Raw genomic sequence first — 56,621 nt, 5'->3', positions numbered from 1 at the left:
CCCCGCCCCTCCAGGTGCTCGCGGGCGAAGGCGAGTGCGCTGGCCAGACCGTCGCGCCGTTGGCCCGTGCTCATGGTGCGGGTGTTCACTTCCACCACGACCTGCCCACCCGCCGCCCCGAAACCCGTGTGCACCAGGTGGCGCAACACCCCGGCGCAGTCCTGGTTCCCCTGCCCGGGCAGGAGGTGGTCGTCACGAAAACCGGGCACGCCGTCGGTCAGGTGCACATGCCGCAGTGTGGGTCCGAGCGCCCGCGCCATGGCCAGCGCGTCGGAGCCGGAGGTGGCCGCATGGGAGATGTCCAGCGTCACCGATCGGTAGCCCTGGCCGACCGGATCCCAGGTGGGGAAGTAGGCCTGGAAGTCGCGTGTGGAATGAGCGTCGCGGGGCCGCCAGGTGAACATGTTCTCCACGCACAACCGCACCCCGGTGGTCGCCTCCCGCTGTGCCACGCCGGTCACGAATGAGCGGGCGTAGCGGGTCTGCCAGAAGAAGGGCGGGTGGAGTACTACATTCGCAGCTCCGACGGCGTGAGCCAGCTCGATCGAGCGGTCGATCTTGCCCCAGGGGTCGGCACCGAATACGGCGCGGGTCAGCAGCAGGGTGGGGGCGTGAATGGCCATGACATCCACGCCGTAACGCCCGGCCAGTGCCGTGAGCACGGAGGCGTCCTGGGTGGCCCTTTCGCCCCACACCATGACCTCGACGCCGTCGTAGCCCAGCTGCGCCGCCAGGGCGAAGGTGTCCTCCACATCACCGGGGTAGACCGATGAGGTGGACAAGCCGATCGGGATGTTTCCGTCCGCGGCGGGCGGGTTGGTGCCGGCCGGGGTGGAAGTGGAATACGTGTCAGGTTTCGTCGGGGTGCCGACGGTAGGGGTCGTCATCGTCTTCATTGTGCCCCGCAGCCGAAGCGTCCGTCTTGGCTTCGGAGGCTTCGTTGTTGGCGGATTCGGGTCCTGCCTCGATTCCGGCACGTCCGGCAGCGATCGGCGCCCCGCCCGTGGCCGCCGGCTCCGGCATACCCCCGGCGGTGCTTACGGGCGCGCCCTGCGTGTAGTTGCGCGGGTCGACGCCCTCGGGCAGGCGCACCCCGAATCGGGGCTGCTCATCCGGCCGGGAGCCGAAGGTGCTGCTGCCCTGCCCACGGGCCTGCTGGCGGGCCGCGCGGCGCTCCTCGGCACGCCGGGCGGCCTCCCCGCCGCGCGTGAGATTACCGGGGATGTCCGCGAGTGCGCGCGCGGCCTCATTGGACATCTGCGAGGCGATCACGGAGTAGCGGGAGGCCACGACCTGGCTGATGGAGGTGAAGTCGCGCTTGCCGCGGGTGACCGCGTATGCCGCGACCTGGAAGACCATCCCCCAGATGACACCCATGATGACCGCCGCGATCAGCACCGTGCCCGTGCCCTCCCTGGGACCGAGCACCAGCATCATGGCGGCGAAGAACAGGCCGATCCACAGCCCCGACATGGCGCCACTGGCCACGGCCCGCCCCCAGCTCATGCGCCCCGTGATGCGCTCTACCTGGCGCAGGTCGGTGCCGATGATGGCCAGGTGCTGTACAGGAAAGCCGGCGTCGGATAGGGAGTCGACCGCGTGCTGCGCCTCGGCGTAGGTTGCGAAGGAGGCGACCTCGTCGCCGCGCGGAATACTCCCCCGCGCCATGCTCGGCGGCGCGGCCTGTGTGGAGAACTGGCTCTGGCTCATGGGCACATCGTCCCACGATGCCCGGGCGCGGAGGTGACTTCATCGAGCGGCGAAAAAACGGGGCGGCATCGGCGTCGGCGCCCATTAGGCTGACCGCTGTGGAGAACACCAAGACGCGCACCACCCTCAGAGTCTTCGTGGCCCGACTCGTGGGCACGACCGTCTTCGATCCCATCGGGGACGCCGTCGGCAAGGTACATGATGTAGTCGTGCTCATCCGCTTGCGCGGTCAGCCGCGGGCCGTCGGCCTGGTCATTGAGGTGGCCGGACGGCGCCGCGTGTTCCTGCCGTTGTCACGCGTGACCGCGATGGAGCCGGGTGCCGTCATCACCACGGGCCTGGTCAATATCCGACGCTTCGAGCAGCGCCGGGTCGAGACATTGGTGGTCGGTGAGCTGCTCGACCGGGTGGTCACCATGCGTGACGGCTCGGGCCGGGTGACCATCCGTGACGTCGCCATAGAGCGCGACCGCGGCATGGATTGGAAGGTGACCCGTCTGTTCGTGCAGCGGGGCTCCTCCGGCCCTCTGGGATTGCGTCGTGGAGAGACCTTCACCGTCCGGCCCGATGAGGTCAGCGGCCTGGCCGGCTCCGCCGATCAGCAGGGCGCCACCGCGCTGCTGGCCACCATGGAGGGCCTCAAACCCGCCGACCTGGCCGACGTGCTCTCGGATCTGCCGCTGTCCCGCCAGCTGGAGGTTGCCGCCGAGCTGACCGACGAGCGTTTGGCCGACGCCACCGAAGAGCTGTCCGACGACGAGGCCGTCGCCCTGTTGTCCGGCCTGGACGCCGCCCGCGCCGCCGACGTCCTGGACGCCATGCAGCCCGACGACGCCGCTGACCTGGTCTCCGCCCTGCCCACCTCCATGGCCGCCCGGCTGTTGGACCTGATGGAGCCGGAGGAGGCGGAGGATGTGCGCCGTCTGATGACTTACGACGAGTACACCGCCGGCGGTCTGATGACCACGGAGCCGATCATCCTGCCGCCGGAGTCGACGGTGGCCTCCTTCCTGGCGCAGGCCCGCAAGGCGGAGGTGCCGCCGGCGCTGGCCGCGATCGCCTTCGTGTGTCGCCCGCCGCTGGAGTCGCCGACAGGCCGCTTCCTGGGCATGGTGCACCTCCAACGGGCACTGCGGGAGCGCCCTCAGCAGCTGCTCGGCTCCGTGCTGGACAAGGACCTGGACGGCGTTCATGCCGACGACTCCATCGGTACCGTCACTCGCCTGCTGGCGACCTACAATCTCACGGCCCTGCCCGTGCTGGACGACGCCGGCCGACTGCTGGGGGCTGTGTCCGTGGACGATGTGCTGGATCACCTCATGCCCGACGACTGGCGTGAGGCGGACGACGCCGTCACCGATGAGATGATTGAGAGGAGCGCCAATGGCTGACCAGCTCGACCAGCCGATCACCCGCCGCCGTTCGCGGCTGCTGCGGTGGTTGGGGCCCCGCCGTTCGACGCGTTCAGACGGTTTCGGCCGCTTCGCCGAGGCCACCGCCCGTTTCATGGGCTCGCCGAAGTTCGTGGCGTATATGACGATCTTCGTGGTGGCCTGGATCGCGGCGAATATCTTGTTGGCGAAGATCAACGCGGACGCCCCTTGGGACCCCTACCCCTTCATCCTGCTCAATCTTGCCTTCTCCACCCAGGCATCCTACTCGGCACCGCTGATCCTGCTGGCGCAGAACCGGCAGGACGACCGGGACCGGGTCATCGCCGAGCAGGATCGTCAACGCGCCGAACGCAACCTGGAGGACACCGAGTACCTGACCCGGGAGATCGCCTCCCTGCGCCTGGCCATGAATGACGTCGCCACTCGCGACTTCGTGCGCTCTGAGCTGCGGGTCGTATTGGAGGAGCTGTTGCAGGAGGAGCGCCGTACCCGCGAGGAGCTGCACGACGACATCGTGGAGGAGGGCCAGGACGCCGGGGAACGCCGTGACACCGGGAGCGGACCGGGCGCACCGGATGAGGAGTCCGGAGCCGGCTGACCGTAGACCGCATAGGATTGGCGCATGAGCCTGCCCACCGAAGACGCAGTCCGCGAGGCGCTCTCGCGGGTGATAGACCCCGAGTTGCGCCGTCCGATCACCGACCTCGGCATGGTCGACTCCGTTGAGATCGCCGCCGACGGCATCGTCACCGTCGGGGTGCTGCTCACCGTGGCCGGGTGCCCGCTGCGGGACACGATCCAAGCCGACACCCGCAAGGAGGTCGGCTCCCTGGAGGGCGTCACCGACGTGCGCGTCAACATGGGGGTCATGAACGACGAGCAGCGGGCCGAACTGCGCACCCGCCTGCGCGGCGGTGCCGCCGAGCCGGTCATTCCCTTCACCCAACCCGGCAACCTCACCCGCATCTACGCGGTGACCTCCGGCAAGGGCGGGGTGGGCAAGTCCTCCGTCACCGCCAACCTCGCCGCCGCCATGGCCGCCCAGGGGCTCGGCGTCGGCGTCGTCGACGCCGATATCTACGGCTTCTCCATCCCTCGTATGCTGGGCGTGGAACAGGTGCCCACACAGCTGGACGGCATGATCGTCCCACCCATCGCACACGATGTGAAGGTCATCTCCATCGGCATGTTCGTGGAGGAGAAGCAGCCGGTCGTCTGGCGCGGCCCCATGCTGCACCGGGCCGTGCAGCAGTTCCTCACCGATGTCTTCTGGGGTGACCTGGACGTGCTACTGCTGGATCTGCCGCCGGGGACGGGGGACGTGACCATCTCGGTCGCGCAGCTGCTCCCGGGCGCCGAGATCCTGGTGGTCACCACCCCGCAGACGGCGGCGGCTGAAGTGGCTGAGCGGACTGGCCTGATCGCCTCGCAGACCCATCAGAAGGTGGCCGGAGTCATCGAGAACATGTCCTACCTGCCGCAGCCTGACGGCTCCCGCCTGGAGATCTTCGGCTCCGGCGGTGGGCGGGCGGTCGCGGCGTCACTGACGACGGCGCTCGGCTACGAGGTGCCGCTGTTGGCCCAGCTACCGTTGGACATCAAGCTGCGTGAGGGCTCCGACGCCGGTGTGCCCGCCGCCGTCGCCTCCGCCGGCGCACCCGCCGTTGACTCTCCCGCCGCGCTCGAACTCGCCGGGGTGGCCCGCAGGCTCGGACACCGCGCGCGCGGCCTGTCCGGCATGTCCCTTGGAATCAGCCCGGTCAGTGCCGCCGCCGGCTGATCAAAGACGCGAGTTCCGCGCTCATCGGCCCTCCGCCCCGGGGAGGAGGGCGCCGCAGGGAATTCTCAGGTGACCGCAGCCGTGGCCGCCTCTACGCGGGTACGGGCCGCCTCGTTGGCGGCGCGCACGATGTCGCGCGGTGAGACGGGGCGGGGCGCCCGGGAGGGGTCCTCGCCGTCGGGCCGTTCGTCCACGAGGCTGGAGGGAATGTCCGCCGCCGCTGCGGCACCCCCGTCGGAGTCCTTGTCGGCGGGCTCATCGGATTGCTTCGGCTCCTCGGACTCGTCCGCCTGACCCGCCCGCTCGGGCGCCTCGATGTCCGTGGTGGCTGTGACCTCCTCGGCCTCATCGCCCTCCTCAACGGTCTTAGCCGCAGCGACCGCCAACGTCGGCTCGACGCCACCAGTCTGCTGCGCATCCTCAGTCCGGGCGTCGGCAAGCGGTTGTACCTCGGGGATCTCTGCCGTGATCGTCTCACCCGATTCCAGGGCGACCTGGGCCGAGTCTGTGCCGGGAGCGTCGGCACGGCCGTCGGCGTCGAGAGCGGCGGCCGTGGCCGCACTATGGGTCTCCTCCGCGGATTCGAGCGCATCGACCTGCGGCAGTTCGGCGGTGACCGCGGCGGCCTCAGCCACCGCCTGCTGTGGGTCCTTGTCCTGACCGTCCCGAGCCGCAGCCGAGGCGGCTCGGGCGGCCCGGGTCTGCTCGGCCTTGTCCTCGATCATCTTCGACAGGGACTTGGACTTCTGCCCAACCTGGCCGCTGACCGCGGCCGCGGCCTCGTCGCTGGCCTCCTTGGCAGTGTTCACCACCGCCTGGAAGGGGTTGGTCAAGTCCTTGCGAATGGCGTCGAGGTCCTCACCCAGGGCGTCACGCACGATCTTCCGCGGATCATAGTTGCGCGGGTCCAGGTCTGACAGATCCAGCTCGCCCAGTTCGGGACCGACCTCTTCGGCGATCTGCGTCTTGGTGTCGTCCAGGAACACGCGCAGCCTGCGCACGCCCTGTGTCAGTTTGCGCGTGTATTCGGGCAGGCGCTGGGGCCCGACCACTATGACCACTACCAGCAGGAGGACAAAGAACTCCGCACCCGAGATGCCCGGCAACATGTGGCCAGTATAGGTAGGAGTATGGGGAATCAGGCAGGCGGCCGGGCTCTCTAACCGGGTCGGACCTGAAACAATGGGGGTGGTTCCCGCGCCGGACGCACCGGCGCCGTCGGGATCATAAGTAACGGCTACGCGGCCCGACGCCGCAGAAGGGGCATATGGTGGCTGGCGACAAGACACTGAGCTGGTCTTACACGGAGGAGTTCCCGATCGAGGGCGAGCCGGCCGTGCGGGCGCGGATGCGCGGCATCGAACTCGGCACCGATCCGGTCTCGCCGGCCGCGGGTGCTGCCCTGCGCCTGCTGACGGCGGCCGGGGGCGCCAAATCCGTAGCCGAGATCGGCACCGGCACGGGCGTGTCCGGCCTGTGGATCCTGGCCGGTATGGGGGCCGACGGAGTCCTGACCACCATCGACGTCGAGCCGGAGTTCCAGCGGGAGGCCCGCCGGGCCTTCGACGAGGCCGGCTATCCGGGCTCGCGCACCCGCATCATCCAGGGGCGGGCATCCGATGTCATGCCGCGCATGGCCGCCCAGTCCTACGACATGGTGGTGCTCGATGTTTCCCCGGAGGAGGCTGCACAACTGGTGGCTCAGGGGGTTCGCATGTTACGTGCGGGGGGCGTTCTGGTAGTGACGCATGCGTTGTGGAAAGATCACGTCGCCGACCCGGCGCGCCGCGACGCCACCACAGTGGCGGCGCGCGAACTGGGCAAGACGCTGCGTGACGAGGATCGCCTGCACACGTCGTTGCTGCCGGTCGGCGACGGTCTGCTGGTTGCCGTCCGCCAGGCCCGATAGGACCGGGCGTACGAATACTGGTCGACTCGCGCAGAAACCTGGACGGGCGCGCCCGGAATTCCCGGTGCTCGTCAGTACTTGACGGAGGCGAGGGCCTCCTGCAACTCCTTGATCTCGTCGGGTGTGATTTCGACGACCAGACGTCCCCCGCCCTCGAGCGGCATCCGCATGATGATGGAGCGGCCCTCCTTGACGACCTCGAGCGGCCCGTCACCGGTCCTGGGCTTCATGGCAGCCATATGCTCCCCTTTCACTGATGATTCGCGGACTCTTACCGCTTCTCCCAGGGGCATTCTACGGCATAATGACGCCAGTTCGGGCGGAAACGTGGTTGACTCCACGCCCCCCGTTCCGGCTCGCGACCCGCCCCGTACCGCGATCCCGGAGCCTTATTGGGCTCTCCCGGTTTATAGCGTGTGGTGTTTCCGGATCGGGTTGCGGGGTGTGTGGGGGTTGTGGTCGGGGCGGGCGAGGTCGGTGTCGGGCGGGCGATGACGTCCTCGGCCCGGTGGGTGTGTTCTCGCCGCTGGCCGGGCGGTCGTCGACTACGCGGGTTGGCCCTTGAGGACGCGGCGAGGCCGTCGAGGACGCTGTCTGGTAGGGCCGTGTTGTCTCGTGGCTTGTGGGAATGGTGGTGTTGTGAGGTTCGGGTCTGGCTCGTGTCATGGTGCGTGGGCCGCGGCGGTGCGGTCGGTCGGATGCGAGCAAGGACCTTGTGAGCCAGGGGGTAGCCGGGCCACCGCCCCTACTTGGACCGCCCCTTCCTGAGTTTGCGGGACCAGCCTGTCAGAGGCTGTAGCGGCCGGCGTGTCGCGAGGCGAAGGGCCCGATGAGCCTGCCGGTTAAACCATGTCGGACCTGGCTGCCGGACTCGGCTGCCGCCATCCCCAGCGCCCAGAAGCGGGGCCATCTGCTACGCCACTTCGGGGTTAACAACGCCTGTCAACCATCTACTGAAGGGCACTGAGGTATACAGTAGAGCGTTAAGTACGCGTTGTTAACGCCCAACCGGCGCACCAGACACCCCACCCCACCACAACCGCCACACCCCCCAAAACCGGAAAACCCTTATTGCGCCGCCCACTCGGATCGGTCGGGGGTGCGAGTGAGTCCGTTCGCGCGCATTATGCGGGCGGCATCCACCACGAACTCGACCGCCTCCGCGGCCGTGTCGACCACCCGCAGCAGACCGATGTCTTCGGCGTCGATGGTGGCCGCGGGCACCAGGACCTCGCGAAGCCAATCGACCAGCCCGCCCCAGAATTCCGAGCCGACCAGGGCTATTGGGAAGGAAGGCACCTTCTGGGTCTGCACCAGGGTTACGGCCTCGAAGAGCTCGTCGAGGGTGCCCATGCCTCCGGGCATGATGACGAATCCGTCGGAGTACTTCAGGAACATGGTCTTGCGGGCGAAGAAGTACCGGAAGTTGACGCCCAGGTCCACATAGTCGTTCATTCCCTGCTCGTAGGGCAGCTCGATCCCCAGGCCGACCGAGATGCCGCCCGCCTCACGGGCGCCCTTGTTCGCCGCCTCCATGATGCCGGGGCCGCCACCGGTGATAACGGCGTAACCGGAGCGGGCCAGCCCGGCTCCGATCTGCTCCGCCAGGACATAGGCAGGATCACCGGCGGGGGTTCGCGCCGACCCGAACAGGCTGATCGCCGGGCCTACTTCGGCGAGCGCACCGAAGCCCTCGACGAACTCTGACTGGATGCGCAGCACCCGCCACGGGTCGGTGTGCAGCCAGTCCGTGTCATCGCGGCGGTCCAGCAGACGGGCGTCGGTAGTGCGGGCGGGAATCTGGGCGCCACGGAACATCACCGGTCCCGTACGATAGGTCTCGCGCGAGTCGCGCTCGGGTCGCAATGTTCCGGCTGCCACCGCCTCACTCGTCAGATCCGTCGCGCCGTCTGCCGTGTTGCCTGTCGTCTTGTCTGTCATGGGAGGAAATAATCCCCCACCTGCTCCAGCCCGTGGGGACGACACCCGATCCGGCCCGGCTCCTGTGGGCCCATTGTGCTCACCACCACCCATGACAGCGGTCACGGGCGCCGCGTCCACCCACCTCGGCAAGGTACCGTCGCCCCATGACATTTCCGCCCGAGCGTGCGGCCGCCAGCGAACTTGATGCCGTCGTTACCGCCTGGATCGCAGAGGATCCGGATCCCGACACCCGCAGGGAGCTGACCGATCTGCTCTCCGCACACCGTGCTGGTGACGCCGCGGCCACGGCCGCCCTCGTCGATGCCTTCTCCGGCCCCCTACAGTTCGGCACCGCCGGACTGCGCGGACGCCTGGGCGCAGGGCCCAACCGCATGAACCGCGTGGTCGTCATCCGCGCCGCCGCCGGACTGTCCGCCTACCTGCACCAGCAGGTGGGTGAGGATTTCAGCGTGGTGATCGGCTACGACGCCCGCCACGGCTCCGCCCGTTTCGCCCGTGATACCGCCGCAGTCGTCACCGGCGCCGGTGGACGCGCCATCCTGTTCGACACGCACTGCCCCACACCTGTCCTCGCCTTCGCCCTGCGGCGTCTGGGAGCCGACGCCGGCGTCATGGTCACCGCCTCGCACAACCCTCCGCAGGACAACGGCTACAAGGTCTACCTGGGTGGCCGCGCGGTAACCGATTCCGGCCAGGGAGCCCAGATCGTTCCGCCACACGATGCGGGCATTGCCGCCAGGATCGCCGCCGTCGGCCCACTCGCCTCCGTGCCCATGCCAGAAGGCGGCTGGGAGACCCTCGGGGCGGATATGGTCGAGGAGTACGTGCAACGCACTGTCAAGGCGGCCCGGACTCACGCCGTTGCTCCGCTGAAGATCGTACTGACCGCCATGCACGGCGTGGGTGGGCCGATTTGCCGGGAGGCGCTGAGCCGGGCGGGCTTCGACGACGTCGTCGTGGTACCCGAGCAGTTCGATCCGGACCCGGACTTCACCACAGTCGCCTTCCCCAACCCGGAAGAGCCCGGCGCCCTGGACCTGGCCTTCGCCCGGGCTCGGGAGGCGGGAGCGGACCTGATCATCGCCAATGACCCGGACGCGGACCGCTGTTCCGCAGCCGTGCCGGATGAGCACGCCCGCGGCGGTTGGAGGCAGCTGACCGGCGACGAGGTCGGTTCGCTGCTGGGCGAGCAGGCCGCGGAACTGGCGGCATTCAACGGAACTGGCGTTCTGGCCAATTCCATTGTCTCCTCCCGAATGCTGCGCAGGATCGCGCAGGCACACGGGCTCGGGCACCGTAATACGCTGACCGGCTTCAAGTGGATAAGCCGCGTACCGAACCTCGTATTCGGCTATGAGGAGGCGCTCGGCTACTGCGTGGACCCGGCCGCGGTGCGGGACAAGGACGGTATTTCCGCCTCCGTACGTCTGGCCGTGCTGGCCTCTACCCTGAAGCAGCAGGGCCGCACCCTCGACGACCTCCTTGACCGGCTCGCCCGTGAGCACGGCCTGTACGCCACCAGTCCCCTGAGTGTGCGCGTGGAGGACAAGGGATTCATCACCGAAGCCATGGAGCGGCTGCGCGGCGGGGGCGCCCCCGCCGCACTGGCCGGTTCCCCGGTGGTCGACGTCTTCGACCTGATGAACGGCGCCAACAACGGCAACGGTGAACGCCTGCCCGCCACCGACGGTCTGATCTTCAAGACCGCCGCCGATGACCGGGTGGTGGTGCGCCCGTCCGGAACCGAGCCGAAGCTCAAGTGCTACTGCGAAGTCGTCATGCCGGTCGCGGTGGACGAACCAGTTGAGGTGGCGCGCCGTGCCGCCGCCAAGCGCCTGGAGGCCATCAAGACCGACCTGCGCGGCGTCCTGGGAATCTGACATGCCGGATCCGTGAAGCTGCGTATACGAGACCGCAGATCACGGCGATCGTTCCCCCGGCCGACCATTCAAGGAGCACCGCCAGCCACAGTCCCGCCAGACAGCAGCCTGCGCCCAGAGCCGCCGAGCCGATCAGCAGTCCCGATACGGATCGTGCCCGGGACCGAAGCGCGGCCGCCGGCGCGGCGATGAGTGCAATCGGAAGGATCGTGCCCACAGCCGGAATGAGCACCCCGATGTTCAAGCAGATGAGAACCAGCACCGTCCGCTCCGGAAGACGCGGATTCAGACCTACCGCCCGATAAGCGACGGCGTCGAAGCAGTACGACTCCAGATGATGCCCGGCCGCGACGACTACGACCACAGTTACGGTCAGCACCATGACCGTCAGTGCTACATCGGCGTGATTGACGTTGAGCACCGAACCGGTCAGGAAGCCGTCCACCTTCAAGGGCAACGGCGCGAACCAAGTGCTCAACAGGTGCCCCAGGGCGAAGCCTAACGACAGGACGATGCCGGCTGCGGCCTGGGAGGAGATACCGGGGAGTTCGCTGAGCCGCCGCATCAACCACGTCATCGGCGCGCACATGAGCACTGCCCCAATCAGCACCGCTATGGACAGGATCTCGTACCCGATCCGTGCACCAGTCAGTGCTGTCCCCGCTGCTGTCACCACCACGACTCCGGCAACCGCGCCGGGGAACGTGGCGTGAGTTATCGACTCGGCGAAGAAGACGCGCCGGCTGATCACCGCCAGGGCGCCCACCATGCCGGACAGGGTCCCCATCAGGATGGTCTCAGCCAGGGGCAGGGCGAGCAGTTCCATGGATACGCTCATCCCCGTCTCCTCCGTCGGGCACTGATGAGCGCCGCCGTCGCCAGTGCCGCCGCCATCACCATCACCACGCACGCCTGGGGGGATACCGGACGCGGCAGCGGCATCGCGGCCAGCAGCATTCCCGAATAACCGCCGCCCAGACCAGTGCCCACGGCGATCCAGAGCATTCCGGCCACGTCTTTCGCGAGCAGCCTCGCGGTGGTCCCGGGAATCGTGAGGAAGCCGATCACCAGCAACGTGCCCACCGCTGTGGCGGCTGAGACGACCACGGCGGCTATCGACATGTTCAGCACCAGATCGAGCAGGAGCACCCGTTGCCCGCTCGTACGCGCGCCCACCCCGTCGAAGGCCCGGTACACCTGCTCCTTCCACGTCGCGCTCACCAGCAGCAGGGCGGCTCCGCATACCACCAGGGCCTGCGCCAGGCGTAGATCAGTGACCTCCAAGAGTCTGCCGAAGGTCAGCGCCTCCAGTTGACCGGATCTGTCACCGGTGCGCAGCAATAGGATCAGGCCCACTGAGAAGAATCCGGTGAGCACTACGGCGGTGCCCGCCTCGGACGCTTCCCGCCTGCTGCGGTGACTGATCAGGGTCAGTATTCCCGCGGCCAAGGCACCGGCGGCGCACGCCGCCGGGATGACCGTATCGATTCCCCCGCTTATCGCGCCGATCACAATTCCGGGGAATACGGCATGAACTAGCGCCTCTGCATGGAACTCGGCCGAACGCAGGTTAACCAGTATCCCCACAGCGGCACCGACAATCGCAAGCACCACCAGCATTACCAGCGGCCTGAACAGGTATGGTGCGCTGGCCAGCGGACTGAGTCCCGGAACCCCGGCCAGAAACAGCCGCAGCGATTCCAGTCCCTGGGAGAAGGCGTTCACCGTCCCACTCCAGAGAAGACCCGCTGGGCAACGGCGGTGCTGGGATCCGAGCCGATCCCGGCCGCCCCGGATGCGAGCACCGTGTTCGCGGCCGTCGCACCGTAGGCCTCGTCAATACAACTGGGTACAAGCACCTCTTCACGGGGGCCGAAGGCGATCTGCCTGCCGGCCAGCAACACCACCTGCTCACAGACCTCACGCGCGAGCACCAGATCATGCGTGGAGACGATGACCGTGACACCGGCGGCCTTCAGATCGGCCAGGATCCGCAGCAGAGCATCACGGTTGGGCTGATCCAGGCCGTTGAAGGGTTCATCCAGCAGCACGATCTCGGGACGCGAGGCGATGGCCCGCGCCAACAGCACGCGCTGCTGCTGTCCTCCGGACAGGGTACCGAAGCGCCGGTCGGCCGCTGCGGCCAGTCCGACAGCGTTCAATGCCTTCCGGCAGCGTGAGCGTTGCTCCCGCCCCGGGCGACGCAGCAGCCCCAGCTCGGGATAGGTTCCCATCAGCACCACCGAGAGCGCGGTTACCGGAAATGTCGGATCCAGGTCACTGCTCTGGGGAACGTAGGCGATCGCACCGGGGCGCGCCCGCCCGGGCGTTGCACCCAGCACATGCACGCTGCCCGAGGCGATGTCAACCATGCCCACCAGGGAACGCAGCAAGGTCGTCTTTCCAGAACCATTGGGGCCCACCAGGGCCAGTCCCCTGCCGGCCTCTACCGAGCCGGTCACCCCGGTGACCACGGGGACGCCCCCGTATGTGAAAGCCGCATCTGCGAATTCGATCACCGGCTCGGCTCCAGAATCGCTGTTGGGACGGTCATTGCCGCTGATGGCGCAGGTAGTCACGGTTGCACCGTCTGGGTAGGGGTCCAGGCGCTGAGCTGCTCGGGTACCGGGGAGACGACGCCTCCCCAAGTCGTGGTCAGGTTGGTGACGTTGTGCAACAGCGATCCAATGTAGGTCTCGCCGTCCGAGCCGGGCTCCCCCAGTGAGTCGCCATAAAGCGCCTCGTCACCGATGACCGCGGTGACGCCGGCCAATTGGGCGACCTTCTCCACGGACCGGGGGTTGTTTGAGTTCTCGGCGAAGATCGCTACTGCTCCGGATGACTTCACGGCATCGGCGGTCTCCTGAATCTTCTGTGCGGTGGCGTCCTGCTGAGCGTTGAAGTCGCTCAGCGCCGCCCCTTCGAAACGGATGCCATAGGCGCCCGAGAGGTATCCGAAGGCGTCATGACTGGTGAACAGCACCCGTTTGTTCTCGGGCACCGACTCCAACGAGTTCGCAGCCCATTCGTCGAGTTCGCGGAGACGATCGGTGTAGGCCTGAACGTGTGCTCGCAGGGTCTGCGCCGAGTCCGGGTCCGCAGCGGCCAGGGCGTTACCTATGTTCGTCACCTGGATGATCGCGTTGGCGGGGGCGGTCCACACGTGCGGGTCGTAGCGGAACTCGGCCTCCTCCCCGTCCTCAGGTGCGAAGGGCCAGGGGAGGACCTCAACGGCCTCGACGCCCCGATCGATCGTGTAGGGGAGTTCGGCCTCCTGCTCCTGCCTTGCAGCTGCTGCCTCCGCGTCACCGTCCACCTCTTGCGCGGTGAGTACGCCGGAGGTCACCACCATAGTGCCCTTGAACCCGGTTGCAGTCACGGCATCGTCCAGGAAATGCTCAAGGTCGACGCCATTGACCAGGAACAGGTCGGCCTCACTCAGGGCGCGCGACTGGCTGGCGGTCATCTCGTGATCGTGTGCGGAGGCGTTCGGCGCCAGCAGGCAAGTCAGGGCGAGATGCGCCTTGGCGTCAGCCGCCTCCGCGCCGAGTTCCTTGGTGACGCCATCGGCTCCCGTACGCGTGAATGCCAGGTCCTGTCCGCCCGAGGCCAACTGGGTGACATAGTCGCAGATCTGGGTGGTGGAGGCGACGACCTTGAGAGAGTCGTCGTTCGCGCTCGTAGCCTCCTGTGTTGAGCAGGCGACCAGCGGGGCTGCGACCAACGCGGTGGCGGCCGCAAGCGCAGCGGGACGTCGTGAAATGAAAACGGTTCTCATAGGTCGGATCATAATTTCGGATACCCGAAATCTTCAAGTCGCGTTACCCTGCGACCAGGGAGAGTCCGATCTCCCGGCGGACGACAAGAACCACCTGCACGGCGTCTTGGCATCTGAGCGCCGACGTCCACAGCACACAACCAAAGAGACCGACGCAAGTCACACACCGAGACCGGTTGATATGACACGCCGCGTCGCCTCCACTGTGCAGACGACGCGGCACGCATTCTCGGCGGCAACCGGGTCTTGTGCCGGTCTGGGCACGTCATTAGTGCCGGTCTCGGCGGCCTTAGGCGGGCAGGCCCTCGAGGATGGCGACGGTGGCGGACACGCCCAGGCGGGTGGCACCGGCCTCGATCATGGCCAGCGCGTCCGCTGCGGTGCGGATGCCGCCAGAGGCCTTGACACCCAGCCGGTCCCCCACGGTGGCACGCATGAGCTCCACGGCGTGCACCGAGGCGCCGCCGGCGGGGTGAAACCCGGTGGAGGTCTTCACATAGTCGGCTCCGGCGGCCTCGGCAGCCCGGCAGACGGCCACGATCTCATCATCGGCCAGCACCGCCGACTCGATGATGACCTTCAGCAGCTTCTCCCCCACGGCCTCCTTGACGGCGCGAATGTCCGCCTCCAAGTCGACGTAGTCGTGCTGATTCACGAGTTTGAGGTTGACCACCTTCTCGCCCTCGTCCGCGGCCTGCGCGGCGGCCTCGGCGGCCTTGATCGCGGTGGCATGGGCACCGGAGGGGAACCCGCAGACGGTAGCCACGTGCAGGCCCGCGGGGACCTGCACGGGCAGCTGATTGGGGGACACGCACACCGAGTAGGCACCCAATTCGGCGCCCTGGGCGATCAACTCGGCGACCTGCGCGCCGGTGGCCTCCGGCTTTAGCAGGGTGTGGTCGATGATGGCGGCGACCTGCGCTCGGGTGGGCATGGTTCTTCCTTTCGTTGAGTCTGGCAATCAGGTCTCAGTGGGTGAGGGCGGCCGTGGGGCGATTACAGCGAGTACCCGGGGCCAGCCTCCCAGCTCGCGTGGACCGGGGCCCGCCGGCGGCCGTGCCGCGAGGAGATCCAGAACCTTCACCGTTCCGGAGGAGGGCTCATACAGGTGGGCCCTGCCCGGACCGGGGTCGGGTCTACCGACGAGTTCCCAGGGCAGCGCCAGCACGTAGTGGCGTGGGATCGCGGGGGCGTTGGCGAACATGCTCTGCAGGGCGCGGTGGACTCGCCCGGCGCCATCCCGACGTACGCGCAGCGGGGCTCCGGTGAGCAGGATGACGGGGGCGCCGGCGGCCAGCACACACCGCAGCTCTGCGACAACGGCCTCCCATTGCGCACCGCGGTCGTCAACCCAGACCACGCCGCTGGCCCCGGCGGTCAGGCCCGTCTCCGTCAGAGTGCGCGTCAGTTCGGCTGCCACCGCCCAGGGGGTGGAGCCCAGGCGCCGGGTCCAGGGCAGGAGGCCGAGCGGCCCGCCCGCATGCCGGTTCATGGAGCGCTGCAGTTGCCGCTGATAGACGGCCAGGGAATCTCGCAGCGCCAGGGCCGGGCGGGCATCGACATCCTGCCGCGCCATCGCCGCGTCGATCGGCGCGCCGAGCAGGAGGCGAGCCGCCAGGATGGCGGTGGCGCCACAGGTGGTGGTGTCGCATTGGGTGAGAGTGACCGCGTCGCCGGCAGCGGTGAAGGCACCCACACGCAACCGTGAGTTGGCCAGACGCACCCCGGGATTGTCGAAGCTTGGACGAGCGGTCACTGCGACGCTTCAGTCGATTCGGTCCAGGACCACGCCCGAGCGGCGGCGGACGACGGCGTCCCGCGCCTGCGGGGAATCGGCGGGACAGATGCGGATCGCACCATCCAGGGCGGCACGAGCGCGGTCGAAGCGCTCCGGAGTAGCGGTATGCAGGGTCAGCAGCGGCTGCCCGGCACGTACCGCATCGCCGGGTTTAGCATGCATCTCGACGCCGGCGACCGCCTGGACGGGGTCCTCCTTACGGGCGCGACCGGCACCCAGCCGCCAGGCGGCCACGCCCACACCCAGGGCGTCCAGGCGGGTGAGTACTCCGTCGGCGGCGGCTGTGACGGCATCGGTCTCCGGAGCCACTGGTAGGGACGCGTCGGGGTCGCCGCCCTGGCGGCGGATCATCGCCCGCCACACATCCATGGCACGCCCATCCATCAGAGCCGCGCGCAACTCGTCGTCTGCGACCGGGCGTCCGGCGGCGGAAAGCATCTCACGCGCAAGCGCCACGGTCAGGTCGACGACGTCGTCCGGTCCACCACCGGAGAGCACCTCGAGAGCCTCACGCACCTCCAGGGCGTTGCCGGCCGTGAGCCCCAATGGGGTGGACATATCCGTGAGCAGGGCGCGGGTGGTCACCCCGGCGTCGGTGCCCAGCGTCACCATGGTTTCGGCGAGCTCGCGGGCCTGGTCCGCCTCCTTCATGAAGGCTCCGGAGCCGACCTTGACGTCCAGCACGAGGGCACCGGTACCCTCGGCGATCTTCTTGCTCATAATGGAGGAGGCGATCAGTGGCACGCAGGAGACGGTGGCGGTGGTGTCGCGCAGCGCGTAGAGCTTCCTGTCGGCGGGGGCGAGCCCACTGCCGGCGGCACAGATGACCGCACCGGGACCTTCGGGCGAAAGCATGGACATGATCTCATCGTTGCTCAGCGTCGCCCGCCAGCCGGGGATGGATTCCAGTTTGTCCAGAGTGCCACCGGTATGCCCCAGACCACGGCCGGACAGCTGTGGGACGCTGACACCGAATACCGCCACCAAAGGCGCCAGTGGCAGGGTGATCTTGTCGCCCACCCCACCGGTGGAGTGCTTGTCAGCGGTGGGACGGCCCAGAGTGGAGAAGTCCATGCGCGCGCCCGAACGGATCATGGCATCCGTCCAGCGGGCGATCTCACCGCGGTCCATACCGTTCAGGTAGATCGCCATGGCCAGGGCGCTCATCTGTTCTTCGGCGACGACGCCCCGGGTGTAGGCGTCGATCACCCAGTCGATCTGGGCGTCGCTGAGTCGATGACGGTCCCGCTTGGCGGTGATGACGTCGACGGCGTCGAAGGGCTCCACGCCGGAAGCCGGGGCACCCGGAGCGGGGCTGGTGGCTGCGATCACGGCCGGTCTCCTTGTGTTGCGGGTGCGGGTACGCCGGTCACCCGGTCGATGTCGGCGTCGGTGAAGCGATCGGGAAGCACCTGGTCGATGGTCATCAGCCCAGAGGGCATGGCCAGCAACATGTGCGGGTGGGCGTGCTCGGCGAGCACCTGGCGGCAGCGCCCACACGGAGAGCAGGGCCGCCCGTCGCCGTCGACGCACGCGAAGGCGACCAGGCGACCTCCACCGCTGCGCACGAGTTCGGACACCAGTCCGCACTCGGCGCACAGAGCGACTCCGTAGCCGGCGTTCTCCACGTTGCAGCCGGACACCATCCGGCCGTCGTCCACGACCGCGGCCGCCCCCACACGGAACCGGGAGTAGGGGGCGTAGGCGCATTCCATGGCCTCGGTGGCCAGCTCCCGCAGCCGCGTCCACATCCCCGCGTCTACAACGGGTACGGCCGGCCGGTCTCCGGTGTCGGCAGGATCGGCTGCGCGTGCGGCCGGGTTGGAGACGTTGCTCGGTGTCGGGACGGAGTCCTGCTCGTCGGTCACGGGTAGGGCACCCCCTCCGCGGCGGGGGCACGCACCCGACCCACGAAGCCGGCGACGGCCAATACCGTCACGATATAGGGGATCATGAGGATGATGTTGGCCGGGATCGGAGAGCCGATGACGGACAGGGTCTGCCCCACCGAGGTGGCGAATCCGAACAGGAGCGCGGCGTACAAGGTCCCCACCGGATTCCAGGCGCCCAGAATCATGGCGGCCAGGGCGATGTAGCCATTGCCGGCGGACATGTCCTTGGTGAAGGCCAGCCCGGAGCCGATGGTGAAGAAGGCACCACCCAGGCCGGCGAGCGCGCCGCCCAGCATCAGGTTTCTCACGCGGGTGCGCATCACGTTGATGCCGACGGTATCCGCCGCGCGGGGGTGCTCGCCGCAGGCGCGCATGCGCAGGCCCCAGCGGGAGTGGAACAACATGAAGGACAGCACGGCGACGGCGGCGTACATCAGGTACACCAGGATCGTCTGCCGGAACAACACCGGGCCGATGACCGGTATCTGCGAGAGCACCGGGATGGGCACGGTGGGTAGGCGCGTGGAGGTGTTCAGTCCAGCCGGGTTGTCGGTGAGCACCGTGGAGAACAGGAAGCTGGTCAGGCCCGAGACAAACACGTTCAGCACCACACCGACCACAATCTGGTTCACCCGGTACTTCAGGCCGAACAGCGCCAGCAGCAGGGCCACCAGGATGCCGGCGAAGGGAGCGGCGATAAGACCGGCCCAAGGAGTCCTGGCGATCGAGGCGACCACCGCACCCAGGAAGGCGCCTCCCAACAGCTGTCCCTCAATAGCGATGTTGATGGTCCCCGAACGCTCCCCCACCACGCCGGCGAGCCCACCGAAGACGAGCGGCACTGACAGGGCGAGTGTGGAGGACAGGATGGTCACTACGGGAATGACGGTGGAGCGTCCGGCGCCGGCCCAGGTGAGGAAGGCGATGATGAACGTGGCTCCCAGCGCCAGCCCCACCCAAGTGCCCAGCTTCGCACGCCTGATCGCACGCAGCCACATATAGACAGTCAGCGCCGCGGCGGCCAGCGCCATGACCACAATTACCAGGCGGGCCCCGAGGGTGATCACGGGCAGGTCGAGGAAGTCGTTCTTCGTGGACAACTGGAAGCTCGTATCACCGTGGCTGGCCAAGCCCATCAGTAGTTCTAGAACTACTAGAACGATGCCGGTGACCGGCAGCTTGTAGGCGATCGGCTCGAGGATGCTCACCGGCTCGGCATCCGAGCGGGCGTCCCGAGGCGGGTTGGCCGTCTGTGTCGCGGTCATGGCTCAGGCCTCCTTCTTCTCAGCGGCGGCCGGGGCGACGGCGGCTGCGGCGTCGATAACCTCACGGCGGCGGCGCCGCCAGGAGCCGGGTGTGGGCAGGTGGTAGATGGCGCGCACCAGCGGCGGTGCCGCGATGAACAGCACGATCATGGACTGCAGCACCAGCACGATGTCGATGGGAGTGCCGGTGGCGGCCTGCATGGTGGTGCCTCCGGCTGTGAGTGCCCCGAAGAGCAGACCCGCCAAGACCGTGCCCTGCGGGGTGGAGCGTCCCAGCAGGGCCACGGTCATGGCGTCAAAGCCGATGCTGCCGGCAACCGAAGTGGTCAGGTAATGCTGAGTACCCAGCACGGGGGCAGTTGCTGCCAGGCCGCACAGGGCGCCGGAAACGATCATCACCAGAGCGGTGATCCGGGGAACGTTGATACCTGCGGTCAGCGCCGCCTGCGGGTTCAGGCCCGTGGCACGGAACTGGAAGCCGATCTCGCTGCGTTCCAGCAGCCACCACACGAATATGGCCGCCAGCAAGGCCACGATGAAGCCCAGGTGGAGGCGGAAGGGACTGCCGAGCAATAGTGGATACCGGGCCGTGCCGCCAACCGGCAGCGACTTGGGGTTGGCGTTGCCGGCCCCGATGAAGGTAGCCGTGGTGAGCAGGTGTGCCAGCAGGTAGGCGGCCACCGAGTTGAGCATGATGGTGGTGATGACCTCGCTCGCACCCGTGGTGGCGCGTAGCACGCCGGGGATGGCGCCCCACAGGGCGCCGCCGACGACGGCGCCGAGCACAGCCACCAGCAAGTGCAGTCCGCCGGGCAGGTTCCAGGCGAAGCCGGCGTAGCCGCCGACGACGGCGCCGAGAATGATCTGTCCCTGACCGCCCACGTTGAACAGGCCGGCGCGGAAGGCCACCGCCATGCCGAGCCCCGCCAGAATCAGTGGCGTGGCCACCGTCAGGGTCTCGGTAATGGGGCGCCACATGCGCGCCGCAGACGAGGCCCGCCAGTCGAACACGCCGCCCCGCAGCAGCGAACTGTAAGCGTCTGCCAGGCAGGTTCCGACCGCACCGATGAAGTCTCCCGGGCGGGCGAAGAAGTAGCCGGCGGTGGTGCGCACATTGTCGTCAGCGATCAGAATAAGCAGCGAGCCGACGATCATCGCGGTGACAACCGCGAGCACGCCCATGAGCGTGTTGGACTCGGCGATCTGCCGCAACAGACCGGGTCGTTCCGGCTGTTTCTCGGAGCTTGTGGCGGGTGTGCGGTCATTCTGCTTCTGCGCCGCCGTGGTGGCGCCGCTGGGGGTGGCTTCGCTCATCGGTTCTCCTCCTGGGCGCGCGCCTGGTCAAGGGGTACACCGGCCATCATCAGACCCAGCACGTCACGGGGCGTGTCCGACGGGACCACGCCGACGATTCGGCCGCGATACATGACGGCGATGCGGTCTGACAGAGAGTAGATCTCATCCAACTCGGAGGAGATGATCAGCACGGCGGTGTCGTTGTCGCGCTCGGCGACGATGCGTTTGTGGACGAACTCGATGGAGCCCACATCCAACCCGCGCGTGGGCTGCGAGGCAACCAGGACCTTCAAGGGGCGAGACAGCTCGCGGGCGAGGATCGCCTTCTGCTGGTTGCCTCCGGACAGGGTGGAAATGGGATCGGCGACGTCTGTGACACGCACGTCGAACTCGTCGCGCAACTGCTCCGCGTGGTCCCGAACCTTCGTAGGGCTGATGGAAGGGCCCGATCCGAAGGCCGGATCGTGGAAGCGATCGAGGATCATGTTCTCAGCCACGGAGAAGGCGGCCACCATGCCGTCGGTGGAGCGGTCCTCGGGTACGAAGCCGAGACCGGCACTGAGGCGCTGACGCACTCCCAGACCGGTGACGTCCTGCTCACCGAAACACACCCTGCCGACAGTGGGGGCGCGCAGTCCCAGCAGTACGTCGGCCAGTTCGGTCTGCCCGTTGCCCTGCACTCCGGCCACACCGATGATCTCGCCGGAGCGAACCTGGAGACTCACCTCGTCAAGCAGCGTGTTGCCGTCTTCGATGAGGCTGATGTTATTCAGCGCCAGGCCGCCGTCACCGAGCCTCGGCTCATCCTTGGCGACTGTGAGGGAGACGGAGTGGCCCACCATGAGGCCGGCGAGTTCGGCCTGGGAGGCCGTGGGTTCGGCCGCACCCACTACCTTGCCGCGGCGGATGACGGTGATCGTGTCCGCCACCTCACGCACCTCGCGCAGCTTGTGGGTGATGAACACGATGGAGGTGCCGGCGGCCTTGAGGTCGCGCATGATGGCAATGAGTTCGTCCGTCTCCTGCGGAGTGAGCACGGCGGTGGGCTCGTCGAGGATGAGCACCTTGGCGTCGCGGGACAGCGCCTTGATGATCTCGACGCGTTGCTGCACACCCACCGGCAGGTCCTCTATGTAGGCGTCCGGATCGACGTCGAAGCCGAAGCGTTCTGAGATCTCCCGCACCTTGGCCGCAGCCGCCTTGGCGTTGATGACACCGGCGGTCCCGGTGGGCTCGTAGCCCAGGGCTACGGACTCGGCCACGGTGAACACCGGCACCAGCATGAAGTGCTGGTGGACCATGCCGATGCCTGCGGCGACGGCGTCTCCGGGGCCTTTGAAGGTGACCGGTCGGCCGTCGATGAGGATCTCGCCGTCGTCTGGTTCGTACAGGCCGTACAGGACATTCATGAGTGTTGACTTGCCGGCGCCGTTCTCGCCCAGGAGGGCGTGGATCTGGCCGGGTTCGACGGTGACGTCGATGTGGTCGTTGGCCACGAGGGATCCGAAGACCTTGGTGATTCCGCGGAGCTCGAGCAACACGAAAGGCTCGCTTCCTGTGCGTTAAGACAGTATTGGTTCAGTGATTGAGTTGCGACGGGGAGGCGCTGGCGACGTCGCGGGAAGGGGATGGGCCCGGGCGGCGGTGACGCCGTCGCCCCGTCGAGGACGACGGCGTCACCGATTGAATCTGCTCTGCGCCCGTCAGGACGGGTCGTAGGAGGTGGAGACGTCGAGGGTGCCGTCGATGATCTGCTGCTTGAGCGTCTCGACCTGCTTCTGGACGTCGCTGGGCACCTTGGAGGACCAGTCGTGGTAGTCGGCGATGGAGACGCCGTCATTGGCGAGCGTGCCGATGAAGGGGGCCGAGGTGAAGCCGTCGGACGAGGCCTCCTCAATGGCTTCGTAGACGGCGGTGTCGATGCCCTTCAGGACAGAGGTCAGCATGTACTTGCTGCCACCGTCGGATTCGGTGGTGACGTAGCCGTCGGCGTCCACCCAGACGATCGCGTTGTCATCACTGCCGGCCTCCTTGACCGCGGCCAGCGTGCCGGAGCCGACCGGTCCGGCCACCGGCAGGATGATGTCGGCGCCCTGAGAGAGGAACTGCTCAGTGAGCTGTTTGCCCGCGGCCGTGTCGGAGAAGTTGCCGATGAAGGAGCCTGAGTTCGGGTTGCTGGGATCCCAGCCGAGCACCTCCACCTTGGTGCCATTGTCCTCGTTGTACTTGGCCACGCCCTTGGCGAAGCCCTCCATGAAGATCTGCACGGTGGGGATCGCCATGCCGCCATAGGTGGCGACCTTGCCGCTCTTAGTGGTTCCGGCGGCGGCGTAACCGGCCAGGTAGGCAGCCTCGGCGGTGTTGAAGATCAGCGGCTTGGCGTTGTCAAGCTCAACCACGTTACCGTCGGCGTCGGTGAAGCGAGAGTCGATGAGGGCGAACTCCACGTCCGAGTTCTCCTGCGCGGCAGCGGTCAGATGCGCCGCCAGGTTGAATCCGACCCCGATGATCAGGTTGCAGTTCTGCTGGATGAGGGAATCGACGTTGGTCGGGTAGTCGGCATCGGACTGGGACTCGACCGCCTTCGTCTTGACACCGAGTTCACGCGCCGCACGGTCCAGGCCCTCCTTGCCGGACTGGTTGAAGGACTGGTCGTCGAAGCCGCCCTCATCGGAGACCATGCAGGCCAGGAAATCACTGGCGCCTCCACCCGACGAACTTGAGTCCGGGGCCGATCCGCAGGCGGCGAGCGACAAGGCGGCAACCAGGCCGAGTGTTACGGCGGGATACTTCTTCTTCACGATGGTGTCTCCTAATGGGGTTCGGGGCTTGCGCCCTTGCAAGGAGCTGGCCGGGTTGGCACCGGCGCTGCCACCAGCATAGACCCTCGCCCGGCCCCCACTGCGCAATCGGCACCAAACCGCCATATTGCTACCATGACGTGATCCGCGCCGCACCGACACCCAGGGCCGTGAACATGCCAGACGACAAGCTCCCGGCAGCCCCTAGTCTTGCAACACCTTACAGAACTTGCAGCGGCGCAGGCCACGGCCTCTGTTCACAGAAGCTCGTCCCTTCCGGCCGCCTGCAAACGATCGACGACGCCCTTGACATCCTGAGCGTGTTGCGGAGTGGTTATCAACAGGGCGTCGGGGGTGTCCACCACGACGACGCCGGGGGTTCCCAACAGCACGACCTTGCGACCAGAGGTGGAGGCGACCAGTGCTCCGGCGGCGTCCACGGCCTCCACATCCGCCTCGCCGAGCACGGCGGCTCCGGCCTGCGGACCCGTCTCGCGCGGCGCAAGGAGCTCGGCGAGGGTGTCGAAGCCGCCCACATCGTCCCAGCCCATATCGCCGGGGACGGTGGCCACACCGCCTGCGGCGGCCACCGGCTCGGCGATGGCGTGGTCAATGGCGATGGCCTCCAAACCGGGCCACACCCGCGTCATGACGGCATCGCGCTCTGGGGTGTCCCAGGCGGCCGCGATCGCGTGGATGCCGGCGGCCAATGCGGGGCGATTCGCGGCCAGGTGCTCCAGGAGCACACCTGCGCGCACCACGAACATACCGGCATTCCACCGATAGTCGCCGGCGGCCAGGTAGCGGGCTGCGGTGGCGGCATCCGGCTTCTCGGTGAAGTCGAGCACGCGACGTCCGGCGGGCGCTCCGGACACATCCAGCGCCCTACCGGAATGGATATAGCCGAAGGCGGTGGATGGACCGGTGGCCTCGATTCCAATGGTGACCAGCCAGCCGGCTTCCGCCAGAGCGACCGCCTGCCTGACTGCATCCCGGAAAGCGGCGTCGTCAGCCACCAGGTGGTCGGCGGCGAAGGAGCCGACGATCGCCTCCCGCCCATGGCGGTTAGCGATCACGGCGGCCGCCAGGCCGATGGCCGCCATGGAATCGCGGGGGGCCGGCTCGGCCAGCAGATTCTCCTCCGGCAGATCGGGCAGCTGCCGGGCGACGGCGGCGATGTGAGAGGCGCCGGTGACCACCGTCGTCGTCACGGCCAGGGGGGCCAGGCGGGCCACGGTGGCCTGCAGCAGGCTGTGACCGGATGCGGTCAGGTCCAGCAGGAACTTGGGGCGGCTCCTGCGGCTCAGCGGCCACAGCCGGGTGCCGGCGCCGCCCGCGGGGATGATCGCGTGGATGACCCCGGTGGTGGAGACGGCTGCCGCTGCTTCGGAGGAGGTGTTGACGGGATGCTCGGCGTTCACCGCATCAGGCTAATGGGTGCGGCTACTGGGCCGGCGCGGCCGACACTCCCAGCACCGGCGTCGCCAGCGCCGCCCAGCTGCCGTCCGGGGCGAGTCGTTGGAGATGGATACGATCCACGACGAACGTGGCCGCGATGTCACGCGCGGCACTCACAGCACGGTCAAGCGCGGCATCGTCGACCTCGTGGGCGAGGGTGATGTGAGGACGGAAGGGGAAGCGCAGAGGACGGTGCAGCGGCCCGTCCGCGGCACGCAGTTCCTGCTGGAGCGCATCGATGGCAGTGCCGCCCTCGGCGACTTCAAGGAAGACCACCGGGCTGACCGGGCGGAAGGTGCCAATGCCGGCGGCCCGCAGTGTGAAGGGCGCCGCACGGGTGGCGACCCGGACCACGTGGTCGGTCACGGCCTCCAGATCGGCCCGTTCCACGGCGGTGGGCGGCAGCAGGGTTACGTGGGGCGGGATCGCCTTGCCGTGCGGGTCGCCGACCGCCAGCCGCACGCTGCGCACGCGCGCGGCCCAGGGTTCGGGCAGGGCGATGGTTACGCCCAGGACGCACTGAGTTGGCGTGGGCGCGGGGACGTCCATGAGGCGTGCACTCCTCCTGTCGCGAGCACGGGCGGGTGGCAGCTGCACCTTACCCCGGGCGGGCCCGGAGGGGCATCTCGAAGACGGTTCGGCACCCTACCCATTCGCATGCCCGCGCAGGCGGTTCGTCTGGCAGAATAACTCCATGCCGCGCACCGAGTCCCAGCCCGCCGCCGTAGCCGGATCTGAGCCCGTCTTCTCTCCTGCGCTGAGCCCACAGGAGGGCGTCGACGCCGCCACCGGCCTATTCCGTGAAGCCTTCGACACTGCGCCCGATGGCGTGTGGTACGCGCCCGGACGCGTGAACGTCATCGGGGAGCACACCGACTACAACGGCGGCCTGGCACTGCCCATCGCCCTGCCGCACCGCGCCCACCTGGCACTGCGACGGCGCGAGGACCGCACTATCCGGCTAGTGTCCCCACAGACGCGCGAGACCATTGACGTGCTTGATCTTGATGCGATCGGCCCGAAGGGCACCCCCGGTGAAGTACGGCACTGGAACGCCTACGTGGCCGGCGTCGCCTGGGCACTGGAACAGGACGGGCTCGGACCGCTGCACGGCTTCGACGCCGCGTTGTACTCCTGTGTGCCACTGGGCGGAGGTCTGTCCTCCTCTGCCGCTCTGGAGTGCGCGACCGCCGTCGCCCTGGACGACTCCTGCGAACTGGGCCTGGCCGGAACCGCGGAAGAACCCGACGATACCGGTCGCGCCCGCCTGGTCACCGCCTGCATCCGGGCCGAGAATGAGATGGCGGGCGCTCCCACCGGCGGCATGGACCAGTCCGCCTCCATGCGTTGCCGCGCCGGACACGCCCTTGAACTCGACTGCCGGGACGGCTCAGTGACACATGTTCCCTTCGACCTGGCGGCCGCAGACCTCACTCTGCTCGTGATCGACACCAAGGCCAAGCACTCACTGGTGGACGGTCAGTACGGGGCCCGTCGCGCGGCCTGCGAACGGGCCGCCGAGCTCCTCGGCGTCGAGTTCTTGGCGGACATCAGCGCAGACGGACTCAAAGCCGCCCTGGCCCGGCTGGCCGCTTCCGGAGTCGAGGACGCCGATGTGCTGGTGGCGCGCACCCGCCACGTGATCACGGAGATCGACCGCACTCGCCGCCTGGTGGCGCTGCTGCGTGACGGCGCCCCGCTGACCGGCGACAAGCTGGCCCGGGTGGGAGCGCTCATGGATGCCAGCCACGAGTCGCTGCGAGTGGACTACGAGGTCACCTGCCCCGAACTCGACGTGGCGGTTCAGGCGGCACGATCCGCCGGCGCCCACGGCGCGCGCATGACCGGAGGCGGCTTCGGCGGCAGTGCCATCGCACTGGTCGACACCGCCACGGTCGACGCCGTAGCGCGTGCCGTCGTAGACGCCTACGCCGCGCACGGCTTCGCCACTCCGGCCTTCTTGAATGCGGTGCCTTCCGCTCCGGCCGGGCGCCTGCTCTAAGCGATCAAGCACGCCGAACATCAGTATCCGGGAGTCTCCTCCCCCTCCTGGCGGAGGAGACTCCTAGACACCCGACTCGGGGGATCCGATGCATTCTCCTACCTAAGGATGAGTGTGCGGATGCCCGTATCGTCATAGTCTTTTCACGTCACCAAGGGTTGCGGCGCCCACCGCTGTGGCCCATCCCACAATCAGGCGGTCCCTGGCCGCCAATTCCGGCCATGGGGGCCAACCGGAGGTGTGCCTTGAAACGCTATGTCCTACCAGCCATCAAGATCCTGATCGCCGTGATAGTTGCGGTCGCCTTGGTGAAGATCGCGTTCTTCCCGAACTCCGAGGCAGGCACGACTGCGGAGATAGAACCCGGCATCACCGCCGCCACCCAGACCACCACGGTCACCACCGGGGACATCTCCAACACCGTGGATGTCAAAGGACAGATCGTCGAGAACGCCGCAGAGGAGGTGCACGCCAACCTCAACGGTGTCGTCGACTCCTTCGCCGTCGGCAAGGGAGCGACCGTCACCCAGGGAGAACCCCTGATCTATCTCAAGCTGGTAGAGCCGCAAGAGCCGACGACGAGCACTGATGAACAGGGCAATCCCGTTCAAACACCGGTGCCCGACAAGGTCACCTGGTCCACCGTCTACGCCCCCACCAGCGGCGTAGTCTCCTTCAATGTCATTGAGGCCCAACAGACCAGCGTGGGCCAAGTCATCGCCACTGTCGCTCCTGGCACATACTCCGCCAAGGGAACCATCACCGCCAATCAGCAGTATCGGCTCACCAACGCGCCGTCGTCGGCCACCATCTCGGCCGAGGGCGGGCCGGCGCCGTTCGAGTGCACGGGACTGAAGATCGGTACCCGGGAGAAGACGTCCACCACTACCAGCGAAAGCGGCCAGGTCACGACTACGCCCGCTGACGGCACCAGCGTGGAGGTCCGCTGCCCGGTGCCCTCGGACCAGCAGGTCTTCCCGGGCATGTCCATCACCATCGGTGTGGACGGCGGCTCAGTCACCGGAGCACTGGTGGTACCCGTGACCGCGGTGGAGGGCTCCGTCACCAAGGGGAACGTCTGGGTGGTCACCGATCCTTCCAAACCGGAGAACGCCGAGAAGCGAGAGGTCTCCCTCGGGATCACCGACGGCACCAATATTCAGGTCACCGAAGGGCTGGCCGAGGGGGACGAGATCCTCCTGTTCGTCCCGAACAAGGATACGAAGCGTACGGGAGAGCCGAATACCTGCGAGCCCGACAATTCTGCCTGCTACGACGAGAACGGCGAGGAGATCCTGTGAATCCCCTGCTGAGTATGCGGGGCATCGCTCGCACCTTCGAGGTGCCCGACTCCCCACCGCTGCACATCCTCACCGACGTGAACCTAGATGTTCAGGCCGGCGACCACGTGGCTATAGTCGGCCGGTCCGGCACCGGTAAGTCCACGCTGCTGAACCTGATCGGTCTGATCGACCAGCCCACTGACGGCGGCTACACCGTTGACGGGCGCGACACCCGCCGTCTGGGGGAGGCCAGACGGGCTCACCTGCGTGGACGGACCTTCAGCTACGTCTTCCAGTCCTTCAACCTCATCCCGGGCCTGTCCACCACGGAAAACGTGGCGGCACCGCTCCTGTATGACACGGGATCGGCCTTTTGGACTCGCACCCGACGCGCCGAGCAACTGCTGGCCTCCGTTGGTTTGGAGGACAAGATCGATGCCCCCATCGGGCGCCTGTCCGGCGGAGAGCAGCAGCGCGTCGCCATCGCGCGTGCCCTGGCGCGCCGTCCGAGGGTTATCCTCGCCGATGAGCCCACCGGGGCACTCGACGTCGACACCGGCGCAATGGTGATGGAACTGTTGGAGCGCCAGTGTCAGGAGACCGGAGCCGCGCTCATCATCATCACCCACGATTTGGCCGTGGCCGGTCGCGCCCGCACCCAGTACCGACTCGGTCAGGGCGTACTGACCCCGATCACAGTGCACCACGAGCGCATCGGCGGACTGGACGAGTTCACCGAGGAGATTGCTGGCACCGCGCAGACCTCCGCAACCGGGATACCGGCATCGTCCGCACCGGGACAGGTCCCGCCGACAGGACGGCACACCATGCAGGAGGCTGCGTCATGATCCGCTTCCTAACAGGTTTTTTCGGCGCCCTGGTTGAGGCCTGGGCACAGCTGCGTATCGGCAAATTGCGGGTCATGCTGTCCCTGGTGGGCGTCGGTGCGGCCGTAGCCGCCATGACCTTCGTCATCGCCCTGGGCGAGGTGACCAGTGCGATCATTGATCAGGAGATCGCGACCTACGCTGGCCGCCCCGGTACCGTCAGAATCGAAGTGAATCCCACCGGCCGAGGTGTGGACAACGATTCAGTGGTATCGGACAACTCCAGTTCCGGCGCTGACGGCAGTTCCGGCGGCACCAATGATGGTTCGCAGTCAACGCCGGAGATCGCCAGTAAGATCGCCACGGCCGAGGCCAACCTGGTTGAGCGCTATGGTGCCAAGAGCTGGGCGACCAGCTACGATCAGCAGCTACGCATCGCCTTCCCTGACGGCGCGCGTAATGTGCAGACCACCGTCGTCAGCCCCGGCTACGCCACGCTGCATAGCACCGCTATGGGGCAGGGACGCTGGTTCTCCCCCGACGACGAGGACGACCTCTCACCGTCGCTGGTAGTCTCACAGGGCCTATTGGAGCAGTTGGGCCATACGACTCTCAACAGCCCCATCACGGTGCGCTCCTACTCTCCCGCGCAGACCACTTATACGATCGTCGGCGTACTCAAGCCTGATGACCTTACCTGGTGCATGTCGAACCCCCAGTATGCAGCGGACTGCAGGCAATCAGTCAGGGCTTACGCGCTACGCAGTTCGCACGAGCAATGGCTTACCAATGAGGTCCGTGCCTCCCTGCCTGCCCCGGTGCTGGAGATCTGGGCGGGGCAAGAGCAGGAGCAGCAGGTGATCAAGCTCGCTAAGCACGACCTGGATGCCCAGTTCGGCTCGGGCTCCACAACAGCTACCTCTAACACGGCACAGACCCAGGGAATCAATACCTCCAGTTTCACCCAGGCGGTGACCATCGCGGGTGTGTTGGTCATGGTTCTGGGGGCGCTGAGCCTGATCAACATCTCCATGGTGACGGTGCGCCAGCGCATCCACGAGATCGGAGTACGCCGCTCCTTCGGGGCGACCAGCCGGCGCATCTTCTTCTCCATCATGCTGGAGTCGGTGGTGGCGACCGTAGTCGCCGGTGTAATCGGTATCGGGATAGCGATCGTGGGCATGCGTGTAGCGCCGCTGGGGGCGATGCTGGGGGTCGCGGTGGAGACACGCCCGCCGTTCCCCATGTCCGCGGCCGTGATCGGCTTAGCTGCCGCCACTGCGGTAGGCGCGATGTCCGGGATCATTCCGGCCCTGGTGGCGGTGCGCATCAAACCGATCGACGCTATCCGCTACTGACGACCGCCGCAGCCAGGCGCACTAGGCCTACCGAGCCGCGCACGTTCCACCGGCCGCCTCTGCTGCCTGTGTATGGCGCGACCCCGGGTGAGTTCCACAAGCATCCCGGGGTAGCGCCATACACCCAAGGGCGTGGGATGTCAGTTGCCCATGACGAAGGCGCGATGACGCAGGCTGCCGGACTTCATGTCCGTGACGTGCACGGAGGCCACGTTCGCCCAGCGGGGGCCGTGATACAGCCAGGCGATCAAGCGGGCCACATCATCGGGCGGGCCCTGCGCCAGTACCTCCACATCGCCGTCGTCAAGATTACGCACCTCCCCGACCAGTCCGAGTCGGTCTGCCTCCTCCATGCAGGACCAGCGAAAGCCGACGCCCTGCACGCGTCCGGAGACGATGGCATGGATGGTACGCCGCCGCTCAGCCGCGGGAGCAGCCTCGGGGCCATCGGCATCGGCGTCGGCACCCCTGGATTCGTCGGGAGTCCCGGGCTTGCTCGCCGAGGGGCGGAAGACATCGAAGAACCTGCGCTCCATGCCACCATTGTCGCAGGAAAGCACACCACCTCACCGAGATCGGTAGAAGTTACGTGCCGAGGTCGGTAGAAGTTACGTGCCGAGAACTGTCGTTGTGGCGTTGCCCCGAGCCCGTCACCGTCTTCCGCCACTTGAAAACTCGTAGCCGAGCCGGCGCGCACGTACACTCGGTACCCATGCGCGTAGCCACCGTCAACGTCAACGGCATCCGTGCCGCCGCCCGCAAGCACATGGCCGCCTGGTTGGAGACCTGTGCCCCTGATGTCCTTCTGCTGCAAGAGGTTCGTGCCGACGAGGCCACCGCGTCCGCGCTGTTGCCGGGTTACGAATCTACGGTCTGGCCGTGCCGGGTCAAGGGGAGGGCAGGAGTCGCCGTCGCGGTACGTGAGGGGGCGCCAGTGGCGGTGGAAGCGGTACGCCGTGGCGTAAGCACCCCTGGCACGGTGGAACCGGATGTGGACTCCGGCCGCTGGCTGGAGGTGGACCTGACCCCGCCGGCCGCCGCGTCCTTCGATGTGGCGACGCCCCTGACGGTGGTGTCCGCGTACTTCCACTCCGGCCAGGTCGGGACGATCAAGATGGATCAGAAGTACGCCCATCTGGACCTGGTGGACCTGCGCATGGCGTCACTGCTCTCGGCCGCCGCTGCGGGCGGACCACAGGTACTCGTAGCCGGTGACCTGAACATCGTGCGCTCCGAACGCGACATCAAGAACTGGCGCCCCAACCACAACAAGTCCGCCGGCGTACTGGATGAGGAGATCGCCTATCTGGAGCGCTGGTTCGGCGCGGGCTGGGTGGACGTGGCCCGCAGTCTCGCCCCCGACGCGCAGGGCCCGTACACCTGGTGGTCACAGCGCGGAAAGGCCTTCGACAACGACGCCGGCTGGCGCATCGACTACCAGGTGGCCACGCCGCAGTTGGCCGCGCGTGCCCGCGCCTTCACCGTGGACAGGGCTGCCGGCTACGCCGAGCGCTGGTCGGACCACGCCCCGCTGGTGGTCGACTACGACCTCTGAGGCGGTTCGTCGCTAATCACCCAGGCTATGGTTCGGCACCAACGCCGACGGTTCGGCACCTACGGGTACGAACCGTCAAGCCAAAGTACGAAGCGTCGAAGCAAAGGTACGAACCGTCAGCCAGATAGCCCCGTGAAGCGCGTCCTCGCTCATTCGAGACGTGTCACAGCGGGAACCACCGCCAGGTGACGCGGCCCCGAACCGCTGATCCCGGGCGCAGCGCGTATCAGCCGACGGCGTTGCGCTCGGCGATCTCGACGACGTTCGCCAGCAGCAGGGCGCGCGTCATCGGGCCTACTCCCCCGGGGTTCGGGGACAACCAGGCGGCGACTTGGTCGACGCCGTCGGCGACGTCACCCATGATCCGGCCCTTGCCGGTCTCGGGGTTGATGACGCGGGAGACGCCCACATCCAGGACTACCGCCCCGGGCGCGACCATGTCCGCCGTGACGATGCCGGCCGAGCCGGCGGCGGCGATGACGACGTCGGCGCGGCGCACATGCGCGGTCAGGTCGTGGGTGCCGGTGTGGCAGACGTCCACGGTGGCGTTGACATCCTTGCGCATCAGCAGCAGGCCGATGGAGCGGCCCACGGTGACGCCGCGGCCGAGGACGCACACATTCTTGCCGGCCAGGTCGATGCCGTGGCGGGTGATCAGCTCGATGCAGGCGCGCGGCGTGCACGGCAGCGGCGAGGTGATCGGACCGGTGCCGCGCAGCACCAGGCGGCCGAGGTTGGTGGGGTGCAGGCCGTCGGCGTCCTTGTCGGGATCGACGCGCTCCAGGATGACGCTGGTGTCGATGCCTGCGGGCAGAGGCAGCTGGACGATGTAGCCGGTGCAGGCGGGGTCGGCGTTGAGGCGGTCGATGGCTGCCTCGATCTCGGCTTGCGTGGCGGTGGCGGGCAGGTCCACCCGGATGGACTCGATGCCTACCTCGGCGCAGTCGGCATGCTTTCCGGCCACGTATTTGACACTGCCGGGGTCCTCGCCGACCAGCACCGTGCCCAGGCCGGGGGTGATTCCGCGCTCACGCAGCACGGCCACGCGCTCGGACAGTTCGGCCTTGAGCGCCGCGGCGGTGGCCTTGCCGTCCAGGATGCGGGCGGCGCCGTCCCAGGGGGCCCTCACTGGGCCAGCCCCTGGTAGAGCGGGAAGGCGTCGGTGAGCGTGCGCACGCGTGCACGCAGGGAGGCGAGCAGATCGTCATCTGCGTTGCCGGCCGCACCGGCCACCAGGGCGGTGGCGATGATCTCGGCGACCTCGGTGAACTCGGCGGGGCCGAAGCCGCGGGTGGCCAGGGCCGGGGTGCCGATGCGCAGGCCGGAGGTGACGCGCGGTGGGCGCGGGTCGAAGGGGACGGCGTTGCGGTTGACGGTGATGCCGGCGTCGTGCAGCAGGTCCTCGGCCTGTTGGCCGTCCAGGGCGGAGTCGCGCAGGTCCACCAGTACTAGGTGGACGTCGGTGCCGCCGGTGACCAGCTTGATGCCGGCGGCGGCGACGTCGTCGGCGAGCAGGCGCTGGGCGAGGATCGAGGCGCCCTGAAGGGTACGGGCCTGGCGGTCCTTGAACTCGTCGGTGCCGGCGATCTTCATGGCGACGGCCTTGGCGGCGATCACATGCATGAGTGGGCCGCCCTGTTGCCCGGGGAACACGGCGGAGTTGAGCTTCTTGCCCCACTGCTCGGCGCGGTTGGTCAACAGCATGCCGGAGCGGGGGCCGCCGAGGGTCTTGTGGACGGTGGTGGATACGACGTCGGACCACGGCAGCGGGGAAGGGTGCGCTCCGGCGGCCACCAGGCCGGCGAAGTGGGCCATGTCGGTCCACAGGGCGGCACCGACCTCGTCGGCGATGGAGCGGAAGGCCTCGAAGTCGAGGTGGCGGGGGTAGGCGGACCAGCCGGCGATGATCACCCGGGGGCGCTCGCGCAGGGCGGCCTGGCGCACCTGCTCCATCTCGATGCGGTGCGTGGTCTCATCCACGCCGTAGGCGGTGGCGTGATAGTTCTTGCCGGAGAAGTTGATCTTCATGCCGTGCGTGAGGTGACCGCCGTGGGCAAGCGACAGGCCGAGGATGGTGTCGCCGCCGTTGGCCAGGGCGTGCAGTACGGCGGCGTTGGCCTGGGCGCCGGAGTGCGGCTGGACGTTGGCCCACTCGGCGTTGAAGACGGTCTTGGCGCGCTCGATGGCCAGGGATTCGGCGACGTCGACCACCTCGCAGCCGCCGTAGTAGCGGCGCCCGGGGTAGCCCTCGGCGTACTTGTTGGTCAGCACGCTCCCCTGCGCCTGCAAAACCGCGCGCGGCACGAAGTTCTCCGAGGCGATCATCTCCAGGGTGCCGCGCTGGCGGGTGAGTTCATCGTCAAGGACGGCGGCGATCTCCGGGTCGAGGTCGGCCAGAGGCTGGTTGTTGAGGGCGGTGCGGGCAGTGGCCGCGGAGTCGGTCATGGTTCTCCTGATGTCTGCGCGGCGCGGGCCGCACGTGGGCGTCGACCTCGGCCCAGGCGGGCGACCAGGTTCTCCGTTGCTGCGTCCCGGAGCCACCGCGGGTGCGGGCGGACCCGTGACGTGCCGCCGCTCCCCGGTGGTGACCACCTTTTCGCCAGTCACGACGACGGCCCCATGCTAGCGCCGACGGCGCGTCGGGGCCAGGTGGGGCAGGGCGCTTCGGGCCGGCGCCTCGGCATCCCCGCCGCGGCTGCCAGCGACCGACTCTCGCTCACTCCTGCCCGAACCAGTCCTCCAGACCGTCGGGGGAACCTGCCCAGGCCAGCGCCTCACCCATTTCGTCAGGCCGCAATAGGATCCGATGAAAGGCGTCAGCCACGCTTGCGCACTGTGCATCATCGGCGACTCCGGTCACCACCAGGTGACAACGCGGGGCATCGGGGTCGTGTTCGCTCAGCCCGGAGGCGGCAAGCTCATCTACGTGCATCTGCGGCACGGCATTCCAGAACCCGGCGTCTCCCACACTCACGACCCCACCGGCCACCTCCCAGGTGCACACGCGCCCGGGTCTGCTGGGCAGCCAGAAGCAGCCGCGGGCGAGCAGGCCGTGACCGGCCAGATCCGCAACGAACTCGCGTAGCCGCCCGGGGTGGAAGGGCAAATCGGAGGACAGGTCCAGCGTGCGCACGCCGTGCTCGTCGGGTCCGCCCCACGCCCTGGTGGTGGCGGGGTGCACGCGCGCGAGCGCCGAATCAACATCGTGCCGAACGTTCAGCAGCTCCGGAAGCAGAGGTGCGTCCAAGCCCGGCAGCAGCAGTGTGTCGTGAGGGCGCAGATGCTCCACCAGGTCCCGACCAACCGGGTCCTCGCCGAGAGCGACAACCACATCCGCGTAGCCGATGGCAACCATGTGGATCTCGCCACTACAACGCCCATCGGCGGCGTAGGACTCACCGGCGAATGCCGACAACGGCCGATGCTCCAATAGGTCCTCCGCGGCAGAGTCGGCATCAATGACGTGCGCGACTCCGGCCATCACGACCCCCGGCAAGAGTTTCAGCTCGTCGACCAGAGCCGGGACCAGATGAACCAGTTCCACTCCGACGGGAAGCATGATGACCGTGGTGCCATCCGGCTCAATCCGAGCACGATCCTCGCCGACGGCGACCAGCACCTCCCGCAGCGAGCAGGTCCAGCAGTCCTTCGAGCGCGGTATGTCGATCACGGAGGTGGTACTGGATGCGGCATCAGACATGGAAGCGGCTGTCAGCCGAACGGCTCCGTGTTCCCCTTGTTCGGGAAGGAGCCTCGCCCGAATCACGAGTGCACCTTCTCCGTGAAGTGCGAGAGCGGTCAGATCCAGTAGTGCGGGGTCAACGGCGCTGATGATGGTGAGGCAGTGCACGGCACCTCCAGTTGACGACAATGAGAATCGTTCGCATATAGTGCCCCTCATGAGCCGCTACTGCCAAGTCACCGGTGCCCGTCCGGCCACCGGGTACTCAATCTCACACTCCCACCGCCGCACCAAGCGGCGGTGGCTGCCCAACTTGCAGACCAAGCGCTACTGGGTGCCGTCTCTGGGACGCACGGTCAAGCTCAGGGTCAGCGCCAAGGGCATCAAGATCATCGACCGGGTGGGTATCGACGTCGTGGTCGCGAGAATGCACGCGCGGGGGGAGCGAGTCTGATGGCAGCACCCAAAAGCAGGGATCTGCGTCCGGTCATCAAACTGGTTTCCACCGCCGGCACCGGATACACCTACGTCACCCGGAAGAACCGCCGCAACACCCCCGACCGCCTGGTCCTGCGCAAGTACGACCCGATTGTTCGCTGTCACGTCGAGTTCAAGGAGTCCCGCTGATGGCTAAGAAGTCCAAGCTCGCCGCCGATGCGCGTCGCCGGCGGATCGTGGCCCGCTACGCCGAGCGACGCGCCGAACTGAAGCGCGACAGCATCAACCCGGCGCTCTCCGTCGAGGAACGCCAAGCCGCCATGTCCGCCCTGCATGCGCTGCCCCGCGATGCCTCCCCCACCCGGGTACGCAATCGCGACGCGGTGGACGGACGTCCCCGCGGGTTCGTCCGCAAGGCGGGCGTCTCACGCGTCCGCTTCCGGGAGATGGCCCTGCGCGGCGAGCTGCCCGGCATTACCAAGGCCTCTTGGTAGCTCCCTCATCGACAATCTCTAGACTTCAGGAGTCACTCCATGCGTCCAGGAATCCACCCCGACTACCATCCCGTTGTCTTTCGCGATAAGGCCGCAGACTTCGCCTTCCTCACCCGCTCGACCATCACCTCCTCCCGCACCATCGAGTGGGAGGACGGCAACACCTACCCACTGGTCGACATCGACATCTCCAGCGCCTCACACCCGTTTTGGACGGGGAAGGGACGCATTCTGGATACAGCCGGACGGGTGGAGAAGTTTGAGCGCCGCTACGGCAAGCGCTCCCGCTGAAATCGCAACAGACCGACAAGAGGAGACAGCATGAAGGTTCGAGCCTCCATTCGTTCGCTGGCCAAACAGCCCGGCAGCAAGGTCGTGCGCCGTCGCGGCCACACCTACGTAATCAATAAGAAGAACCCGCGTTTCAAGGCCCGTCAGGGCTGAGCCCAAGCCGCGGGACGGACCGCGATGAACGGATCGCGACAAACGGACCGCGACAATAGGCTCCCGGCCCCGTCTTGACGGCATCGGCGACCTTGGCGCCCCGGGCGTACGCTCGGGGCATGTCGCCTTCCCGTCCCGTTCTGGTAGTCCTCGGCGGGTTGCCCGCCACCGGGAAGTCCACCGTGGCTCGCGAACTCAATCGCGACGGCACCCTGTCCTACATTCGAATCGACTCCATCGAGCAGGCGTTAAGAGTCTCGGTGAGATGGGCGGCGGCGTCCAGGGCTCCGGATACACCGTCGGTTACGCCGTTGCGGGTGACCTGCTGGACGGTGGTAACGACGTTTTCGCCGAGTGTGTCAACCCGCTGCCGCTCACCCGCGACGCGTGGCGGGAGACCGCCCGGACCCACCCGCAGGACGCCGCCGCTGCCATCCGCGCCGCCGCGCGTGCCGCCGTGGGCTCCTGATACCCGCGCTCCGTTCCCGACGCCGTCGCGACGCGCCTCCAGTCCGCCCTTCGTCTCTAATTCCCCGCTCCCACCGCACCCGGCTACCCTCCTGCCATGACCATGTCCGCCCCCACCGCACCCGCCGACGCCCGCCACCTCGTGCTGACCCTGTCCTGCCCCGACCGCCCCGGCATCGTCAACGCCGTCTCCGGCGCGCTGGCCCGGCGCGGCGGCAACATCACCGAGTCCAAGCAGTTCGGCGACGAGGTCTCCGGCCTGTTCTTCATGCGCGTGCAAGTGCAGACCACCGTGGCCCGCGAGGAGTTGGAGAAGGACCTGGCCGAGCTGGCCCGCACCTACTCCATGACCTGGTCGCTGGATGAGGTCGGCCGCCCCATGCGCACCCTGATCATGGTATCCAAGGAGGGCCACTGCCTGACCGACCTGCTCTTCCGCGCCCGCAGTCAGGGCCTGCCGATCGACGTCCTCGGCGTGGTCGGCAACCATGAGGACCTGCATCCCGTGGCCGACTTCTACGGCGTCCCCTTCCACCATATCCCGGTAACTAAGGAGACCAAGACCGACGCCGAGGCGCAGCTACTGGAGCTGGTGGACTCCCTGGACGTCGAGTTGGTGGTGCTGGCCCGCTACATGCAGATCCTCTCCCCCTCCCTGTGCGAGCGCCTCCACGGCGGGGTCATCAATATCCATCACTCGTTCCTGCCCAGTTTCAAAGGCGCCAACCCCTATCGGCAGGCGCACGAACGCGGCGTGAAGCTGATCGGCGCCACCGCCCACTACGTCACCCCCGACCTGGACGAGGGCCCCATCATCGAGCAGGACGTCACCCGCGCCGGCCACGAGGACTCCGTGGAGATGCTGCGCGCCAAGGGGCAGGACGTCGAGCGCCGCGTGCTCGCGCAGGCGGTGCGCTGGCACGCCGAGCACCGGGTTCTGCTCAACGGTCACCGCACCGTCGTCTTCGCCTGACACAGGTGCCCCGCCCCCCTTGCCGGGGCGGTTTTTCCTGACGGCGCTTGCGCCCGCCCGGCAACGGCGAAACACTGCCGTCGTGTCCGCGCCCCTCATCCTGCACCTGCTCGCCGCGCTCACCACCGCCATGGTCGCCGGCTTCCTGGTCATGTACTGCCTGACCATCGGCGGCTTCTTCAGCCATATGGTGCGCACCGGTCAAATCGAGGCTCTACAGCGCCATTACGCGCCCTTCCGACGCCGCACCCGTCTGAAGATCACCTACGCGGCGGCAATGCTCCTCCAGTTCTTCGCGTCCGTGGCGGCGCTCGCCGCCAGCTGGCACACGCCCCTGATCGGCCGCGTCCTCGCCGTCGCCGCCCTGCCCCTGTTGCTCACCGTCCACCGGGTCGCCGGCTTCACCGAACCGGAGGAGACGCTGGTCTCCGGTCGGCCGATCGCCGCCGACGCCGCCGCCCGCTACCTGCGGCTCAACCTGCCGCTGCACGCCCTGTACGCCTGCTTCTACACGCTCGCCGCGACCTGGCTGCTCGTCGAACTCGCGCGCTGGTGAACGATACTCATGCCCGACGGCGCCGCGGGCGTCGCCCCGTCGAACTCTCGCGCGTGAATGGTCGGTCGTTCCGGCCGGGGCTGAGGCACGCCGGCAAGCCGCCTACCGAAGCTTCACAACCTCAGACCGGCCGGCGCGGCAGCCGGTTGAGCCGCTCGGTCATCACCAGGCCCAACAGGGCCAGGGCCAGGAGGTAGAAGGGCAACAGCCACAGGCCGACCCGGCCGGAAAGGAATCCGAACAACGGCGGCATGATGGTGGTCCCGGTATAGGCCGCCGCCATCTGGATGCCGATGATCGCCTGCGAGTTGGCGCGCCCGAAGTTGGCGGGCGTGGAGTGAATGACCGCCGGATACACCGGGGCCGCCCCGATTCCAGCCAGGGCGAAGCCGACGAATGACACCTGCCCCAGCGGCAGCGCCACGATCACCGCGCCGACGGCCCCCAGCAGGAAACCGCCCCTAATGAGCTGCCGGTCCCCAACCCGGTCGGCGAAGAAGCCGCACAGGAAACGGCCCGCGGTCAGTCCCAGGATGAACAGGGCACCGAAGGATGCCGCCGCGGAGGCCTCAAAACCCCGGTCGGAGACGAAGAAGGTCGCACCCCACAGCATGGCCGTCTGCTCGAAGGCGCAGTAGCAGAAGAATGCGAGCAGGACGGAGGGCACCCCGGGGATGCGTAACGCCGTCCGGATCGAGACCTGCCCGTCGGCGCCTCCAACAGCGTCTGCATCACCGCGGCCGACACCGGCGGTCTCGGCGGCCGGTGTGGTCCCGCCCTCCGCCGTCGGCTCACCGGGACGGACCGCGGCAACGCGCCGCCACAACGGGAGACTGGCCAGCAGCACCGCGGCAAGCCCGACTTGCAGCAGGCCGATCCCCCGGTAGGCGGCGGGCCAGTCGCCGTCGGCGGACAGGGCCAGGCTCATGACGAAGGGGCTGATGGAGGCACCAACGCCCCAGAAACTGTGCAGCCAGTTCATGTGCCGCGCGTTGTAGTGGAGAGCGACATAGTTGTTCAGCGCCGCGTCGACGGCACCGGCGCCCAGACCATAGGGGACGGCCCATAGGCACAGCATCCAGAACCGGGTGGCGGTGGAAAAACCCAGCAGCGCCGCGGCCGTCATTGCGACGCTCACAGTGGTGACCAACCCCGCCCCGAAGCGCCGAGTCAACCGCTCCGACGCCAAGGAGGAGATGATGGTACCGACGGCGATGATGAAGGTGATGCCCCCTGCGAATGAGACCGGTACTCCCAGATCCTCGTGCATGACGGGCCAGCCCGCCCCCACGAGCGAGTCCGGCAGACCGAGACTGATGAAGGCCAGGTAGATGATGGCGAGCAGCAGCAGATACACGGGGAGCCTCTCCGAGTAACGGCAGGCGGCACTGATGACTCGATCAGCACCAATCACAAAATTAACCGACGACGCTATTTTAGTTGTCTGTTCCCCAGCCGCAAGGGTCCTTCGTCTACAACACACCCTGCCCGCGCCCACACTGTGGACCTACTCGGAGTCTTGAGCGAGCCCACCGGCTTCCTCGGCCAGCCGCGCAACCGCCCGCCGGTCGACCTTGCCCGGCCCCCGCAGCGGCAGCGCCTCGACGATGAGGATCCGTTTGGGCGTGTGGGCCCCGTCCAGTCGCTCCCGCGCCTCGGCCCGCAGCCGCCGCGCCCAGGCCCGCGGGTCACCCACGTCTCCGCCCATCTCCGGAACGACGACCGCCGCCACGGCACAGCCCCACTGGGCGTGGGGCAACCCGACCACGCAGGCCTGCCCCACACCGGGCAAGACGGTGAGCACCTGCTCGACCTCCCGGGGCGCCACCTTGATGCCGCCGGTAATGATCACGTCGTCCACGCGGCCCAGCACGGCCAGTCGTCGTATCCCGTCGGGGCCGGTCATAACCCGGCCCAGATCACCGGTGAGCAGCTCCCTACCGGCAACCGTGCTCGGCCGCCCGCCGGCGTCCCCGGATCCCCTAGCGACCTCTCCGGACTCCGCAGCCGCCCCACGGACCCGCCGGTCACGGAAGACGGCCGTGTGGCCGGTGGCGTCATCGGCGTAGCCCCGTGCCAGTACCGTCCCGGACAGCACGATCCGGCCGACGCCGTCTGCATCGGGGTTCTCGATGCGCGCCTTGACGCCGTCCAACGGGACGCCGTCGTAGACGCAGCCGCCGCCGGTCTCGCTCATGCCGTAGGTGGTCACCACCCGCACCCCGGCGGCGCGGGCACGCTCCAGCAGGGCCGGGTCGACGGCGGCACCGCCCAGCAGGACGGCGTCGGCACGGGCGAGGGCGGCGGCCGCACGCTCCTGCCCCGGCGCCAGGGCCCGCATCAGTTGGATGGGCACTAGGGACACGCGCACCGGACCATGGTCAGCGTTAAGTGCGCACTCCAGCCCGTCCGCGAGCGCCCCCGGGTCGAAGCCTCCGGAGGTATCCACGATCACCGGGGCGGTCCCGGCCAGAATTGAGCGGACAAGCACCTGCAACCCGGCGATGTGATGGGCGGGCAGGGCGAGCACCCAGGTTCCGCCGCCACCCAGGCGGGCATGCGTCGCCCGCGCCGAGGCCGTCAGGGCAGACATGCTCATGGCCACCAGTGCTCCGGTGCCGGTGGTGGAGCCGGAGGTGCGCAGCAGCACGTCGACGTCCGGGGCGGCGGCGGGCCCGGCCGGGTCGAGCCGTCGGGACAGATCGGATGCAACCGTGACCTCGTCTTCACCCGGCCCGATGGGGACCAGCAGCGGTTGTGGGCCGGCACCGCGCCCGCCCGCATCAATCCGCTCACGCAGAGCAGTGACCGTGGCGGCGACGGCATCAGGACGAGTGCCCCCGCGAAGCAGGAACAATGGGCGGCCGAAGCTGGTTGTCGAAGACACATGCCCAGGGTGGCACGGGACCGCGCCACCGCCACAGTCAACAGAACGGTTAAAGTAGACACGTGCGTGCCCTCCTCTACATCCTCGTCTTCGCGCTGGCCCTGTACGCCGTGCTCGACTGTGTGCGCACGCCCTCGGAGAACATGCCGGCGAACCTGCCCAAGCCCGTGTGGATCCTGATCATCCTGGTGATGACGGTGGTGGGGCCACTGGCCTGGATCATCACCTCCCGGGTGCGGGCCGCGGAGGAGCGCGGCGGCGAAATCGAGCGGACCGTGTGGTCGTCGCAGGAGAGCGCGGGGCTGCACCTGGCGGAACGACCGCGCCCCATGGCGCCCGACGACGATCCCGAGTTCCTCGCCGGCCTGGATCGCGATATTCAGCGTCGTCGTCGGCAGGAACGCAGGCACGAAAACCCCGACGTCCCCAAGCAGGAGGGCGACGAAGGTCCGGGCGATGACCCGAATGGCCGTAGCGGTGCGGACGGCCCCGGGATCCCTTCGGACGACTCCCCGACATCGTGACTGGGACCGACAACACCGACCAGCAGGCGCCGCCCGTGCGCGTCTCGCCCACGGGCGATCCGGCAGTGCCCGTCGCATCCACCGCCGTACCGGCACCAACCGCCCTGGACTGGCGCCGACACTGCCGCCTGACCGGACCCGCACGCTTCCGGGTTCCGCTCAGTGACGCGGTACTGACGGCCCTGTTGGCTGTAGTGGTGCTGGCCGACTTCACGCTGGTGTCCACCTGGGGAGCGCACCCGGCCTATGTGGCGAACACACTGATAGCGCTGGTGGTGACCGCTGCCCAGCCCCTCCGGCACCGATCCCCCGTGATCTCAGGCGTGATCGTCTACCTGGCCATGGTGGCCTATGTGGCGCTGCTGCGCTTCACTCCGGTCAATCTCGGCCTGTCACCGGTGATCGTGGCGGTGCCGACGGCGTTGCATGCGCTGACCCGCTGGGCGCCGGACCGCCGCTGGGGCGTGGGGGCGCTGCTGGCGACGCTTGTCGGCGCGGTCATCAACCCGCATACGTTGTATGCGGTCAATCCGCACACCGCCCACATGTTCGACTATCCGCCCTTCGGCCTCGCCCTCGCCTGCGTGCTCGTGGTGGCCTCCACCTACCTGTGGGCATTACGGTGCCGCACTGCCGCCGAGTCGCTGGACCGGGCCGTCGCCGAAGCCGCCCGCCTGGCCACCACCCGGGCGGTATCCGCGGAGCGCTTGGCCATTGCTCGGGAGCTGCACGACCTGGTCGGTCATGGACTAACCGCAGTCAAGGTACAGGCGGATGCGGGGCTGACACTGGGCACCCCCGATGCCGTCTTAAAGTCACTCACCACGGTGCGTGATGTTGCCGCTGACGCTCTCTCCTCCACGCACGAACTGGTGGCCCTGTTGCGCAGTTCGGCGGTCCAGACCACGACGCAGCGCACACTGGTACCTGTGGCGGACCTGACCGGGCTGCCCGATCTGGTAGAACGCGCCCGCAGCACCGGCCTGAGGGTCGACGCCACGCTGCCTCCCAGGTCCGAACTCGCCGCCTGGAATAGTTCCTGGACCGCACTGCAAAGACTGACGCTGAATCGAGTAGTCACTGAAGGCCTGGCCAACGCGGCACGGCATGGCGCCGGCACCGCCCGCCTCACCGTCGCCGAGCACGACGGCTGGTGCCGGGTGCGTGTCATCAACCCGCTGTCCGAAGGCGAGGGCGCTACTGCGGCGAGCGAGTCGAATGACCGGGAGTACGGATTCGGCCTGACCGGTATGGCCGAACGGCTACGCCTGGTAGGGGGCCGGCTGGAGGCTGGTGCATATGACGACGCCGGGACGTGTTTCCTGCTCGATGCCGTCTTCCCAGCGGCGTTCCCACCTGATTCGCCTACGTCGCCGGTCGTCGGCTAGCGGCTCCGTGGCCCGGGAGGAGTGAGGATCAATGCCCAATAACTGCCTGCGGGTAGCCGTCGTCGATGACCAGCGACTCCTGGTGGCGGCCTTCTGTTCCCTGCTGGAGGCTCAGCCGGATATGACCGTGGTGGCCACTGCGCATGACGGGCGGGCGGCGCTGGCGGCCCTGCGCCGCGCCCGGGAAGCCGGCGAGGCGGCTGACGTCGCGCTTATGGACATCCGGATGCCGGGGCTCGACGGGATCACGGCCGCCCGGCGGCTGCTGTCCGACCCGGGCCTAAGCGGCTCCGGCGGCGACCGCCCCACACGGGTACTGATGCTCACCACGTTCCAGGAGGAGGAGTTGGTGTTGGGGGCGCTGCGAGCCGGGGCGGTCGGCTTTCTGCTGAAGGACTCCGGCCCGGCCGATCTGTTGGCGGCGGTTCGTGCCGTAGCCGCCGGTCAGGCCTGGCTGGACCCGATGGTCACCCCCTACGTGTTGCGGGCACTGGAGGGAGAGCCGGCGCGTACCGCAGGCGATCCGGCCGCGACGACCGTGGTCTCGGGCGCCGCACCGGCCTCTCGCCCAGTGAGTGTGGAGCACGGCGAACGACCCGGGGCCGAGACCGGGCTCCTGCCCGGTGAAGCGTTGACCGACCGCGAGCGTGACGTGCTCGAATTGGTGTGCCGGGGCATGACCAACCCGGAGATCGCCGCGCGCCTGTACATCGCCGAGTCGACCGTTAAGACCCACGTCAAGGCGCTGCTGGGGTGTACGGGCTGCCGCAACCGGGTGGAGCTGGTCATTCACGCCCTGCAAGCCGGGATGGTCCGCACCGACCCTTAGACGGCAACCGCCCTCCCCCTTTCGGGGGAGTCGTCGGAGGAGGGCGGGCCGGAGGCCGGGCGGCATTCGTGTCCCATGTGGGGATCCGCCGCCGGGGTGCGCGGGCGGACGCTGAGCACATGACCGCACAATCGTCATCCCCTTCTATTGCGCCGACAGTCTCCACCTCCGGCTCATCCCACATACCCGCCGCTGCCATAGCCCCACCTGGCCTGGCTCTGCGGGGGGTCGACGTCAGTTACGGCCGACAGCGAGTGCTCAAGGGGCTGAACCTGACTGCCCGTCCGGGTCGCGTGTACGGTCTGCTGGGGCCAAATGGCGCCGGTAAATCCACGACCTTCAACATCGCACTGGGGCTACTGCGCCCCGCCGCCGGTTCAATCCAGGTGTTGGGTAGACCCCTCGATCGCGAGAGCCTGATGCATATGGGCGCGAGCATCAATGGCCCCGCCTTCTATCCGCAGCTGTCCGCACGCCGCAACCTGCGCATCCATTGCCTGCTGACCGGTACCGCCTCGGAGGTCATCGACCCGTTGCTGGAGCAGGTCGGCCTGGGCCAGGCCGGCCGCAAACGGGCGGGAAGCTTCTCCACCGGTATGAAGGTGCGCCTGGCCCTGGCGATGGCACTATTGGGCGACCCGGAGGTGCTGGTGCTGGACGAGCCGCAGTCCGGACTGGACCCGCAGGGCATCATCTGGCTGCGCGATCTGCTGCGCGAGCTGGCTGCGGGCGGGCGCACCGTCATCGTTTCCAGTCATGTGCTCGGGGAGATGGCGCGTACTTGCGATGACATCGGTGTGCTCGCAGGCGGGCGCATGGTCTACGAGGGGCCGCTGGTCGACTTCGCCACGGCCGGGCAGGATCTTGAGGAGGCCTTCCTCGCCGCCCTCGCCGGGGCCGAGCAGCAAAGCGGGCGGGAGGCACGCAAATGACCACTGAGATCAGCGCAGCAGCCTCCCTGGCCTCCCCCACCCGGACGGATTCCCCGACGCGGCCCCGAGCCGCCTACCGGCCGCGGAACCTGCCCAGTATCGGCGCCGTACTGCGCGCGGAGTTGGGTCGTAGCAGGCACACCGCTACCTGGGGCGTTCCGGTGGGAGTACTGGTCTTCGCCCTGCATGCCCTGCTGGTGGCGCATGCCGCCCGTACCGCCGACGGCTGGAATGACGGCGTGCTGCCGTGGCTGAACCCCTACCCCGCCGCCTTCGCCCTGCCCATGGGGGCGCTGACCGGCGCCATGGTTGCCTGGCGGGAACGGCGCCACCGGGCGGGTGGAACTGTCTGGCGGGGCGCCTCCCCTGCGCTGACCGTGGCGGTACGCGTAGCCGTGCTGGCCGCCTCGGCCCTGGTATCGCAGGTCATTCTGCTGGCACCGATCGTGATCGACGCACTCATTCGCGGCGCCGGCTGGGGTCCGTGGCCCCAGTACCTGCTGTTCGCCCTGGTGATGTGGGTGTCGGTCACGGGGGCGAGCGTGTGGGGGCTGGCCCTGGGCCAGTGGCTCGGCGGCATCGCCGTCGGGCTGGCCCCGGCGCTGGCATTGGTGTGGTCGGCCGCGGGCGCACTGCATGCAGAAACGACGTTCTGGTGGGCGCGGCCGTGGACCTGGGCGATGCGCCCGACCCTGCCGCTGCTGGAGGTGCATGCCAACGGCATCTCCTTGGAGGCGGGCTCACCGGTGTGGGATTACCCGGTGGCGCCGGGCGTGCTGGGCAGTGCCGGGCTGTGCCTGCTCGGCGTCGTCGCCGTGCTGCTGGGCGCGCGCCGCGCGGTGGGGGCTCTCATCGTTCAGCGCCGTACCACTCTTCGCCCACGTTTCTGGGCACGGACACAAGCCGCCGAACCCACCTCGACCGGTCGGGTAGATACGATGCCCGCGCCGGTCTCTTCACCGGACGCCTCGAGTTCTGCGCCGTCCGGGCCTGTCGGTCCGGCGCTCACCTCGGGCCATGCTGTTCCCGCCGGGACGACGGTCGTAGCCGGCCGAACAGCGCACGCATCACAACACGGCCTGTCCCCTGCGGTTCTGGCCGTACTGACATCGCCGGGTTCACGCAGTACCTTCCGGGCGGTCGCCCTCGGTCTGCCCTGGCGGCTGTGGGCGGTGCTCACGGTCGTGCTGCTGGCGCTTTTGGGCCTGACGCAGGCGGGCTACTCCGCCGCTTACGCCCTGCCGCTGTTCACCCTGGCGGGAGCGCCGATTGCCGCCTGGGTGGCGGGGGCGACGGCGTGGCGCGCCCAGGCCGACGCCTGGCGAGGTCTGGTGCTGCTAGCCCGGCCGGCTGCTCTGACGGCGGCGGCGCTGACCTGGGCGATGGTGCTGCTGGCTGTGGCGCTGATCCCCGCGTGGGCCATAGCCCGCCTGGGGGCACCGCTGTTCCCCACCCATCCGGAACTGGGAGGGTTAGGCGCACCCGTGTACGTGTTCATGGTTACGCCTTTCGTGGTCTTCATGCTCACCGCGCTCTCCCACACGCTGGCGCAGATAGCCGGGACGGCGGTGACGGTGATCGTTGGCGTGGGCCTGTTCCTGGTGGGCCTGGTCATCGACGGAAACGAGGCACTAGTGGCGACGTCGCTGTGGCACCTGGCGCCATGGGGCTGGATTCAGGCGGCGGGCACCTACCCGGGACGCTGGGCCACGATCGCGGCCGCAAGCCTGGCGATCGGCGTGGCCGCCTTCGCCGTCAGCGCCACCCGAGGCCGCGCCGTCGCCGCCCGGCAGACCGAATAGCTCGACGGCTCCCGCCGAGGCCGGCGCCGCCACGGCTTCACCCGCGGTGCACCCCCTCAGTTGTCATGATTCGGGACAAACGCCAGATGCGCACCTTCAGGCCTTCTTCAGAACGGCTTAATTCCAACGATCCGATAGCAGCAGTTGGCTACTTCAGGGTTGTTTGTCCCGAATCTTGACACTCACCGCCCGCGCGGGCGCGTCAGCCCAGGGCACGCGGCTGGAAGCGGGGCCAGTTGGAGGTGTCCACGGCGTAGCCCCAGGCGGCGGCGTGGGCGAACCAGTCGGTCGGCAGCCAGGTGCGTCCCACCAGCTGGGGGTGTCCGGGCAGGTACCGGGCCGCCCACATCACCAGCACCAGTTCGGCCCATTGGGCGCGCAGCTTCCATCGCGCCGAGCCGGAGGCATTGGCGGCTGCCATCACCACTTCACCGATCCCGGTCAACTGCACCTCCTGCACGTCGGCGAAGGCGATCGGCATGACGCCCTCGCCGGTGCCCAGATAGATGCCGTGGGTCGACACCGTCAGCCGGGCGTAGGCCAGGTGCCGCCACTTCTCCACGGCGTCGGCCTCGGCGGCCCGCTTGCGCCGGGAATTCACGTAGGCCTGCCCACCGAAGAAGGCGGCCGTCAGAGCCAGCCCCACCGGTCCACCGGCCAGGAAGAAGCCCCGGGAGGGGTTGTATGTCGCCTCGCCACGTCGCCACACAAGCATCTCCGCATCACAGGTGGCCAGCATTACCTCATCGGCGGCGAAGGCCGCACGGATGGGGTCCACCACCGGGGAGACAGGGTTGGGGCGGCGTCCCGCCCGCAATGCGGTGAGCACACCGGCGGTGTTCCACCATATGAAGTCCTGGCCGGTCCAGGGCCGCTGCGGTGCGGGCCGGAACGGGGTGGCGGGGACGACGTCGGCAACTCGAGCGGGAACCAACTCGCCCACGGTTGATCCGGCCGGGGCTGCCGAGCCCACAGCTGGGCTCCGATCAGCAGACGCATGCTGCCCTCCGGGCAGATTCGGGTCAGCGGAACCCTCCGGGTTGGCGCCGTCAGCAACGTGGTCGGACCGCTCTGGGCCCGGCGGTACGGGCATGCCGGTCATGCGTCCCCGGCGCTGGCAGTAGCGTCAACCCCGCCGCCGACATTCTCGGTGGCGCCGGAAATCCCGGGCACCATGTCTGCGGCGCGGCGCAGCAGGTCCCCGGCGGGCTCCCAATAGGACAGCCCCACCAGGGTGCGTCCATCGAAGGTGAGCGAGGTCAGCGAGGCCAAGGAGCACTGGCGGCGCCGCGGGTCGTGCGGCAGTGGACGCCCCTCCAGGCGCAGACGCAGCGCCCACACGGGCAGCTGGTGGGATACCAGCAGGGCCTCACGCCCCTCCACCTGCGGTATGGCGGCGCGCACGGCCGCGCTCATACGGGCCACCAGCTGCGTGTAGGGCTCCCCCCAGCTGGGGCGCAGCGGGTTGACGTAGTAGCGCCAGTACTCGGGGCGGGCCAGGATCGTGCGGTCCCGGTTGACGGGCACGCCCTCGAAGTGGTTGTCGGCCTCGATCAGGCGCGTATCGCAGGTGGGGGCGAGGCCGAAGGCGACCGCCGTGGGGGCACCGGATTCGCGGGCGCGCTCCAGCGGCGAGGTGATCACGGCGGCGATGTCGTGACCGGAGGCGGACAGGACATCCGCTACCTGGTCGGCCATCTGGCGACCGAGTTCGGAGAGGTGATAACCGGGCAGGCGCCCGTAGAGCACGCCCTCGGGGTTGTGAACCTCGCCGTGCCGCATGAGATGGATGGTGGTACGCGCCATGCCGCGATTCTCGCACGCCCGCTGCCCCGTGGCGATGCCGCCCGACACCGAGATCGCCGTCCGGGTTGCCGCCGCGGCGTATCGTGCGTCACCGCCCGCCGTCCCGTATGGTGCGTCCATGACGACTCGCAGCGCATGGGGTCTCGGCCTGGCGACCGTGACCGACGACGGCCACACCCTCGACGTCTGGTACCCGCGACCGGTCCTGGGCCGGGCACCGGAGGACGGCGACGCCGACCTGCTGGCCACGCTCAGTTCCATGGAGCGCCGCGACCCCGCCCGCGGCGTGCACACCACGGTGGTGCGCACCTCGGCGGATCTTGACGACGCCCCGCAGACCGTGGCAGGCGCCTATCTGCGCCTGCACGCGCTCTCCCACCGGCTGGTGCGGCCGAACACCATCAACCTGGACGGCCTGTTCTCCCGCCTGCCGAATGTGGTGTGGACCTCCGCGGGCCCCTGTGCGGTGCAGGGATTCGAATCCACGCGGATCCGCCTGCAGGCCTCACTGGGGCACCCGGTGCAGGTGCTGTCAGTGGACAAGTTCCCACGCATGACCGACTACGTGCTGCCCACCGGGGTGCGCATCGGCGACGCCGCGAATGTGCGCCTGGGGGCGTACCTGTCGGAGGGCACCACCGTCATGCACGGCGGCTTCGTCAACTACAACGCGGGCACGCTCGGCCGTTCAGTGGTGGAGGGGAGCATCGCCCAGGGCGTGGTGATCGGCAACGGCTCCGACATCGGCGGCGGTGCCTCCACCATGGGGCTGGCCACGGGTGGTGGCGCCGGCCGGGTGGCGCTGGGCGAGCGCTGTCTGCTGGGCGCCAACTCGGGCCTGGGCATTCCGCTCGGCGATGACTGCGTGGTGGAGGCCGGTCTGTTCGTGACCGCAGGCACGCGCGTGTCATTGATGCCCCAAGGAGGAGTGGTGCCCGGCTCGCACGGGCTGTTCAAGGAGCCGCGGGTGGTTGCCGCCACCGAACTGGCGGGCGCCTCGAATGTGCTGTTCCGCCGCAACTCCCAGTCCGGGGCGGTGGAGGCACTCTCCCGGGGAGGCAAGGGGATCGAGCTGGCCGCGCAGAGCGCCTCTCACTAGTTCCGACGACGACGGCGCCGCCACTCATTCAACACTCCCATCGTCCATTGCTTGGGACGGCCACAGCCACCATGCAAGACGACCACTGTGCCCGCACCCCACTTTTTGTGACACGCGTTACGATAGATGACAGCTGATCCCGAAGTCGTCGTCGATGGGAGCTCCGATGTCCACATCCACCCGCTCCCCCTCCCCAACCATTCCGAGCGGTGACTCCCGCGCCGCCGCGCCCACCGGCGGCGCGGGCGCCTCCGGTGGGCGCGGCGATCTGCCGACCGGCCGTCCGCGCCGGCGCGCGCGCCCATCCTTCACCACGCTGAAAACGACCATGGCGATCACCGGCACCCTCATGGCGGCATTCGTGCTGGTCCACATGATCGGCAACCTCAAGGCCTTCCAGGGGGCGCAGGCATACAACAACTACGCCGAGTGGCTGCGGGAGATCGGCTACCCGCTCATCCCCCACGAGGGCGTGCTGTGGATCATGCGGCTGGTCCTGGGCCCCTGCCTGATCCTGCACGTGGCAGGCGGGATCACCCTGTGGTGGCGGGGCCGCAAAGCCCGCGGCTCCTTCCGTCGGCAGAACATGCGCCCACGCACCTTGGGCGCCCGCACCATGATCATCACCGGCGGCCTGCTGCTCGTCTTCATCGCCGTGCACCTGCTCGACCTGACCATCGGCCGCCTGGTCTCCCCGCAGGGCTTCATGGCCGCCACACACTCCGACGGCGAACTTACGGCATACGCCTATGAGAACCTGATCGCCAGCCTGTCACGCCCACCGATGGCGATCTTCTACAGCCTGGTGATGCTGGCCATCGGAGTGCACCTGGCACAGGGACTGTGGTCGGTCGTCAACGACCTGGGCGGCACCGGCACCCGGCTGCGTCGCATCTGCCTGGGAATCGCCATCGCCGTCGCCCTAGCCATAGCGATTGGCAACGGCATGCTGCCCCTGCTGGTGTTGAGCGGAGTGATCTCATGAGCCCCCTACCCCCGCCCCCGGTCGACGACCTGTACGACGTCGGCCCCGACCTGGACCCGCACCTGCCCGACTGTCCACCCGAGGAGGCCTGGGCGCGTCGGCGCGACGAATACCGGCTGGTCAACCCCGCCAACCGGCGGCGCCTGACCGTGATCGTCGTCGGCACCGGTCTTGCCGGCAGCGGGGCCGCCGCCACCCTGGGCCGGCTCGGCTACCGGGTGGAATGCTTCAGCCTGCACGATCTGCCCCGCCGCGCGCACTCGGTTGCCGCACAGGGCGGCATAAACGCCGCCCGCGCCCGCAAGGTCGACGGCGACTCCCTGCACCGTTTCGTCAAGGACTCCGTCAAGGGCGGCGACTACCGGGGCCGGGAGGCCGATGTGGTGCGTCTGGGGATCGAATCGGTGCGGGTGATCGACCACATGTACGCCATCGGCGCCCCCTTCGCCCGCGAGTACGGCGGCCAGTTGGCCACCCGCTCCTTCGGCGGCGTGCAGGTCTCCCGCACCTACTACACACGCGGGCAGACCGGCCAGCAGTTGGAAGTCGCCTGCGCCCAGGCGCTGCAGGAGCAGATCGACGCCGGAAGCGTGCACATGCACTCCCGCACCGAGATGCTGGACCTGATCGTCGCCGACGGGCGCGCCCAGGGCATCGTCACCCGCGACCTGCTCACCGGCCAGATCCGAGCCTGGACGGCGCACGCCGTCATCCTGGCCACCGGCGGCTACGGCAGCGTCTTCCACTACTCCACCCTGGCCATGGCCTCCAACGCCTCGGCCACCTGGCGGGCACACCGCCGCGGCGCTGCCTTCGCCTCCGCCTGTATGGTGCAGTTCCATCCCACCGCGTTGCCGGTCTCCTCCCACTGGCAGTCCAAGACCACGCTGATGAGCGAGTCGCTGCGCAACGACGGGCGCATCTGGGTGCCCAAGCGGCCCGGGGACGACCGCCCCCCGAATGACATTCCCGAGGAGGAGCGGGACTACTACCTGGAGCGCAAGTACCCGGCCTTCGGCAACCTCACCCCCCGCGACGTCGCCTCCCGCAACGCCCGGGAGCAGATCGAGTCCGGGCGCGGCGTCGGGCCGCTGCACAACTCCGTCTACCTGGACTTCCGCGACGCCCTGCAGCGCCTGGGCAAACCGGTGATCGCCGCCCGCTACGGCAACCTGTTCGACATGTACCTGGACGCCACCGGCGAAGACCCCTACGAGGTGCCCATGCGCATCGCCCCGGGCGCCCACTTCACCATGGGCGGACTGTGGGTGGACTTCGACCAGATGTCCACCATTCCGGGGCTGTTCGTGGGCGGAGAGGCCTCCAACAACTACCACGGCGCCAACCGGCTGGGGGCGAATTCGCTGCTGAGCGCCTCCGTGGACGGCTGGTTCACACTGCCGCTGTCGGTGCCGAACTACCTGGCGGGACTCGTGGGCAGTGGCGTACTGGCCGACGACGCCCCGGAAGTGACCGCCACCCTCGCCGAGGCCCGCAGCCGAGTGGAGGCTCTGCTGGCGGTGGGCGGCACGCACCGGCCCGTCTGGTTCCACCGGCGCCTGGGGGACATCCTGTACGCGGATTGCGGGGTGAGCCGCTCGGAGGCGGGGTTGCACCAAGGTCTGGAACGGGTACGGGCGCTGCGCGAGGAGTTCTGGGCGGATGTGAGGATCGTCGGCGGGCCGGAGCGACTCAATCAGGAATTGGAGAGGGCGCTGCGAGTGGCCGACTTCCTGGAGCTGGCCGAGGTGATGATCCTGGACGCGCTGGATCGGCGCGAGTCCGCCGGGGCGCACTTCCGAGAGGAGTACGCCACCGCCGAGGGCGAGGCCAAGCGCGACGACGCCGACTGGTGCACCGTGTCCGCCTGGCTGACCGACGCCTCCGGTCGGCATACGCGCCGCAGTGAACCGTTGAGCTTCTCGCTGGTACCGATGCAGGTGAGGGATTACCGATGAGAGTGGAACTGGAGATCTGGCGGCAGGACGGTCCACGCGCCCGCGGCCACTTCGAGTCCTACGCCGTGGACGACGCCGAGCCGGAGATGAGCCTGCTCGAACTGCTGGACCGCCTGAACGATCAGATCATCGAGGACGGCGGCGAGCCGGTCGTCTTCGAATCCGACTGCCGCGAGGGCGTGTGCGGCATGTGCGGATTCCTGGTCAACGGCAAGCCCCACGGGCCGCAGGACAACACTCCCGCCTGCCGCCAACACCTGCGCGCCTTCCCCGGGGTCACCCGCTTCCGCCTAGAGCCGTGGCGTTCCGCAGCCTTCCCGGTGATCCGCGACCTGGTGGTGGACCGCACCGCGCTGGACGAGTTGATCCGCGCCGGCGGGACGGTGGACGTGGCCGCGGGAACAGCCCCGGACGCCGATTCCGTGCCCCAGCCCTATCTGCAGGCAGAGCAGGCACTCGACTTCGCCGCCTGCATCGGCTGCGGGGCGTGTGTGGCCGCCTGCCCCAACGGCGCGGCCATGCTGTTCGCCGGTGCGAAGCTGGCGCACCTTGCGCTCATGCCGCAGGGCCGCCACCAGCGCTCCCGGCGGGCCCGCCGCATGGCGCAGACGGTCGATGAGATCTTCGGTCCTTGCTCCCTGTACGGGGAGTGCGTACCGGCGTGCCCGGCCGGCATCCCGCTGACGGCGATCGCCGCCCTGAACCGGGAGGTGCTGCGCGCCGGCCTGCGCGGCCGCAGTCGCGACGACTGAGGCCGCCGGCCGAGCTGGTTGCTCCTGACTCACCTTCAAGGCCGACGACGGCGGTTCGCCTGCCGGGTCGACCGCATCGTCCACACCGAACCGGCGCAGATCCGGGTCCGCTCACCGGTGACCACGAGGCGAGTCGACTCGGGATAGGCCGGGTAGATGCGTGCGGACAGTGCCCGGTGGTCGCTGAAGAGTTCTAGCGTGGAACGGTCCAGGATCACCCGCAGGTGAACCGGATCGTTCTCGTCACCACGGGTGCGTACCGGCATCGTCTTCAGCCCGGCGTCAACCCCCGGCTCATGAGACGACTGCGAGGTATCCACCTCTATCACGCAACCGTCAGCACCCCGTGCCATACGGATGACTGTCCGTTCGCCCCGGTCGGATTCTTCGCCGTCGTGATCGAGGACGACCTCCGCGCAACCCTCCTGATCGAGAGCGAGCACAAGCTCGATGTCGAGCCCGCCACCACGTGTAGATGACGCCCACCGGCCACCGTCAAGGACGCCCTCGGGGATCACCTCATGCTGCTCCCGCAGCCGGGCGAGCTCCGGCACCGGCTCGACGGCGAGTCCGCCGTCCGCGTCAGCCGACAGCAGCCGCGGCACGGTCATTGCACCGCACCAGCCGGCACGGGCGACGCTGCGCTCCTCACGCCCCTCGGGCATCCAGCCGAACTGGATGCGGCGACCGGTCTCATCCAAGTAGCTCTGGGGGGCGTAGCAGAAGCGTCCGCCCCAGTCGACGCGCCGTAAACCCGTGGGATGGAAGCGGCCTCCAGAGTAATGCCCTATGAAAGCCAACGCCTCAAGAGGTTGCCCCTGGTTCCACGCAGAGAAGATCAGTGCATGCGTTGCCGAGCCGGTCACGGCCCCACCAGGGTCGTCGTGGATGGGCTCCTGCAGAGCAATGAGGTCGGGGCACTCCCACATGGTGGCGGTCCACGGTTCCTCGGGGCCTGACTGCCAGTCCGAACCGGAGAGAATCGGCCCCCGATAGGTCCAGTGCCGCAGATCCGGGGAGGTGTACCGCAACACGGTGCCGCCATGCTCGACGGTGCCCGCACCCATCAGCCCGGTCCAGCTCCCGTCGGCCTCCTGCCACACGCAGTGGTCGCGGAAGCCGGTGATCTCCGGGGTATCGGGCGGGCCGGCGATTACCGGATTGTGCGGGTACTTGTCCCACCCGACCAGGAATGGATCGGCGCCATCGGCGGCTACCGCGAGAGCCGCCGCCTGACGGCCCTCGCGATTGGCCGAGTACACGAGGGTGGGAAGACCGCGATCGACCACCGCCACCCCCGACCAGCACCCGTCCGCATCGGCTCCCCGCCCCGCTTGCGCCGGCGCCAGGGCGATGGGCAGGTCCGTCCATGTCAGCAGGTCCCGTGAGACCGCATGCCCCCAGTGAATCCGGTGATGCGTGGGACCTACCGGGTTGTACTGGTAGAACAGGTGGTGGATCCCGTCACGGTGAAGGAGCCCATTCGGGTCATTCATCCAGCCCGCGGGAGGAGTGAAATGGAACCGGGGCAGGAGCGGGTCCGCTTGCGCACGCGTGAGGAGTTCATCCTGAAACAGTCCACCGTCTGCCGACGCCGGCTCAGGGGATGATTCAGGCGGTACTACGGAGTTCACCGTGCCGCAGCCTCCTCGGTCCTACGCGTCCCGCTTCCCATTTCGGTGGTCAGTGCCGTTCCCGCAGCGCCCCGCGGGGCGTACCGGTGGCAACGGACCCAGTGATCCTGACCGATGCGGTGGCGCACCGGTTTCGTTTCCGAGCAGGACTCTGCGCCCCCGACGTGCGGGCAGGACTCCGGGTGGAGCACCTGCCGCCGCAGGGCCTGACGTTCCTCCTTGCTGAGCGCGAGGCGGCGAGTGGGGTCCGGTACCGCCGAAAGCAGCAGCCGCGTGTAGGGGTGGTCCGGTTGGGCCATGATGTCCACGGAGGGCCCCGATTCCACCAGCTCACCGCCGAACAGGACTGCAGTCGTATCCGCGACGTACCTGGCACTGGCGAGGTCGTGCGTGATGTAAAGCATCGAGAGCCCCCGTTCGTCACGGAGCTTGAGCATGAGATTGAGGATACCGATGCGCACCGATACGTCCAGCATGGACGTCGGCTCGTCGGCCAGCAGTATCTCCGGGTCACAGGCCAGGGCCCGTGCGATCGCGACTCGTTGGCGTTGGCCGCCGGAGAGTTGATGCGGATAGGAGTCGAGCATGTTCGTCTCCAGGCCGACGGTCGCCATCAGGTCCTCGGCGGCGCGTTCACGTTCCGATCCCCGCTGCCCGGGTCGGTGCAGCGCGAGGGAACGCCGCAGCACATGCCCGATCGTGTGGACGGGGTTGAGTGACCCGAAGGGATCCTGAAACACCATCTGGACGCGACCGCGGTAGGCGCGTGACACCCGGTGCGGCTCCTGCTTGAGAATGTCTTGGCCGTCAACCAGGAATCGTCCCGAAGTGGGTTTTTCGAGACGGGAGACAATTCTGGCGATGGTGGACTTGCCCGATCCGGATTCGCCTACCAGCGCGAGGATCTCTCCCTTATGCAGGGTGAGGTCGACGCCTGACAGGGCATGCACGACCTTTCGGGACAGCAGTCCCCCCTGGGAGAAGTCCTTGTGCAGATTCTCAATCCTCAATACGGGCTCTCCCAGGGGCGGGGTGACGAT

General features: G+C 68.3%; 56 protein-coding genes (2 of these 56 cut by a window edge). 27 read left to right on the top strand and 29 right to left on the bottom strand.

Annotation, left to right across the window (positions count from 1 at the left end; genetic code table 11):
- Window positions 1–788, bottom strand: partial view of a sugar phosphate isomerase/epimerase gene (locus Q4A20_RS01310; RefSeq protein WP_303119372.1) — the 5' portion only. 58 nt of this gene lie to the left of the window's left edge; 788 of the gene's 846 nt are visible here — the first part of the coding sequence; the start codon lies at window positions 786–788; the stop codon falls past the left edge of the window.
- A gap of 61 nt (window positions 789–849) precedes the next feature.
- A complete protein-coding gene (locus tag Q4A20_RS01305) occupies window positions 850–1,710 on the bottom strand; it encodes a general stress protein (protein ID WP_303119287.1) in 861 nt (286 codons plus the stop codon).
- Between the two features lie 98 nt (window positions 1,711–1,808).
- Here Q4A20_RS01305 and Q4A20_RS01300 point away from each other — a divergent pair, with 98 nt between their 5' ends.
- From Q4A20_RS01300 to Q4A20_RS01290, 3 genes are read left to right on the top strand one after another with little or no spacing between them, the layout of a single operon-like run.
- The gene (locus tag Q4A20_RS01300; protein ID WP_303119284.1) at window positions 1,809–3,101 is read left to right on the top strand and encodes a CBS domain-containing protein; all 1,293 of its coding nucleotides are present in this window, start codon (window positions 1,809–1,811) and stop codon (window positions 3,099–3,101) included.
- Window positions 3,094–3,702: a DUF1003 domain-containing protein gene (locus Q4A20_RS01295; RefSeq protein WP_303119281.1), complete on the top strand. Its 609-nt coding sequence runs from the start codon at window positions 3,094–3,096 to the stop codon at window positions 3,700–3,702. Before Q4A20_RS01300 ends, Q4A20_RS01295 begins: the two co-directional genes overlap by 8 nt.
- 24 nt (window positions 3,703–3,726) lie before the next feature.
- The gene (locus Q4A20_RS01290) at window positions 3,727–4,884 is read left to right on the top strand and encodes a P-loop NTPase (RefSeq protein ID WP_303119279.1); all 1,158 of its coding nucleotides are present in this window, start codon (window positions 3,727–3,729) and stop codon (window positions 4,882–4,884) included.
- Between the two features lie 65 nt (window positions 4,885–4,949).
- On the opposite strand, the gene Q4A20_RS01285 is transcribed toward Q4A20_RS01290, so the two are convergent.
- Complete coding sequence (locus tag Q4A20_RS01285) at window positions 4,950–5,993, bottom strand: twin-arginine translocase TatA/TatE family subunit (RefSeq protein ID WP_368502403.1); 1,044 nt, start codon at window positions 5,991–5,993, stop codon at window positions 4,950–4,952.
- 161 nt (window positions 5,994–6,154) lie between these two features.
- Between Q4A20_RS01285 and Q4A20_RS01280 the strand changes: the two genes are divergently transcribed.
- Window positions 6,155–6,793 carry an O-methyltransferase gene (locus Q4A20_RS01280; protein WP_303119368.1) on the top strand — a complete coding sequence of 213 codons (639 nt, stop codon included), beginning with the start codon at window positions 6,155–6,157 and terminating at the stop codon, window positions 6,791–6,793.
- Window positions 6,794–6,864: 71 nt separating this feature from the next.
- Here Q4A20_RS01280 and Q4A20_RS01275 read toward each other — a convergent pair whose 3' ends face one another.
- Both Q4A20_RS01275 and Q4A20_RS01270 read right to left on the bottom strand, forming a co-directional pair.
- Entirely contained in the window at window positions 6,865–7,032 is a 168-nt protein-coding gene (locus Q4A20_RS01275; RefSeq protein WP_073327418.1) for a DUF3117 domain-containing protein, read from the bottom strand.
- Window positions 7,033–7,861: 829 nt separating this feature from the next.
- On the bottom strand, window positions 7,862–8,611 hold the full coding sequence (locus tag Q4A20_RS01270) for a TIGR00730 family Rossman fold protein (protein ID WP_303119366.1): 750 nt from the start codon (window positions 8,609–8,611) through the stop codon (window positions 7,862–7,864).
- 269 nt (window positions 8,612–8,880) lie between these two features.
- Between Q4A20_RS01270 and Q4A20_RS01265 the strand changes: the two genes are divergently transcribed.
- Complete coding sequence (locus Q4A20_RS01265; RefSeq protein ID WP_303119271.1) at window positions 8,881–10,617, top strand: phospho-sugar mutase; 1,737 nt, start codon at window positions 8,881–8,883, stop codon at window positions 10,615–10,617.
- Here the strand turns inward: Q4A20_RS01265 and Q4A20_RS01260 are convergent.
- The 14 genes from Q4A20_RS01260 to Q4A20_RS01195 form a co-directional block, all read right to left on the bottom strand.
- Window positions 10,583–11,455 (bottom strand): metal ABC transporter permease, encoded by an 873-nt coding sequence (locus Q4A20_RS01260; protein WP_303119268.1) that lies wholly within the window; start codon window positions 11,453–11,455, stop codon window positions 10,583–10,585. The two genes, Q4A20_RS01265 and Q4A20_RS01260, sit on opposite strands and share 35 nt — an antisense overlap.
- Window positions 11,452–12,342, bottom strand: a complete 891-nt coding sequence (locus tag Q4A20_RS01255; protein WP_303119265.1) for a metal ABC transporter permease — start codon at window positions 12,340–12,342, stop codon at window positions 11,452–11,454. The genes Q4A20_RS01260 and Q4A20_RS01255 overlap by 4 nt, the downstream gene beginning before the upstream one ends.
- On the bottom strand, window positions 12,339–13,196 hold the full coding sequence (locus tag Q4A20_RS01250; RefSeq protein WP_303119263.1) for a metal ABC transporter ATP-binding protein: 858 nt from the start codon (window positions 13,194–13,196) through the stop codon (window positions 12,339–12,341). Before Q4A20_RS01250 ends, Q4A20_RS01255 begins: the two co-directional genes overlap by 4 nt.
- Entirely contained in the window at window positions 13,193–14,395 is a 1,203-nt protein-coding gene (locus tag Q4A20_RS01245; RefSeq protein WP_303119260.1) for a metal ABC transporter substrate-binding protein, read from the bottom strand. Before Q4A20_RS01245 ends, Q4A20_RS01250 begins: the two co-directional genes overlap by 4 nt.
- 289 nt (window positions 14,396–14,684) lie before the next feature.
- Window positions 14,685–15,329, bottom strand: coding sequence for a deoxyribose-phosphate aldolase (deoC, locus tag Q4A20_RS01240; protein WP_303119257.1), 645 nt, complete (start codon window positions 15,327–15,329; stop codon window positions 14,685–14,687).
- 27 nt (window positions 15,330–15,356) lie between these two features.
- Entirely contained in the window at window positions 15,357–16,151 is a 795-nt protein-coding gene (locus tag Q4A20_RS01235; RefSeq protein ID WP_303119255.1) for a hypothetical protein, read from the bottom strand.
- Between the two features lie 9 nt (window positions 16,152–16,160).
- On the bottom strand, window positions 16,161–17,480 hold the full coding sequence (locus tag Q4A20_RS01230) for a thymidine phosphorylase (protein WP_303119363.1): 1,320 nt from the start codon (window positions 17,478–17,480) through the stop codon (window positions 16,161–16,163).
- A 41-nt stretch (window positions 17,481–17,521) separates the two neighbouring features.
- The gene (locus tag Q4A20_RS01225; RefSeq protein ID WP_303119361.1) at window positions 17,522–17,944 is read right to left on the bottom strand and encodes a cytidine deaminase; all 423 of its coding nucleotides are present in this window, start codon (window positions 17,942–17,944) and stop codon (window positions 17,522–17,524) included.
- A 113-nt stretch (window positions 17,945–18,057) separates the two neighbouring features.
- Entirely contained in the window at window positions 18,058–19,350 is a 1,293-nt protein-coding gene (locus Q4A20_RS01220) for an ABC transporter permease (RefSeq protein WP_303119252.1), read from the bottom strand.
- A 3-nt stretch (window positions 19,351–19,353) separates the two neighbouring features.
- Window positions 19,354–20,664, bottom strand: a complete 1,311-nt coding sequence (locus tag Q4A20_RS01215; protein ID WP_303119250.1) for an ABC transporter permease — start codon at window positions 20,662–20,664, stop codon at window positions 19,354–19,356.
- Window positions 20,661–22,187: an ABC transporter ATP-binding protein gene (locus Q4A20_RS01210; RefSeq protein WP_303119248.1), complete on the bottom strand. Its 1,527-nt coding sequence runs from the start codon at window positions 22,185–22,187 to the stop codon at window positions 20,661–20,663. Before Q4A20_RS01210 ends, Q4A20_RS01215 begins: the two co-directional genes overlap by 4 nt.
- Window positions 22,188–22,349: 162 nt before the next feature.
- Window positions 22,350–23,447: a BMP family protein gene (locus Q4A20_RS01205; RefSeq protein WP_303119245.1), complete on the bottom strand. Its 1,098-nt coding sequence runs from the start codon at window positions 23,445–23,447 to the stop codon at window positions 22,350–22,352.
- A gap of 257 nt (window positions 23,448–23,704) precedes the next feature.
- The gene (locus Q4A20_RS01200; RefSeq protein WP_303119358.1) at window positions 23,705–24,802 is read right to left on the bottom strand and encodes a mannose-1-phosphate guanylyltransferase; all 1,098 of its coding nucleotides are present in this window, start codon (window positions 24,800–24,802) and stop codon (window positions 23,705–23,707) included.
- An 88-nt stretch (window positions 24,803–24,890) separates the two neighbouring features.
- Complete coding sequence (locus Q4A20_RS01195) at window positions 24,891–25,454, bottom strand: 2'-5' RNA ligase family protein (RefSeq protein ID WP_303119243.1); 564 nt, start codon at window positions 25,452–25,454, stop codon at window positions 24,891–24,893.
- Between the two features lie 145 nt (window positions 25,455–25,599).
- On the opposite strand from Q4A20_RS01195, the gene galK reads away from it, so the two are divergent.
- The 4 genes from galK (at window position 25,600) to Q4A20_RS01175 (ending at window position 30,375) form a co-directional block, all read left to right on the top strand.
- Window positions 25,600–26,907: a galactokinase gene (galK, locus tag Q4A20_RS01190; protein WP_303119242.1), complete on the top strand. Its 1,308-nt coding sequence runs from the start codon at window positions 25,600–25,602 to the stop codon at window positions 26,905–26,907.
- A 245-nt stretch (window positions 26,908–27,152) separates the two neighbouring features.
- Window positions 27,153–28,208, top strand: a complete 1,056-nt coding sequence (locus tag Q4A20_RS01185; protein WP_303119239.1) for an efflux RND transporter periplasmic adaptor subunit — start codon at window positions 27,153–27,155, stop codon at window positions 28,206–28,208.
- Complete coding sequence (locus Q4A20_RS01180; protein ID WP_303119236.1) at window positions 28,205–29,038, top strand: ABC transporter ATP-binding protein; 834 nt, start codon at window positions 28,205–28,207, stop codon at window positions 29,036–29,038. Before Q4A20_RS01185 ends, Q4A20_RS01180 begins: the two co-directional genes overlap by 4 nt.
- Window positions 29,035–30,375 (top strand): ABC transporter permease, encoded by a 1,341-nt coding sequence (locus Q4A20_RS01175; RefSeq protein ID WP_303119233.1) that lies wholly within the window; start codon window positions 29,035–29,037, stop codon window positions 30,373–30,375. The genes Q4A20_RS01180 and Q4A20_RS01175 overlap by 4 nt, the downstream gene beginning before the upstream one ends.
- Before the next feature lie 140 nt (window positions 30,376–30,515).
- On the opposite strand, the gene Q4A20_RS01170 is transcribed toward Q4A20_RS01175, so the two are convergent.
- Window positions 30,516–30,911, bottom strand: a complete 396-nt coding sequence (locus Q4A20_RS01170; protein WP_368502402.1) for an acylphosphatase — start codon at window positions 30,909–30,911, stop codon at window positions 30,516–30,518.
- Between the two features lie 176 nt (window positions 30,912–31,087).
- Here Q4A20_RS01170 and Q4A20_RS01165 point away from each other — a divergent pair, with 176 nt between their 5' ends.
- Window positions 31,088–31,930, top strand: a complete 843-nt coding sequence (locus tag Q4A20_RS01165; protein ID WP_303119230.1) for an exodeoxyribonuclease III — start codon at window positions 31,088–31,090, stop codon at window positions 31,928–31,930.
- 226 nt (window positions 31,931–32,156) lie between these two features.
- On the opposite strand, the gene Q4A20_RS01160 is transcribed toward Q4A20_RS01165, so the two are convergent.
- From Q4A20_RS01160 to Q4A20_RS01150, 3 genes are all read right to left on the bottom strand, one after another.
- Entirely contained in the window at window positions 32,157–33,059 is a 903-nt protein-coding gene (locus Q4A20_RS01160; RefSeq protein ID WP_303119227.1) for a bifunctional methylenetetrahydrofolate dehydrogenase/methenyltetrahydrofolate cyclohydrolase, read from the bottom strand.
- Complete coding sequence (gene glyA / locus Q4A20_RS01155; protein ID WP_303119225.1) at window positions 33,056–34,375, bottom strand: serine hydroxymethyltransferase; 1,320 nt, start codon at window positions 34,373–34,375, stop codon at window positions 33,056–33,058. Before glyA ends, Q4A20_RS01160 begins: the two co-directional genes overlap by 4 nt.
- A gap of 271 nt (window positions 34,376–34,646) precedes the next feature.
- On the bottom strand, window positions 34,647–35,630 hold the full coding sequence (locus Q4A20_RS01150; RefSeq protein WP_303119223.1) for a GTP-binding protein: 984 nt from the start codon (window positions 35,628–35,630) through the stop codon (window positions 34,647–34,649).
- Window positions 35,631–35,829: 199 nt separating this feature from the next.
- Here Q4A20_RS01150 and rpmB point away from each other — a divergent pair, with 199 nt between their 5' ends.
- The 8 genes from rpmB to Q4A20_RS01105 all read left to right on the top strand — a co-directional run bounded on the left by rpmB (window position 35,830) and on the right by Q4A20_RS01105 (window position 38,985).
- The gene (gene rpmB / locus Q4A20_RS01145) at window positions 35,830–36,066 is read left to right on the top strand and encodes a 50S ribosomal protein L28 (protein WP_303119220.1); all 237 of its coding nucleotides are present in this window, start codon (window positions 35,830–35,832) and stop codon (window positions 36,064–36,066) included.
- On the top strand, window positions 36,066–36,239 hold the full coding sequence (gene rpmG / locus Q4A20_RS01140; RefSeq protein ID WP_303119218.1) for a 50S ribosomal protein L33: 174 nt from the start codon (window positions 36,066–36,068) through the stop codon (window positions 36,237–36,239). Before rpmB ends, rpmG begins: the two co-directional genes overlap by 1 nt.
- Window positions 36,239–36,544 carry a 30S ribosomal protein S14 gene (gene rpsN, locus Q4A20_RS01135; protein WP_303119215.1) on the top strand — a complete coding sequence of 102 codons (306 nt, stop codon included), beginning with the start codon at window positions 36,239–36,241 and terminating at the stop codon, window positions 36,542–36,544. The genes rpmG and rpsN overlap by 1 nt, the downstream gene beginning before the upstream one ends.
- A 39-nt stretch (window positions 36,545–36,583) precedes the next feature.
- Window positions 36,584–36,835, top strand: a complete 252-nt coding sequence (locus Q4A20_RS01130) for a type B 50S ribosomal protein L31 (protein WP_303119212.1) — start codon at window positions 36,584–36,586, stop codon at window positions 36,833–36,835.
- Between the two features lie 30 nt (window positions 36,836–36,865).
- Window positions 36,866–36,988 carry a type B 50S ribosomal protein L36 gene (ykgO, locus tag Q4A20_RS01125; RefSeq protein WP_017194831.1) on the top strand — a complete coding sequence of 41 codons (123 nt, stop codon included), beginning with the start codon at window positions 36,866–36,868 and terminating at the stop codon, window positions 36,986–36,988.
- A 265-nt stretch (window positions 36,989–37,253) separates the two neighbouring features.
- Entirely contained in the window at window positions 37,254–37,457 is a 204-nt protein-coding gene (locus Q4A20_RS01115; RefSeq protein WP_303119378.1) for a hypothetical protein, read from the top strand.
- A gap of 102 nt (window positions 37,458–37,559) precedes the next feature.
- Window positions 37,560–38,429, top strand: coding sequence for a formyltetrahydrofolate deformylase (purU, locus tag Q4A20_RS01110; RefSeq protein ID WP_303119352.1), 870 nt, complete (start codon window positions 37,560–37,562; stop codon window positions 38,427–38,429).
- An 82-nt stretch (window positions 38,430–38,511) separates the two neighbouring features.
- Window positions 38,512–38,985 (top strand): hypothetical protein, encoded by a 474-nt coding sequence (locus Q4A20_RS01105; RefSeq protein WP_303119206.1) that lies wholly within the window; start codon window positions 38,512–38,514, stop codon window positions 38,983–38,985.
- Window positions 38,986–39,106: 121 nt separating this feature from the next.
- On the opposite strand, the gene Q4A20_RS01100 is transcribed toward Q4A20_RS01105, so the two are convergent.
- Entirely contained in the window at window positions 39,107–40,399 is a 1,293-nt protein-coding gene (locus Q4A20_RS01100) for a sugar MFS transporter (RefSeq protein ID WP_303119204.1), read from the bottom strand.
- A gap of 93 nt (window positions 40,400–40,492) precedes the next feature.
- Window positions 40,493–41,872 (bottom strand): AMP-binding protein, encoded by a 1,380-nt coding sequence (locus Q4A20_RS01095; protein WP_303119202.1) that lies wholly within the window; start codon window positions 41,870–41,872, stop codon window positions 40,493–40,495.
- 62 nt (window positions 41,873–41,934) lie between these two features.
- Here Q4A20_RS01095 and Q4A20_RS01090 point away from each other — a divergent pair, with 62 nt between their 5' ends.
- The 5 genes from Q4A20_RS01090 (at window position 41,935) to Q4A20_RS01070 (ending at window position 47,347) form a co-directional block, all read left to right on the top strand.
- The gene (locus Q4A20_RS01090) at window positions 41,935–42,396 is read left to right on the top strand and encodes a PLD nuclease N-terminal domain-containing protein (protein ID WP_303119200.1); all 462 of its coding nucleotides are present in this window, start codon (window positions 41,935–41,937) and stop codon (window positions 42,394–42,396) included.
- Window positions 42,393–43,784 (top strand): sensor histidine kinase, encoded by a 1,392-nt coding sequence (locus tag Q4A20_RS01085; RefSeq protein ID WP_303119197.1) that lies wholly within the window; start codon window positions 42,393–42,395, stop codon window positions 43,782–43,784. Before Q4A20_RS01090 ends, Q4A20_RS01085 begins: the two co-directional genes overlap by 4 nt.
- 31 nt (window positions 43,785–43,815) lie before the next feature.
- Window positions 43,816–44,613: a response regulator transcription factor gene (locus Q4A20_RS01080; RefSeq protein WP_303119195.1), complete on the top strand. Its 798-nt coding sequence runs from the start codon at window positions 43,816–43,818 to the stop codon at window positions 44,611–44,613.
- 119 nt (window positions 44,614–44,732) lie between these two features.
- Window positions 44,733–45,545: an ABC transporter ATP-binding protein gene (locus Q4A20_RS01075; protein WP_303119192.1), complete on the top strand. Its 813-nt coding sequence runs from the start codon at window positions 44,733–44,735 to the stop codon at window positions 45,543–45,545.
- Window positions 45,542–47,347, top strand: a complete 1,806-nt coding sequence (locus Q4A20_RS01070; RefSeq protein WP_303119190.1) for a hypothetical protein — start codon at window positions 45,542–45,544, stop codon at window positions 47,345–47,347. The genes Q4A20_RS01075 and Q4A20_RS01070 overlap by 4 nt, the downstream gene beginning before the upstream one ends.
- A 202-nt stretch (window positions 47,348–47,549) precedes the next feature.
- Here Q4A20_RS01070 and Q4A20_RS01065 read toward each other — a convergent pair whose 3' ends face one another.
- Together Q4A20_RS01065 and Q4A20_RS01060 are read right to left on the bottom strand one after the other, a co-directional pair.
- Window positions 47,550–48,320 (bottom strand): hypothetical protein, encoded by a 771-nt coding sequence (locus Q4A20_RS01065; RefSeq protein ID WP_303119188.1) that lies wholly within the window; start codon window positions 48,318–48,320, stop codon window positions 47,550–47,552.
- A gap of 125 nt (window positions 48,321–48,445) precedes the next feature.
- Window positions 48,446–49,153 (bottom strand): histidine phosphatase family protein, encoded by a 708-nt coding sequence (locus Q4A20_RS01060; protein ID WP_303119186.1) that lies wholly within the window; start codon window positions 49,151–49,153, stop codon window positions 48,446–48,448.
- Between the two features lie 118 nt (window positions 49,154–49,271).
- Between Q4A20_RS01060 and dapD the strand changes: the two genes are divergently transcribed.
- From dapD to Q4A20_RS01040, 4 genes are all read left to right on the top strand, one after another.
- On the top strand, window positions 49,272–50,252 hold the full coding sequence (dapD, locus tag Q4A20_RS01055; RefSeq protein ID WP_303119184.1) for a 2,3,4,5-tetrahydropyridine-2,6-dicarboxylate N-succinyltransferase: 981 nt from the start codon (window positions 49,272–49,274) through the stop codon (window positions 50,250–50,252).
- A 166-nt stretch (window positions 50,253–50,418) separates the two neighbouring features.
- Window positions 50,419–51,237 (top strand): succinate dehydrogenase cytochrome b subunit, encoded by an 819-nt coding sequence (locus tag Q4A20_RS01050; protein ID WP_303119182.1) that lies wholly within the window; start codon window positions 50,419–50,421, stop codon window positions 51,235–51,237.
- Complete coding sequence (locus tag Q4A20_RS01045; RefSeq protein WP_303119179.1) at window positions 51,234–53,195, top strand: fumarate reductase/succinate dehydrogenase flavoprotein subunit; 1,962 nt, start codon at window positions 51,234–51,236, stop codon at window positions 53,193–53,195. Before Q4A20_RS01050 ends, Q4A20_RS01045 begins: the two co-directional genes overlap by 4 nt.
- Complete coding sequence (locus Q4A20_RS01040; protein WP_303119178.1) at window positions 53,192–53,947, top strand: succinate dehydrogenase/fumarate reductase iron-sulfur subunit; 756 nt, start codon at window positions 53,192–53,194, stop codon at window positions 53,945–53,947. Before Q4A20_RS01045 ends, Q4A20_RS01040 begins: the two co-directional genes overlap by 4 nt.
- A gap of 35 nt (window positions 53,948–53,982) precedes the next feature.
- On the opposite strand, the gene Q4A20_RS01035 is transcribed toward Q4A20_RS01040, so the two are convergent.
- Complete coding sequence (locus Q4A20_RS01035) at window positions 53,983–55,581, bottom strand: glycoside hydrolase family 32 protein (protein ID WP_303119177.1); 1,599 nt, start codon at window positions 55,579–55,581, stop codon at window positions 53,983–53,985.
- Window positions 55,578–56,621, bottom strand: partial view of an ABC transporter ATP-binding protein gene (locus tag Q4A20_RS01030; RefSeq protein WP_303119175.1) — the 3' portion only. The gene runs 15 nt beyond the window's last position; the window shows 1,044 of its 1,059 coding nt (coding positions 16–1,059); the start codon falls outside the window, past its right edge; the stop codon is at window positions 55,578–55,580. Before Q4A20_RS01030 ends, Q4A20_RS01035 begins: the two co-directional genes overlap by 4 nt.

Origin of the sequence: Actinomyces sp. (assembly GCF_030530635.1) — a bacterium.
Classification (GTDB): Bacteria; Actinomycetota; Actinomycetes; order Actinomycetales; family Actinomycetaceae; genus Actinomyces.
Note: the sequence above shows the minus strand (reverse complement) of the source record. Positions and strands in the feature narration are given on the sequence as shown.

What these genes read in the sequence shown, in the direction of transcription:
- Q4A20_RS01305 (WP_303119287.1), bottom strand. Translation starts at nt 1,710, where the DNA reads ATGAGCCAGAGCCAGTTCTCCACACAGGCCGCGCCGCCGAGCATGGCG.
- Q4A20_RS01295 (WP_303119281.1), top strand. Translation starts at nt 3,094, where the DNA reads ATGGCTGACCAGCTCGACCAGCCGATCACCCGCCGCCGTTCGCGGCTG.
- Q4A20_RS01290 (WP_303119279.1), top strand. Translation starts at nt 3,727, where the DNA reads ATGAGCCTGCCCACCGAAGACGCAGTCCGCGAGGCGCTCTCGCGGGTG.
- Q4A20_RS01285 (WP_368502403.1), bottom strand. Translation starts at nt 5,993, where the DNA reads ATGTTGCCGGGCATCTCGGGTGCGGAGTTCTTTGTCCTCCTGCTGGTA.
- Q4A20_RS01275 (WP_073327418.1), bottom strand. Translation starts at nt 7,032, where the DNA reads ATGGCTGCCATGAAGCCCAGGACCGGTGACGGGCCGCTCGAGGTCGTC.
- Q4A20_RS01270 (WP_303119366.1), bottom strand. Translation starts at nt 8,611, where the DNA reads ATGTTCCGTGGCGCCCAGATTCCCGCCCGCACTACCGACGCCCGTCTG.
- Q4A20_RS01265 (WP_303119271.1), top strand. Translation starts at nt 8,881, where the DNA reads ATGACATTTCCGCCCGAGCGTGCGGCCGCCAGCGAACTTGATGCCGTC.
- Q4A20_RS01260 (WP_303119268.1), bottom strand. Translation starts at nt 11,455, where the DNA reads ATGAGCGTATCCATGGAACTGCTCGCCCTGCCCCTGGCTGAGACCATC.
- Q4A20_RS01245 (WP_303119260.1), bottom strand. Translation starts at nt 14,395, where the DNA reads ATGAGAACCGTTTTCATTTCACGACGTCCCGCTGCGCTTGCGGCCGCC.
- deoC (WP_303119257.1), bottom strand. Translation starts at nt 15,329, where the DNA reads ATGCCCACCCGAGCGCAGGTCGCCGCCATCATCGACCACACCCTGCTA.
- Q4A20_RS01225 (WP_303119361.1), bottom strand. Translation starts at nt 17,944, where the DNA reads ATGTGGACGCGGCTGCGGGAGCTGGCCACCGAGGCCATGGAATGCGCC.
- Q4A20_RS01220 (WP_303119252.1), bottom strand. Translation starts at nt 19,350, where the DNA reads ATGACCGCGACACAGACGGCCAACCCGCCTCGGGACGCCCGCTCGGAT.
- Q4A20_RS01215 (WP_303119250.1), bottom strand. Translation starts at nt 20,664, where the DNA reads ATGAGCGAAGCCACCCCCAGCGGCGCCACCACGGCGGCGCAGAAGCAG.
- Q4A20_RS01195 (WP_303119243.1), bottom strand. Translation starts at nt 25,454, where the DNA reads ATGGACGTCCCCGCGCCCACGCCAACTCAGTGCGTCCTGGGCGTAACC.
- galK (WP_303119242.1), top strand. Translation starts at nt 25,600, where the DNA reads ATGCCGCGCACCGAGTCCCAGCCCGCCGCCGTAGCCGGATCTGAGCCC.
- Q4A20_RS01175 (WP_303119233.1), top strand. Translation starts at nt 29,035, where the DNA reads ATGATCCGCTTCCTAACAGGTTTTTTCGGCGCCCTGGTTGAGGCCTGG.
- Q4A20_RS01170 (WP_368502402.1), bottom strand. Translation starts at nt 30,911, where the DNA reads ATGGAGCGCAGGTTCTTCGATGTCTTCCGCCCCTCGGCGAGCAAGCCC.
- Q4A20_RS01165 (WP_303119230.1), top strand. Translation starts at nt 31,088, where the DNA reads ATGCGCGTAGCCACCGTCAACGTCAACGGCATCCGTGCCGCCGCCCGC.
- glyA (WP_303119225.1), bottom strand. Translation starts at nt 34,375, where the DNA reads ATGACCGACTCCGCGGCCACTGCCCGCACCGCCCTCAACAACCAGCCT.
- Q4A20_RS01150 (WP_303119223.1), bottom strand. Translation starts at nt 35,630, where the DNA reads ATGTCTGATGCCGCATCCAGTACCACCTCCGTGATCGACATACCGCGC.
- rpmB (WP_303119220.1), top strand. Translation starts at nt 35,830, where the DNA reads ATGAGCCGCTACTGCCAAGTCACCGGTGCCCGTCCGGCCACCGGGTAC.
- rpmG (WP_303119218.1), top strand. Translation starts at nt 36,066, where the DNA reads ATGGCAGCACCCAAAAGCAGGGATCTGCGTCCGGTCATCAAACTGGTT.
- rpsN (WP_303119215.1), top strand. Translation starts at nt 36,239, where the DNA reads ATGGCTAAGAAGTCCAAGCTCGCCGCCGATGCGCGTCGCCGGCGGATC.
- Q4A20_RS01130 (WP_303119212.1), top strand. Translation starts at nt 36,584, where the DNA reads ATGCGTCCAGGAATCCACCCCGACTACCATCCCGTTGTCTTTCGCGAT.
- ykgO (WP_017194831.1), top strand. Translation starts at nt 36,866, where the DNA reads ATGAAGGTTCGAGCCTCCATTCGTTCGCTGGCCAAACAGCCCGGCAGC.
- Q4A20_RS01115 (WP_303119378.1), top strand. Translation starts at nt 37,254, where the DNA reads ATGGGCGGCGGCGTCCAGGGCTCCGGATACACCGTCGGTTACGCCGTT.
- purU (WP_303119352.1), top strand. Translation starts at nt 37,560, where the DNA reads ATGTCCGCCCCCACCGCACCCGCCGACGCCCGCCACCTCGTGCTGACC.
- Q4A20_RS01080 (WP_303119195.1), top strand. Translation starts at nt 43,816, where the DNA reads ATGCCCAATAACTGCCTGCGGGTAGCCGTCGTCGATGACCAGCGACTC.
- Q4A20_RS01075 (WP_303119192.1), top strand. Translation starts at nt 44,733, where the DNA reads ATGACCGCACAATCGTCATCCCCTTCTATTGCGCCGACAGTCTCCACC.
- Q4A20_RS01070 (WP_303119190.1), top strand. Translation starts at nt 45,542, where the DNA reads ATGACCACTGAGATCAGCGCAGCAGCCTCCCTGGCCTCCCCCACCCGG.
- Q4A20_RS01060 (WP_303119186.1), bottom strand. Translation starts at nt 49,153, where the DNA reads ATGGCGCGTACCACCATCCATCTCATGCGGCACGGCGAGGTTCACAAC.
- dapD (WP_303119184.1), top strand. Translation starts at nt 49,272, where the DNA reads ATGACGACTCGCAGCGCATGGGGTCTCGGCCTGGCGACCGTGACCGAC.
- Q4A20_RS01050 (WP_303119182.1), top strand. Translation starts at nt 50,419, where the DNA reads ATGTCCACATCCACCCGCTCCCCCTCCCCAACCATTCCGAGCGGTGAC.
- Q4A20_RS01045 (WP_303119179.1), top strand. Translation starts at nt 51,234, where the DNA reads ATGAGCCCCCTACCCCCGCCCCCGGTCGACGACCTGTACGACGTCGGC.
- Q4A20_RS01040 (WP_303119178.1), top strand. Translation starts at nt 53,192, where the DNA reads ATGAGAGTGGAACTGGAGATCTGGCGGCAGGACGGTCCACGCGCCCGC.